The sequence below is a fragment of the Vibrio injensis genome, assembly GCF_001895205.1.
In the GTDB taxonomy this organism is placed as follows: Bacteria; Pseudomonadota; Gammaproteobacteria; order Enterobacterales; family Vibrionaceae; genus Vibrio; species Vibrio injensis.
The window spans coordinates 115343-173013 of the sequence record NZ_BDJF01000032.1 but is presented as its reverse complement, the minus strand read 5'-3'; the positions used below and the strand labels follow the sequence as shown (position 1 = coordinate 173013).

The following is a 57671-nucleotide window of genomic DNA, read 5'->3' as shown; positions in this document are numbered from 1 at the left end:
GCTATCAAGCGGCGGAGCTGATTTATCAGTTACAAGTGCTCGAGGTCACAAAGTACACAACTTTGGTGGAAATTTGTCAAAGTGATGATATTTCAACATTTTCATTGCCCGTGATGTCTGTCAGGCTGTATCACGATGCACGGGTTGCGGAAGTTTGTGCTAGCGATCAATTAACACGTGTTGCGGCTCGTTATGAATATCCTAATCATAAAATGATGCAAAAAGACGAGAAAGCACAAATCAACCGCTTTTTAGGCGATTGGCTAACCTTCTGTTTGAAGCAAGGCATTAGCCGAACACCGATTAATATTAACTATTCATAGCATTAGGTTTATCAATTTGAACGTATCGCCCAGTTTAGACCCATCAGATAATATTAAGCTTGTTCAGATAACGGACACGCACCTGTTTGCGGCTGATGACGGTTGTTTACTTAGTGTGAATACAGCAGACAGTTTTCATGCCATTGTCCAAGCGATTATTGAGCAAAAGGTCGCCTTTGATGCTCTGCTTGCTACTGGCGATATCTCACAAGATCATAGTGCCGAGTCTTATCAGCGTTTTGCCTCTGAAATTAGCGCATTAGAGAAAATGTGTTTTTGGTTGCCGGGCAATCATGATTATAAACCCAACATGGGGAGTGTTATGCCTTCCTCACAACTGCATGCGCCAGAGCATGTCTTGCTTGGGAAGCACTGGCAAATGATTTTACTCGACTCTCAAGTAGTGGGTGTACCGCATGGCCGTCTTAGTGATTATCAGCTCAATCTATTAGATGAAAAACTGACTCAGCACCCAGAGCGCTATGCGTTGATTTTATTGCATCATCACCCTCTATTAGTCGGTAGTGCTTGGCTTGATCAGCATACGTTAAAAGACAGTGATGTATTTTGGCGCGTCATTCAGCAATACAAAAACGCACGGGCTGTTTTATGTGGTCATGTTCATCAAGATATGGATCGCACTTACGCTGGAGTAAAAGTAATGGCAAGTCCGTCAACGTGTGTACAGTTTAAACCGAATTCTGATGATTTCGCGTTAGATCAATGCTCTCCTGGTTGGCGTGAGCTTGAATTGCATGCCGATGGTCAAGTGACGACGCAGGTCAAGCGATTAACGCGCGGAGCTTTTGTGCCGGACTTTACTTCAAATGGGTACTAACTCGATGACTGCGCGTCCTTCATTGCTATTGTATATTCATGGTTTTAATAGCTCACCGCTCTCACATAAGGCACAGGTGATGCGGCAGTATTGTGCTGAGCATCGTTCGGATATTAAAGTGGTTATCCCTAAATTAGCACCATTTCCACAGCAAGCCGCTGAGCAGTTACGCTGTTTGATTGAGTCTTATCAAGCTGATTACCAGATTGGGTTGGTGGGCAGTTCATTAGGTGGCTATTTAGCAACTTGGCTGAATGCGCATTATGCGGTTCCTGCGGTGTTGGTGAATCCAGCGGTGAAACCGTATGAGTTATTGCGTAATTTTCTTGGCGAACAGCAAAACCCGTATACTCAACAACGTTATCTATTGACGGTTGAGCATATTGATGAATTAAAAGCCTTGGAAGTAGAATCAATTGCTCAACCTGATGATTTTTGGTTGTTGCAACAAACGGGTGATGAAGTACTCGATTATCAACAAGCGGTGGATAAGTATCGTCATGCCCGCCAGACGGTTGAAGAGGGGGGAGATCATAGTTTTGTCGGGTTTGAGCGCTATCCTGCGGCAATTATCGAATTTCTCAACTTATAAACTCACGGCTGCCATGCGGGAAAAGTCATAATTTTACCTTAGGCTTACGGATGTCACTTGACATCCAAGAGGCTCTTCCAGACTATGTCTGTCTTGTTCTTACTCCATTAAGTTGCTCAGTTTTACCTTCAAATCTACTTTTTGATGGATAATTCAAGCGTAAATCTTTAATGGGTAGTAAAGTTACCAATCATTTATCGATAAAAGCATTCCGTATTATGACTGAACAATATAATGCTGGAGCCATCGAAGTTCTCAATGGCTTAGAACCAGTACGTCGCCGTCCCGGGATGTATACGGATACCACGCGCCCCAATCATCTTGGGCAAGAAGTCATCGACAACAGTGTTGATGAAGCGTTGGCCGGATACGCCACCAAGGTTCAGGTGATACTTCACGCTGATCAATCACTGGAAGTGATTGATGATGGGCGTGGTATGCCCGTAGACATCCACCCTGAAGAGAACGTTTCTGGGGTTGAACTTATTTTATGTAAGCTTCACGCTGGCGGTAAATTCTCTAATAAAAGCTACCAATTTTCTGGTGGTTTACACGGAGTGGGCATTTCGGTGGTTAACGCCCTGTCTAAACGGGTTGAAGTGACGGTTCGTCGAGAAGGTCAGGTGTATGACATTGCTTTTGAGCATGGTGAAAAAGTCTCTGATTTAACGGTCACTGGGACTTGTGGACGCCGTAATCGTGGTACTTCGGTACATTTTTGGCCTGAAGCGCGTTATTTTGATTCTGCTAATTTTTCCGTCTCGCGTTTAGTAAATAACTTGCGCGCCAAAGCCGTACTTTGTCCCGGTCTAGAAATTACTTTCACCGATAAAGTGAACAATAAAGAGTATCGCTGGCTGTATGAAGATGGTTTGAAAGACTATCTTGCCGAAGGAGTAAAAGGTTATACCTTACTGCCTGAAGAGCCATTTACGGGCGAGTTGAAAACCGAGACAGAAGCCGCCAATTGGGCTGTGATTTGGTTACCAGAAGGCGGAGATTTAATTACCGAAAGCTACGTTAACTTAATTCCTACTCCGCAAGGTGGCACACACGTTAATGGTTTACGTCAAGGCTTACTTGACGCGATGCGTGAGTTTTGTGAGTTTCGTAATTTGTTGCCGCGTGGTGTTAAGCTCACCGGTGAAGATGTGTTCGATCGCTGCGCCTATGTTTTGTCAGTAAAAATGCAAGATCCACAATTTGCAGGGCAGACCAAAGAGCGCCTCTCTTCTCGTCAAACCGCTTCATTTGTTGCCAGCGTTGTCAAAGATGCTTTTAGCTTATGGTTGAATGAAAAACCACAGTTGGCCGAGTTATTGGCCGAAGTGTGTATCAGCAATGCGCATCGTCGAATGCGGGCAAGCAAAAAAGTGGTACGTAAGAAAATCGCTTCTGGTCCCGCGCTGCCAGGTAAGTTAACCGATTGTTCGCAGCAAGATTTGAGTCGTACTGAACTGTTCCTTGTTGAAGGAGACTCGGCGGGGGGCAGTGCTAAACAAGCGCGAAACCGTGAGTTTCAAGCCATTATGCCGCTGCGCGGGAAAATCCTTAACACTTGGGAAGTCTCGGCCGATCAAGTGCTGGCTTCACAAGAGGTACATGATATTTCTGTCGCCTTGGGGATTGATCCTGATAATGATGATTTAGAGGCGCTGCGCTACGGTAAAGTTTGTATTTTAGCCGATGCGGACTCTGATGGTTTACACATTGCGACGTTACTATGTGCGTTATTTACTCGTCATTTCCGCGCCTTGGTTCGTGCTGGTCACGTCTACGTGGCGATGCCACCGCTGTATCGGATTGATTGCGGTAAAGAAGTGCATTATGCACTTGATGACAATGAAAAACAGGCGATCATCGAACGCCTCAGTAGTAAGAAAGCCAAAATTAACGTCCAACGTTTTAAAGGCTTGGGGGAGATGAATCCTCTGCAATTGCGTGAGACCACCATGGATCCGAATACTCGTCGCTTGGTACAGTTAACCATTGATGACGATAAAGAGACTGATGAAATGATGGATATGTTGCTGGGTAAAAAACGCGCGGACGATAGACGCAGTTGGTTACAACGCAATGGTGATATGGCCGAGGTACAATAGAATGTCGACTGAAATCAGTTTTGAGGGCGTAGAGCAGCTACCCCTGCGTCAGTTTACCGAGGACGCTTATCTCAATTATTCCATGTATGTCATTATGGATCGTGCGCTGCCTTATATCGGTGATGGTTTAAAGCCGGTTCAGCGGCGGATCATTTATGCCATGTCTGAGCTCGGTTTATCGGCATCGGCCAAATACAAAAAATCGGCACGAACTGTCGGTGATGTGTTGGGTAAATATCATCCTCATGGTGATTCTGCTTGTTATGAAGCGATGGTATTGATGGCGCAGCCGTTCTCTTATCGTTACCCTCTGGTTGATGGTCAAGGTAACTGGGGAGCTCCGGATGATCCTAAATCGTTTGCTGCGATGCGTTATACCGAAGCTAAATTGTCTAAATTTGCTGAAGTACTATTGGGTGAGCTAGGCCAAGGCACTGTCGAATGGCAGCCTAACTTTGATGGCACTATGCAAGAGCCGAAAATGTTACCGGCTCGCTTACCGCATATTTTACTCAATGGGGTTACTGGTATTGCTGTTGGTATGGCAACCGATATTCCGCCCCATAATGTCCGTGAGGTTGTTGAAGCGACAATTCATCTTATCGAGCATCCGTCCGCTAGTCTTATCGACTTAATGCAGTACGTGAAAGGCCCTGATTTTCCCACCGAAGCGGAAATTATTTCTCCACCGTCTGATTTAGAAAAAATCTATCAAACTGGCCGTGGTAGTATCAAAATGCGTGCGGTATGGCACAAAGAAGGCTCGGATATCGTTATTTCAGCGCTGCCACACCAAGTCTCTGGTGCGAAACTGTTGGAGCAGATCGCGGGACAAATGCGCGCTAAAAAGTTGCCGATGGTGGAAGATTTACGCGATGAGTCGGATCATGAAAATCCGACACGAATCGTGATCGTGCCGCGCTCAAGCCGAGTTGATTGCGATACCTTGATGAATCATTTGTTCGCTTCAACCGATTTAGAAAAGAGTTTTCGGGTTAACCTCAATATGATTGGCCTGAATAATCGCCCTGAAGTCAAAGGCTTAACGCAGATTCTGAGTGAGTGGATTGAATTTCGCCGTGAAACCGTACGTGCTCGTTTGCAATATCGCCTTGATAAGGTCTTGGCTCGTTTGCATATCTTGCAAGGTTTGTTGATTGCTTATCTCAATATTGATGAAGTGATAGAGATTATTCGTCAAGAAGATGAGCCAAAAACCATTTTAATGCAACGCTTTGGGATTAGTGATATTCAAGCCGACGCGATTTTAGACACCAAACTGCGCCATTTAGCGAAACTCGAAGAAGTGAAAATTCGTGGTGAACAAGATGAATTAGATAAAGAGCGCGCTAAGTTAGAAGAGTTACTCGGTTCTGAGCGACGCTTGAACACGCTACTCAAGAAAGAATTAAAAGCGGATGCGGAAAAATACGGTGATGATCGCCGCTCACCGATTGTTGAGCGGTCGGAGGCCAAAGCCTTAACCGAACGCGATTTGATGCCCAATGAAATGATTACCGTGGTGATCTCAGAGAAAGGCTGGGTACGTCATGCTAAGGGGCATGACGTTGATTGCCATAGTCTGAGCTATAAAGCTGGTGATAACTATCTCGCGCACGCTTGTGGAAAGAGCAATCAACAGGTGGCTTTTTTAGGCAGTGATGGACGTAGTTATTCATTAGAAGCACATACTCTGCCTTCTGCTCGTGGTCAGGGAGAGCCGATAACGGGTCGTTTGAACATTACTGAAGGCAGCTCAATTCGCCAAGTGATTATGGGGGAAGATGAGCAGCTATGGTTGGTCGGTTCTGATGCGGGTTATGGCTTTGTGTGTAAAGGTTCGGATCTGTTATCGAAAAACCGCAGTGGTAAAGCTTTGGTGAATTTACCGAATAATTCGGAGTTGCTTGCACCACAGGCCGTGAATGATCTGCAGCATGATGAGATTTTAGCGGTCACCAATCAGGGGCGGATGCTACTATTCCCGATCAAAGATTTGCCGCAATTGAGCAAAGGAAAGGGTAATAAGATCATTAATATTCCTAGTGCGAAGGCCAAATCACGAGAAGAAGTCGTGTCTCATTTGCTGGCTATTCCATCTGGTTCGTCGATTACGCTTTACGCCGGAAAGAGAAAGTTAGGTTTAAAACCGACTGACTTAGATAATTTCCGAGGTGAGCGAGGTCGTCGAGGAGGGTTGCTACCAAGAGGATTACAGCGGGTGACGCAAATCGATATTGATGCAGAACCAGCGGATCCGTTGACCGTCGAATCAGAGTAGAAAAAATCCCCAGCTAATCTGCTGGGGATTTTTTTATGTTCAGATTGAGGTTGAGGATGATGTTCGTTTTAAACATCGAGCCCTCAGAAAATCATAATGGATCTTCAGACCAACCGTCACTGTCGGACATATCGGGCGCACCAGGAATGGCATTTTCTTCATCAGCCCAAGTGCCAAAATCAATCATTTGACATTGTTTGCTACAAAAGGGCCGGAAAGGACTTTGTGCACTCCATGGCACATCGTCGCCACATTGAGGACACTTTACAACGGTGATTTTTTTTGACATGACACTATCCTGCGGGGAGACCAAATCAGAAGGATACGGATTTAGCAGCACACCGCAAGATCAAAAGGAATATTTTGGTTGCTGGCTTTACCGGAAGCAAAATCGATAAACTTGATGGCAAAACGATTTTTATGACCAGAAATCATCGGGTAGACGCCATATTCTAAAGGGATCGACAAACGAAGAATATTTGCGTCTTCTGCATCGCTTTGATAGAAACCTTCTTGCGCCATTCGTGCACGAAAATGTCCGGTCTCACGGGTAAGCTTTAACCATAATGCCAGTGCATCGGAGAGTGGTTGTAAGGTGGTAACCCATTGCTTTATATCCTGCTGCTTTTGTTCTGCAGATAAATGCAACCAGTAATGCAGAGCAGGAAGATCAAAGCAACAAGAGCCACCTGGTAGGTTAAATCTTTGACGAATAGCGCTTAAGAATCGATCATCTTTTAGTGATTGACCGAAGCGTTCGCCAGCGAGTAAGCAGCGATGAACACTGTCAATCTCTTGTAATAGACTAGTCAGCATCTGTTGATCGACACCGTCAATATCAATCCATTGGCGGTAGGTTTGACGCTGTTTTTCAATATCTTTGGCTAATTCGCTTTTCAGTTGCATCTGATCAAAAATATCTAATAGGTCAAAGAGAGAGCGAAACAGCAACTGATGCTGAATGCCGTCAGCAGTTTGATAGGCTCGATCCATTTGATTGATCAGCGCTTCGACACGTAAATAAATGCGCGTTTTTTCATTTAGCGGATGTTCAAACTGATGTGTGCTCATGAAACTGGCCTTGATTGATTTATCTGTATTCTCACCGATTTGTGCCGCTCATTGCTAGATACTTTTGATGTAATTCTGTGATTTGCGGCAAAAGTTGTTGGTTTTTTGCTTCATTTTTAATCACGTCATCGGCTATCGCTAAACGTTCAGATCGGGTAGCTTGAGCCGCTAAGATTGCTCGGGCTTGCTGCTCATTCACTTTGTCTCGTGCCATCGTCCGTGAAATTTGTGTTTGCTCATCGACATCGACCACTAACACGCGATCCACCATCGATTGTAATTGATTTTCAATTAATAATGGCACAACGAGTAAACCGTAGGGCGATTTGACTTGCTTTAATTGTTCCGTCATTTTTTGGTTGATCAGCGGATGCAAGGTTGCGTTGAGCCACTGTTTTTCTATCGGATCGGCAAAAATTCGCTCACGCAAAGCCCCACGGTTTAAGTGACCATCGTCTTGTAAAATATTCTCACCAAAGTGCTCGATGACAGCGCTAAGGCCCGGAGTACCAATATCAACGACTTGCCGAGCAATGATATCGGCATCAACGATGTCAATTGAGAAATGTTCTTGAAACAGATTAGCGATGGTAGTTTTGCCACTTGCAATGCCCCCAGTTAAGCCAATAATCAGTGCCATGAGCGTTATCCTACTAATGAATGTAGATACCAAGCGATCAGTTTATCGCCCCATAACATCGCTAGCCAACCTGCAATCGCAAGGTAGGGGCCAAACGGGAAAGCTTTATTAATGCCTTGTTTTTGTAAACGCAATTGAATCAATCCAAACACCAAACCGACCAGTGAAGAGAGCAATACGATTAAAGGTAATAATTGCCAACCTAACCAAGCACCGAGCGCGGCAAGCAGTTTAAAGTCGCCATAGCCCATGCCTTCTTTACCAGTCAGTAGCTTAAATAGCCAATAAATAGACCATAAGCAAAGATACCCGGCTATCGCTCCAATCACAGCATCATTGAGTGATAGTGGGCTAATATTCAAAAGCGCTAGACTGATCCCTGACCACATTAAAGGTAGAGTCAATTGATCTGGCAGTAACATGCTATCGAAATCAATGAAGGTGGCGGCAATTAACACATAAGTAAATAGCAGTAGTGCCACACTATAAGGGCTAAAGCCAAAGTGTAGGGCAATAATTAAGCTACTCACTGCGCTTAATAATTCAATGGCTGGATAGCGGGCGCTGATCGGCGCTGAACAGTGTGCACATTTGCCTTTTAAACAGAGCCAACTGATAAGCGGAATATTGTCTCTTATGCGCAAAGGCGTATGGCATTTGGGGCAGGTTGAGCTAGGCGTACTTAGGGTAAGTTTGCCATCAGGGGGGGAGATGCCGTAGTCAGGAAAAGCATCGGCACATTCTTGACGCCATTCGCGCTGCATTATGACTGGTAAGCGGTAAATCACTACATTGAGAAAACTACCAATGATTAAACCAAATAGTGTGGCTAAGGCAGGAAACAGCCAAGGTATATAGTAAAAAATGTCCATTCAGGGTGCTCTTATCCGCAGGAGTGCCATTCCCTTTTAACTTAGAGTGAGTATGGTATCAGCTAAGTATATTGATATTCAGCGTTCGCTTAGCGAGAAAATGAGCTTATCACTTATCATTGACCCATCTGTTTCTTCGTGATTTTAGGAATAAAACATCGAAAGTGAGTATACTACCCTAATACACTAATTAAGTTAAAGATAGGTAAATACATTGCCACAACCAGCCCACCAACCACGGTGCCAAGAAAGACAATAATTAATGGTTCAAGGATTTTACCTAAATTATCAACCGTGTTATCAACGTCGAATTCATAAATCGTTGCTACTTTATTCAGCATGTCATCGAGCTTACCAGACTCCTCACCAATCATAACCATTTGTAGAACTAATTCTGGGAAAGCGCCAGTATTACGCATCGCGATATACATTGGCATGCCTGCCGCAGTATCTCGATAGACTTGTTGAATAGCCGTTTCAAAATGAAGATTACCTGCGGTTTTCGCGGTCGTTTTTAGGCTATCAAGAATCGGGATCCCAGCTGCAAAGCTGGTGGCGAGGGTTCGGCTAAATTTGGCGATCGACGCTTTACAGAGTATGCCACCAATAACGGGTATGGTGAGGACTAAGCGGCTGGTTTTTAAACGGAATTTGAATGACTTTTTACGGATTAGTTTAAAACCAAATACAATGGCAATGCTGAGTAGCACAAAGACTAAGCTGTAGGCTTGAACAAGGTGTGACAGTTTAAGTACTTGTTGAGTAAACCAAGGTAACTCGGCGCCAAAACCTTGAAACATAAGCTCAAATTCAGGAATAATCATGGTGAGCATTAAGTAAGAGACCCCAAGCGCAACCAGCATCACCATCGCTGGATAGATTAACGCTTTGATCACTTTGGCGCGCAGTTGTTCGGTTTTCTCTCGATAGGTGGCAAGGCGCTCAAAAACTTCCGCTAAGTTACCCGATTGTTCACCCGTTTGTACCAAATCAACGTAAAGAGGGTCAAACAGGCTACTGGCAGTACGCATTGCTTTTGAGATAGGCGTCCCTGCTGCTACGCCTTTACTTATTTGAGTGATGATCGATTTCATTTCTGCTTTTTGATGGCTATCAGCGACTAACTTTAAGGCTTGAACAATCGGTACCCCTGTTGCGAGCATGGTCGCGAGTTGGCGAGTCAGCAGAGTAATCTCTTTGTTTGTGGCGCGATGAGTAAGACGAGTGATCAAAGAGAGGCTACTTTTTTTGATCCTTTGAATCTGCACATGTTGATCTTTGAGTTTATCGCGCACTTCCAATTCGCTGATCGCTAAAAATTGTCCTGACACTTTTTTGCCAGAGCTATTGATGCCTTTCCAGCGATAATTTTTCAGTTCTTGTGCTTTAGATAGCGTCATAGTGATAAATCCAATCGATTAGAAGTAAAGAACACGCTGCAGCTCTTCAATGCTGGTGATCCCTTGTTGGAGTTTTTCTATTCCAGATTCTTGTAAAGTTTGCATGCCGTTAGCTTTAGCAATGGCTTCGATATGAGTAATCGAAGCGCGCTGCATGATCGCTTCAGCTAACTGGCTATTAAATGCCATCACTTCATAAATGCCGATTCGACCGCTGTAACCTTTGGTGCATTCACTGCAACCGTTCGGATCCGCAGAGTAGAGAATCTGATCGGCCGATAAGCCAAACTGCTGTTGTTCCGTTACGTTTGGTTGTTTGGCGTTGGCGACTTTACAGTTCGGACATAAACGGCGTGCTAAGCGCTGAGCGATGATTAAGCTTAATGAAGAAGCGAGATTAAAAGGTTCAATGCCCATATTAGCTAAGCGAATGACCGTCTCTGCTGCCGAATTAGTGTGTAATGTGGAGAGCACTAAATGCCCGGTTTGAGCAGCTTTAACGGCAATTTCAGCCGTCTCTACATCGCGGATTTCACCGACCATAACAATGTCCGGATCTTGGCGTAAAAAAGAACGTAGTGCCTCAGCAAAGCCAAAACCGATTTTAGGTTGTACTTGTATCTGATTGATTCCAGAGAGGTTGATCTCGACGGGATCTTCGGCGGTAGAAATATTCACCTGCTCACGATTTAATAAACTCAGCCCAGTATAAAGGGAAACGGTTTTGCCACTGCCTGTTGGGCCGGTCATCAAAATCATCCCTTGTGGTTGCTGAAGTGCTTTGAGATAGAGCTGCTTTTGCACCTCGTTATAACCTAATTTATCGATATCTAAACTGGCGGCGCTGCTATTGAGTAAGCGTAGGACAATTTTTTCTCCCCATAAGGTGGGTAAGGTGGAAACGCGCATATCAATCGCGGTGCTGGTATTTAAACGTAATTTCATCCGCCCATCTTGTGGTAAGCGTCGTTCGGCGATATCCAGTTTCGCTAAAATTTTAATCCGCGCTGCCAGCCGGCGACCTAAATGACTGGCGGGTTGTTGGGTTTGCACCAAAATACCATCGCAGCGTAAGCGAACTCGATAAAGGGACTCGTAAGGTTCAAAGTGAATATCGGACGCGCCTTTGCGCACCGCATCCAGTAAAATTTGGTTGATGAATCGGCTAACTGGAGAGTCATCTTGACTAAGGTCCTCGACTTGTTGCTGCTCATCATCAGAAATATCGACTAAGCTGGCTAGCTCGTCTTGGCTGATCTCTTTGCCTTGCGCAGAATGCCCAGCTAATGAGCGTCCGTATAAGCGGCGAATCGCCCCTTGTAGTGATTTATAATCGACCAGCACCACTTCAATCGCGAGTCCGGTGGCAAAGCGAAATTCTTCTTCTGCTTGTAGATGAGTAGGATCAGCCATGGCTAAGGTGAGCACCAAGCCATTATTCTCAATCGGTAGCGCTTGGTAGCGCATGATTAACTCACGCAATCCGAGCTGTTGGCACAGCTCTGGGTAGGCATAATCGTTAAGATTTTGGAGCGGTAACGCGAAAATCTGACTGATGTGCTCACTCAGCTCTTGGCTATCGAAGATCGCTAAATCCAGCAAAGCTTCCGGCGCACTGGCGCCAGAAGCTTGGATATGTTCGACCAGCGCTTTTTCTTGGGTCAGGCTAAGTAATTGCGCCTGACGCAAAATCGCGATGAGATTGGTGAGCATAAATTATTGATAAATTATGATTTTGTTGTGTTACAAGATTTTATGCCTAGTTCTGCTATTTTTTCCGATGGCTCGCATGTCCAACCGGTTTTTTCCGTTCTTTTTAAAGTGATGCTTTCGTTTTTCAATGCACCTGTATCGGGAAATGTAAATACGATACTTTCTTTATCCTCCCCAATTGATAATTTGCCTAATCCATTTGCTTCGCCGGATGTTCCTAATTCTTCAAGCTCTTTTAATTTACCATGCTCCTGAATATACAGCTCTGCAGGGGTTTGTAGCGCTTTCAATGTAGCAATGGCAGAGGATGCTTCAGACTTAGTGACATAATCTTTATAAGCAGGTACAGCGACTGCCGCTAGCACGCCAATAATCGCCACGACGATCATCAGTTCAATCAGGGTAAAGCCTTGTTGTTTAGTATAGTGAGTTTTCATGACTGAATTATCCTTGGGTATGGTCAGTTGTTGAGACTGAATTAGGATAAGTGTCTGGTTGCATTAATAAAACCGTCACACAAGTGTGCTTCGAGTCAGGCAACAGTTTTTACATCCGCGTTGAAATGTCGTTGCTGAAATTTTGCGAGTCAGCTAAAGGTATCCCGATAAACAGTGTGGCAATTGGTGTTTATCGGGATTAATAAAGAGGCAATAGTGGTTTGATATCAATTCGATGTAGGCTGAGGCGATGCTTCAGGGGGGATAAAACCCGCTTAACCTTTAGTCTTTTAGGCGCATTGAGAGATCCAACGCTTGAATATGTTTGGTTAATGCACCAACGGAAATATAATCTACCCCCGTTTGCGCGTACTCGCGAATGGTCGCTAAGGTAACATTACCTGAGTTTTCCAGTGCAGCCCGACCCGCGTTGATATGCACGGCTTCACGCATCATCTCTAAGCTAAAATTATCGAGCATAATAATATCTGCCCCAGCGTGAATCGCTTCTTCGAGCTCGGCTAAGTTTTCGGTTTCCACTTCAACCGGCTTGCCCGGATTAAGCGCTTTTGCAGTCATGATCGCGGGTGTGATCCCGCCGCAAGCAATAATATGATTCTCTTTGATCAGGTAAGCATCAAATACACCGATACGATGGTTAAAGCCCCCGCCACAAGTGACGGCGTATTTTAACGCATTACGTAGTCCTGGCAGTGTTTTGCGGGTATCTAACAAGCGGCATGAGGTGCCTTCCAGCTGCTTAACATATTGCGCGGTAACGGTAGCGCAGCCAGATAAGGTTTGGATAAAATTCATCGCGTTACGTTCACCGGTCAAGAGTGCGCGCGCAGGGCCGCTTAGCGTGCACAATACTTGATTGGGTTCGAGCGAGTCACCATCTTGCACATGCCAATCTATCGCTACTTCACCACCAAGTTGTCGAAAAACTTCATCAGCCCAAGCTTGGCCACAAAATACACCCGATTCGCGAGTAATAATGGTTGCCACATTATGGGCATCGGCAGGGATCAGGCTGGCGGTAATGTCTGCTGTTGGATCGACACTACCACCAAGATCTTCTTCTAGTGCGTCACGTACCGCACGGGTAATATCTAAGGGAAGCTGTTGTTTAAGGTACTCAAGGCGTTGTTGGCTATTATGGGTGTTTTTCATCGCGAATCTAATCTAATATGCTATCGAACGGAGTCGGAATGATACGCTGACTAGGCGTGAAATTCAGCCACTAATTACGGATTTTGTGTAATCGATAAGGTGAAATTGATGATTGACCCAGCAGGCTGGTATCAAGTCGCTCGACATGTTCCGTCGCCTTTTTTTGATCAGCGCACTCAGCAACAACCCATTTCTCTATTGGTCGTGCATAACATTAGTTTACCGCCGGGGCAGTTCGGAGGGCCTTATATTGAACAGTTTTTTACCGGTCAATTGGATCCGAGCGCACACCCATTTTTTGCCACCATTGCGACGATGCAAGTCTCAGCGCACTGTTTGATTCGCCGTGATGGCGAGGTAGTGCAGTTTGTGCCTTTTTCTGGGCGAGCCTGGCACGCTGGACAATCATCCTTTGCGGGTCAAGCGCGGTGTAATGATTATTCAGTCGGCATAGAGTTAGAGGGTAGTGATTATGTCTCGTATACTTCAGCGCAATATCAATCATTGGTACGCTTAACAAAGGCTTTGCAACAGCGTTATCCGGCAATCACTCAGCAGCGGATCACCGGTCATCAATATATCGCTCCGCAACGCAAAACCGATCCAGGATTGGTATTTGATTGGCGCTATTTTTTTCAGCAGTTATCGCTTTAATTGAGCTGTTGATATTCAGTAAGGATTTGTTCTACCCAGTTGGCAATACGCTCATCACTGAGTTCATATTGTGAATCTTCATCGAGTGCTAAACCGACAAAATATTCACCATCGGCAGTCAGTGCTTTCGAGGCATCAAAATGGTAACCATGATTGGGCCAGTAGCCAATAAGCTTAGCGCCGGTCTTCTGGATCTCGTCGTGTAGCATCCCCATCGCATCCAGATACCACTCGCCATAGCCTTCTTGATCGCCTAAGCCGAACAATGCGACGCACTTGTCGTTTAGCGGTACGCCATCGATGTGATCCCATATTGCACTCCAATCTTCTTGGATTTCACCAAAATCCCAAGTTGAGATGCCTAAAATCAGCAGGTCGTAATCACGCATTTTGCTTAGTGGCGTCTCCTTGACATTATGGAGGGTCAATAATTCTTCGCCAATAAGGGCACGCATTTTTTCCGCTGCCATTTCGGTATAACAGGTGGTAGAACCGTAAAATAGGCCAATTTTCATAGAATCTTATTCATGGTTTAGAACGATGGACGAATTCTATACCCAATCCGACCTGAGATACCACCTAGGAGTAGTGACTATTTTGTGGTATTAAGTTGGGGTTTAAATCTAATAAATAATGAGAAGAAGCGGTGTCAAAACAATTGTCGACAGACCATGGACTGGTTGAGCAGTTTTTAGATGCAATGTGGATGGAGCGAGGGTTAGCAGAAAATACCCTGATGTCCTATCGTAATGACCTCACAAAATTATTGCTTTGGATGGAGCAACACAATTACCGATTAGATTTTATCAGCTTGGCTGGGTTGTTGGAGTATCAGAGCTGGCTGACCGATCAAGATTATAAACAAACCTCACGGGCGAGAATGTTATCGGCGTTACGTCGTTTATTTCAGTATTTACACCGTGAAAAGGTGCGTAATGATGATCCGAGCGCCTTATTGGTGAGCCCTAAATTACCCCAACGCTTACCGAAAGATCTCAGTGAAGAACAAGTTGAAGCACTGTTGAATGCACCGGATCCTAATGATCCATTGGAGTTGCGTGATAAAGCCATGTTAGAGTTGTTATATGCAACGGGGCTGCGCGTGACGGAGCTGGTCTCATTAACTATGGAAAATATTAGTTTGCGTCAAGGCGTAGTGCGGGTGATTGGCAAAGGCGGTAAAGAGCGTTTGGTACCGATGGGCGAAAATGCTATTGAATGGATTGAAACGTTTATCACTCAAGGGCGCTTGCATTTATTGGGCAACAATACGTCTGATGTTGTCTTCCCGAGTAAACGTGCCCAGCAAATGACTCGACAAACCTTTTGGCACAGGATTAAATACTATGCCGTGATTGCTGGGATTGATGTCGAAAAGCTGTCTCCCCATGTCTTACGTCACGCCTTTGCGACCCATTTATTGAACTATGGCGCCGATTTACGCGTGGTACAGATGTTGCTCGGTCATAGTGATTTATCGACTACGCAAATTTATACTCATGTTGCGACTGAGCGACTCAAGCAAATACACAGCGAGCACCATCCAAGGGCTTAAAAGAAAGGATTATTTATGAAGGTTTTACCGCGTCTGACACTTTTCGCTTTGCCATTTTTTATCATGGCATGTCATGCTCAGGAATCCAAAGAGCAAACGCCAAGTTTGGATAAAGCAGGCTTTGAGCAACGTTTTGCTCCATTAGGTATTGATGTCACGGCTATCGTCCCTTCTGAGATCAGCGGATTGGTCGAAGTGCAAACGCCTGGTGGTGTATTATACGCCTCACCAGACGGCAAACATTTTATTGCCGGAACCTTATACGCCTTAAAGGATGATGGTAGTTATATTGATGTCTTAGCTAAGCGCCAAGCGCCAATTAACGCAAAAAAACTACAACAAGTTGCGTCGAGCACGATTGAATTTAAAGCGCCTCAAGAACGCTATGTCGTCAGTGTGTTTACCGATACGACCTGTGGTTATTGTGTTCGCTTGCATAGCCAAATTAAAGATTACAATGATTTGGGGATCACCATCCGTTATTTAGCTTTCCCTCGTCAAGGTGTTGCCGGTCCCGTTGCTGAACAAATGGCGGCGATGTGGTGTGCTAGCGATCCGAAGCAAGCCATGCATGAGGTGAAAATTGAGCGCAAAACTTTGACTCCGCAAGGAAATATCGCTCAGTGTAAACAAATTATTACTGAGCATTATCAATTAGGTCAAGAGTTGGGTATTTCAGGTACGCCAGCAATGTTCTTACCAAGCGGTGAGATGATCGGTGGCTACTTACCCGCAGCTCAATTACTGCAACGCCTTCAACAAGGCTAATCTCACGACGTTGTTTATTACGAGGAAACAGGCTTGGCATGTCCAAGCCTGATTATTTTTATGATAGAGATCCACAGAAGACCAGAAGTCGATTTAAGCCTATTGCCCGACAGTATCCCCGATTTATTGAAGCGTATTTATCTTAATCGAGGCATTACCCGTGTTGAGCAATTAGAGAAAAGCGCCAAATCTTTGCATTCGTACCAAAGTTTGCACGGGATTGAATTAGCCGTGTCACTACTATTGAATGCCATTGAGCAGCAAAAGCGGATCATTATTGTTGGTGATTTTGATGCCGATGGGGCAACGAGTTGTGCGCTGTCGGTATTGGCGCTAAGAATGCTGGGTAGCCGTAATGTTGATTATTTAGTCCCTAATCGTTTTGAAGATGGCTATGGACTTAGTCCCGAAGTGGTTGATCAAGCCTTACATATGGGCGCTGAAATGATCATGACAGTGGATAATGGCGTCTCTTCCATCGAAGGGGTACGTTATGCCAAGCAGCATGGTTTGCAAGTGTTAGTCACCGATCACCATTTACCCGGACAAGTATTGCCCGAGGTCGACGCTATGGTGAATCCTAATTTACAACAGTGTGCGTTCCCGTCGAAAGCGCTTGCTGGGGTAGGGGTCGCGTTTTACTTAATGATGGCGCTGTGCGTGCATATGCGTCAGTCAGGATGGTTTATTAAACACGGTATTGCTGAACCTAAACTCATGGAATTGATCGATTTGGTTGCATTAGGCACGGTAGCTGATGTGGTTCCTCTGGATGACAATAATCGCATTTTAGTTCATCAAGGTTTACAGCGTATTCGCGCAGGTAAAGCCCGTCCGGGTATCCAAGCCTTAATTGAAATTGCCAAACGCGATGCGCGAAAACTAGTGGCTGCCGATTTCGGTTTTGCGCTTGGGCCAAGGATTAACGCCGCCGGGCGGTTGGATGATATGTCGTTTGGGGTTGAACTGTTGTTAACCGACAATATTCATGCCGCGCGGCGCATGGCCAGTGAATTGGATGCTCTGAATCAAACTCGTAAAGAAATCGAAGAAGGGATGAAGCAAGAAGCGTTGGCGTTTTGTGAGCGTCTGCAATTTGCCGATAATAGTGTGTTGCCGCAAGGGTTAGTCTTGTTTCAACGAGATTGGCATCAAGGGGTGATCGGTATTTTGGCTTCCCGAGTTAAAGACAAATATCATCGCCCAGTGATTGCCTTTGCCGATGGTGGTGATGGATTGATTAAGGGTTCTTGTCGTTCGATTCCTGGCTTACACATGCGAGATACCTTAGATAAAATTGATACTCAGAATCCAGGGATCATTATCAAATTTGGTGGTCACGCGATGGCGGCAGGGTTAACCATCGCTGAAACTAACTTGTCGCGTTTTCGCCAGTTGTTTGAACATGAAGTGGCTCTGCAGTTGGATGAAGCCAGTTTAAAAGGGATCGTACTCAGTGATGGTGAGTTAAAGCCGGAAGAGTTTTCGCTGCATACCGCCGAGCTGTTGCGATCTGCAGGGCCTTGGGGACAAGCCTTCCCTGATCCACTGTTTGACGGTGAGTTTAAAGTTCTCCACCAAAAATTAGTTGGTGAAAAGCACTTAAAATTGATGCTTGAACCTTTATTTAAAGGTCATCCGACCAATATTATGATCGATGGCATTGCCTTTAATGTTGATCTTCGTCGCTGGCCCGATGCTTCGGTGAAAACGGTACGTTTAGCTTATAAACTCGACATTAACGAATTCCGTGGCAACCAGTCTTTACAGTTACTGATTGATTGCTTAGAAGCTTAATTCCTCTCGCTAATTTCTCATTCTGGACTGAGTTCACCTACACTCAGTCCGGTTATTCTATTTCTACAACGCTTTGCTAATAGCTTGTCAGGTTATTGACTTAGGCTTAATTTGTAATTGGTCTGACCTATACTATTGCTGTTTTAATACGCAGTTGTTATCAAAGTGTTTTAACTTGGTGGGTTCTATGATTTGGGTCAACTTTTGACTGGACACTCGCGTTTTAATTATGTTAATTTCTACCCCAACTTGAAATTGGTATTACCAATTGCCTGCAAAAAATGACCAGTAGAAGAACAATAAATTATGGCTTATCAAAGGATTCGTCAGCCGAAACTTTCTGATGTGATAGAGCAAGAGTTAGAGCGGTTGATTGTGGAAGGAACATTAGCCCCAGGGCAGCAACTCCCTCCTGAGCGCGAGCTGGCAAAACAGTTCGAGGTTTCTCGTCCTTCGATACGTGAAGCGATACAGCGCCTAGAAGCAAAACGTTTATTGACGCGTCGCCAAGGCGGCGGAACCTTTGTCAGTGAACATATCTGGCAAAGTTTCTCTGATCCTCTGCTAAATTTATTGTCTAGTCATTCGGAAACCCAGTTAGATTTACTGGAAGCACGCCATGCGTTGGAAGGTATTTCAGCTTATTTTGCCGCTTTGCGTGGTACCGATGAAGATTTTGCTCGTATTCAAACCAGTTTGGCGCGAATTAGCGAAGTTCAAGACTTGAAAGATACCGAAGCAGAAGCCAGCACGGTAATGGCCTTTTTGATAGCGATTACCGAAGCCACCCATAATGTGGTGCTGCTGCATATCGTTCGTAGTCTTGCGCCTTTGCTTGAGCAAAATATTTTGCAAAATTTTAAATTATTACGCCGCCGCCCAGAAGCGGAGGAGAAAGTAACTAAGCACCGAGCTAATATCGTGGATGCGATCGTTTCTGGTCAGCCAGAAAAAGCACGAGAGATGTCACACTCACATTTAGCTTATATCGAAGAAACATTGTTGGATTTGACCCGAGAAGAGTCTCGACGTGAACGTTCTCTGCGTCGCATCCAACAGGGTAATGAACCGCAATAGCGGTCCATTGCGGTTCTAAATAAATCCAACCAACAGAAGGATAGATCGCCATGTCTGACATGAAGCATGACGTAGATGCACTGGAAACTCAGGAGTGGCTTGCTGCCCTGGAATCCGTTGTACGTGAAGAAGGCGTAGAGCGTGCGCAATTTTTACTAGAAGAAGTTCTAGAAAAAGCTCGTCTTGATGGCGTTGATATGCCAACTGGCATTAACACCAACTACATCAATACGATTCCTGCAGCCCAAGAGCCCGCTTACCCTGGCGATACCACGATTGAAAAACGTATTCGTTCAATCATTCGTTGGAACGCGATCATGATTGTTCTTCGTGCTTCGAAGAAAGATCTTGATTTGGGCGGCCATATGGCTTCCTTCCAGTCTTCTGCCGCGTTTTATGAAACGTGCTTCAACCATTTCTTCCGTGCTCCTAACGAAAAAGATGGTGGTGACCTCGTTTATTATCAAGGTCATATTTCTCCAGGAATCTACGCGCGTGCCTTCGTTGAAGGTCGCCTGACTGCTGAACAATTGGACAACTTCCGTCAGGAAGTCGATGGCAAAGGTCTGCCTTCTTACCCACACCCGAAACTGATGCCTGAATTCTGGCAATTCCCGACCGTATCTATGGGTCTGGGTCCAATCGCCTCTATTTATCAAGCTCGTTTCCTTAAGTACCTAGATGGTCGTGGTCTTAAAGACACTTCTGAGCAACGCGTTTACGCTTTCCTTGGCGATGGTGAAATGGATGAGCCAGAATCACGCGGCGCAATCTCTTTTGCTGCTCGTGAAAAACTGGATAACCTATGTTTCCTTATCAACTGTAACTTGCAGCGTCTTGATGGCCCAGTGATGGGTAACGGCAAGATCATTCAAGAGCTAGAAGGTCTATTTAAAGGCGCTGGCTGGAATGTGGTTAAAGTGATTTGGGGTAACAACTGGGATGCACTATTAGCGAAAGACACCTCTGGTAAGCTACTGCAATTGATGAATGAAACCATCGATGGCGATTACCAAACGTTCAAAGCGAAAGATGGTGCTTACGTTCGTGAACACTTCTTTGGTAAATACCCAGAGACCGCAGCACTTGTTGCCGATATGACCGATGATGAGATTTTTGCTCTCAAACGTGGCGGTCATGAGCCATCAAAACTGTTTGCTGCGTTCAAGAATGCGCAAGAAACTAAAGGTCGTCCAACCGTTATCCTAGCAAAAACCGTTAAAGGTTATGGCATGGGTGAAGCGGCGGAAGGTAAAAACATTGCGCACCAAGTGAAGAAAATGGACATGACCCATGTTCTTGCGATGCGTAATCGTCTTGGTTTACAAGATCTTATTTCAGATGAAGCGATCAACGATTTACCTTACTTAACGCTAGAAGAAGGTTCAAAAGAGTACGAGTACTTGCACGCGCGTCGTAAAGCCTTACACGGTTATACCCCACAGCGTTTGCCTAACTTTACTCAGCCTTTAATTATTCCTGAGTTGGAAGAATTTAAACCGCTACTTGAAGAGCAAAAGCGTGATATCTCTTCTACTATGGCGTTTGTACGTACGTTGAATATTCTTCTGAAAGACAAGAATATTGCTCAAAACATCGTACCGATCATTGCCGATGAAGCGCGTACCTTTGGTATGGAAGGTCTGTTCCGTCAAATCGGTATTTACAACCCACACGGTCAGAACTACACCCCACAAGACCGTGATATCGTTTCTTACTACAAAGAAGCGACGTCAGGCCAAGTATTGCAAGAAGGCATCAACGAGCTAGGTGCTATGTCGTCATGGGTATCAGCGGCGACGTCTTACAGTACCAACGATCTACCGATGATCCCGTTCTATATCTACTACTCGATGTTTGGTTTCCAACGTGTTGGTGATATGGCATGGATGGCCGGTGACCAACAAGCGCGTGGCTTCCTATTGGGCGCAACGGCGGGTCGTACTACGCTAAACGGTGAAGGTCTACAGCACGAAGATGGCCACTCACACATTCTAGCCAGCACAGTACCAAACTGTATCTCTTATGATCCAACTTTCGCTTATGAAGTAGCGGTGATCATTCAAGATGGTATTCGTCGTATGTATGGCGACCAAGAGAACGTGTTCTACTACTTGACGCTCATGAACGAAAACTACGCAATGCCAGCAATGCCAGAAGGCGCTGAAGAAGGCATCCGTAAAGGTATCTACAAGCTAGAAACTTACACCGGTTCAAAAGCCAAAGTTCAATTGATGAGCTCAGGTACTATCATGAATGAAGTGCGCAAAGCGGCACAAATTCTGAGTGATGATTATGGCGTTGCTTCGGATGTTTACTCGGTGACTTCATTTAACGAATTGGCTCGCGATGGTCAAGCGTGTGAGCGTGATGCGATGCTTCATCCTGAAGCGGAAGCCAAAGTACCTTATATTGCTCAAGTGATGGGTACAGAGCCTGCTATCGCTGCAACCGACTACATGAAGAACTATGCGGAGCAAGTACGTGCTTACGTTCCTGCCACCGCTTATAAAGTATTAGGTACAGATGGCTTTGGTCGTTCAGACAGCCGTGAAAACCTTCGCCGTCACTTTGAAGTGAATGCAGGTTATGTTGTTGTTGCGGCACTAAGCGAACTGGCCAAACGTGGTGAAGTTGAGAAATCGGTAGTGGTTGAAGCGATCAAGAAATTTGATATCGACACCGAAAAAACTAACCCGCTATACGCTTAATTGAAGGTAGGAAAGAATAATGGCAATCGAAATTAATGTACCGGATATCGGTGCCGATGAGGTTGAAGTTACTGAGATTCTTGTCAGCGTTGGCGACAAGGTTGAAGAAGATCAATCGCTTCTCACTGTTGAAGGTGATAAAGCCTCAATGGAAGTTCCTGCTTCTCAAGCAGGTATTGTTAAAGAGATCAAAGTGACTGTGGGTGATAAAGTCACCACGGGTTCTTTGATCATGGTGTTTGAAGCTGAAGGTGCCGCTGCAGCGGCTCCTGTGGCTGAGGCTCCTGTTGCTGCGGCGGCCGTTGCTCCTGCCTCTGCTGAACTAAAAGAAGTTCAAGTACCGGATATTGGTGGTGATGAAGTTGAAGTCACTGAAATCATGGTTGCCATCGGCGACGTGGTAACAGAAGAGCAATCGTTGATCACCGTTGAAGGCGATAAAGCCTCGATGGAAGTACCCGCACCTTTCGCTGGTACAGTGAAAGAGATCAAAATTGCTTCTGGTGACAAAGTGACCACGGGTTCTTTGATCATGGTCTTTGAAGTTGCCGGTTCTAGTGCTGCGGCTCCAGCGCCTGTTGCTCAAGCTAGCGCTCCAGTCGCTGCCGCAGCAGATAAAGACGTTCAAGTGCCAGATATCGGTGGCGATGAAGTTGAAGTGACTGAAATCATGGTTGCGGTTGGCGACATGGTTGAAGAAGAGCAATCGTTGATCACCGTTGAAGGCGATAAAGCGTCAATGGAAGTTCCGGCACCTTTTGCTGGTAAAGTGAAAGCGATTAAAGTCGCTGCTGGTGACAAAGTTTCTACCGGCTCACTGATCATGGTGTTTGAAGTGGCTGGCGCGGCTCCTGCGCAAGTAGCGGTTGCTGCTCCTGCGCAAACATCTGCACCAAGCGCTGCCGCTCCAGTAGCACAAGCGAGCACTGCAGCGACTGCTGATTTCCAAGAGAATCATGAATACGCTCATGCCTCTCCAGTGGTTCGTCGTCTCGCTCGTGAGTTCGGTGTTAATCTTGCCAAAGTGAAAGGATCTGGTCGTAAGAGCCGCATCTTAAAAGAAGACGTACAAAACTACGTCAAAGAAGCGCTAAAACGCCTTGAATCTGGTTCTGCTGCGGTTGCTTCTGGCAAAGGCGATGGTGCGGCACTTGGTTTGCTTCCTTGGCCAAAAGTGGACTTTAGCAAGTTTGGTGAAACTGAAGTTCAACCACTTTCTCGCATTAAGAAGATCTCTGGTGCTAACCTGCATCGTAACTGGGTGATGATCCCACACGTAACCCAATGGGATAACGCGGACATCACAGAGTTAGAGAACTTCCGTAAAGAACAAAATGCGATTGAAGCGAAGAAAGACTCTGGCATGAAGATCACTCCACTGGTGTTCATCATGAAAGCGGTGGCTAAAGCACTAGAAGCCTTCCCGGCGTTTAACTCTTCATTGTCTGAAGATGGCGAAAGCTTAATCCTCAAGAAGTACGTTAACGTGGGTATCGCGGTTGATACACCAAACGGTCTTGTGGTACCTGTGTTTAAAGATGTTAATAAAAAAGGCATCTATGAGCTTTCAGCTGAGCTAGCTGAAGTCTCGAAAAAAGCGCGTGCCGGTAAACTGACCGCCGCTGATATGCAAGGTGGCTGCTTTACTATCTCTAGCCTAGGTGGTATCGGTGGTACGGCATTTACGCCAATCGTTAATGCACCAGAAGTGGGCATTCTTGGTGTATCTAAGTCGGAAATTAAGCCGGTGTGGAATGGCAAAGAATTTGCTCCACGCTTACAGCTTCCATTATCACTGTCTTACGATCACCGAGTGATCGATGGTGCGGAAGGTGCACGCTTTATTACTTACTTAAATGGCTGCTTGAGCGATATTCGTCGTTTAGTATTATAAGCAGTTAGCGAGTGAAGGCGGCTTTTCAGCCGCCTTGATTCAACTATTATCTTGCAATTGGCTGATAGGTTGCTTTTTATTTAGCGAATTGTCGTCTAGCTCACAGGCTAAATGGATTTACTTTTCACACCATTAACATCTCTGTAAACTGTTGCGGTCTGAAAAATAATCGTTTTAAACCATTATGTTTGATTACATTTTGTATTATCAAACAAGATAGAACCCTCCACTCAGCCTGTTAGGGATATTGACTATAAGAGGTCGAAATGAGCAAAGAAATTAAAGCCCAAGTTGTTGTACTGGGCGCAGGTCCTGCCGGTTACTCCGCGGCTTTCCGTTGTGCGGATTTAGGTCTTGAAACCGTACTCGTTGAACGTTATAGCACCCTTGGCGGTGTATGTTTGAATGTCGGTTGTATCCCATCAAAAGCGCTACTCCACGTTGCTAAAGTCATTGAAGAGGCGAAAGCGCTGGCTGATCACGGCATTGTATTCGGTGAGCCAAAAACCGATATTGATAAAGTTCGTTTATGGAAAGAAAAAGTTATTAACCAGCTAACGGGTGGTCTTGGCGGTATGGCTAAGATGCGTAAAGTGACCGTGGTGAATGGCTTTGGTAAATTTACTGGTCCAAATACGCTTGAAGTTGATGGTGAAGAAGGTAAGACACTGGTTAACTTCGATAATGCGATCGTTGCTGCTGGTTCCCGTCCAATTAAATTGCCGTTTATTCCTCATGAAGACCCTCGTATTTGGGATTCAACTGATGCGCTAGAACTTAAAGAAGTACCTGGAAAACTGCTTATTATGGGCGGTGGTATCATCGGTCTTGAAATGGCAACGGTTTATCACTCTCTCGGTTCTAAGATCGATGTCGTTGAGATGTTTGATCAAGTGATTCCTGCAGCAGATAAAGATATTGTGAAGGTGTATACCAAACGCATTCAGAATAAATTTAACTTGATGCTTGAAACCAAAGTGACAGCGGTAGAAGCTAAAGAAGATGGTATCTACGTGTCAATGGAAGGTAAGAAAGCACCAGCAGAAGCAGAGCGTTATGACGCCGTGCTTGTAGCGATTGGTCGTGTACCAAACGGTAAACTGATGGACGCTGAAAAAGCAGGTATTGAAGTTGATGAGCGCGGCTTTATTCACGTTGACAAGCAAATGCGTACTAATGTACCGCACATTTTTGCGATTGGTGATATTGTCGGTCAACCAATGTTGGCACATAAAGGTGTCCATGAAGGCCACGTTGCTGCTGAAGTCATCTCTGGTAAGAAACACTACTTTGATCCAAAAGTGATCCCATCTATCGCATATACTGAGCCAGAAGTCGCTTGGGTTGGTAAGACTGAAAAAGAAGCGAAAGCAGAAGGTCTTAACTACGAAGTTGCCACGTTCCCATGGGCTGCATCAGGTCGAGCGATCGCTTCTGATTGTGCAGACGGTATGACTAAGCTTATCTTTGATAAAGAGACTCACCGTGTGATCGGTGGTGCGATTGTCGGTACCAATGGCGGTGAACTGCTTGGTGAAATTGGTCTTGCGATTGAAATGGGGTGTGATGCAGAAGATATCGCACTCACGATTCACGCTCACCCAACGTTGCATGAATCAGTTGGTCTTGCTGCAGAAGTGTTTGAAGGGACAATTACTGACCTACCAAACGCGAAAGCAAAAAAGAAGAAGTAATTGATCGTTGTTAAATAATAAAAGCCGCTGAATCATTCAGCGGCTTTTTGCTATCTACCGGATGTTAACTTCACGGCATTCAGCTATGGTTCACTAAATAGTTACTGCGCGATCGCCTTGATAGATGCAGAGCATATTCAAATAGTTATTAACCAGTTTCTGCATATCGGCTTCATCACGCGCCCGATTGGCTTGAACGAATAGCGAGTAGCAGATACCGTGAAACAAGGTAGCAAGATCCTCAGGATTATGTTTGCTGCATACCTCTGAGCGCTCAATCGCTTTTGAAAAGACATTTTTCACTAGCAGTTGATTGGTACGATTACTCGACATAAAGAGTGGCCATACTTCATCACGCGTAGAGGCGCTCCACTCAAACCATACTTTTAACCAGTGACAGTCGTCGATAGCCAAACTCACCATACCAGACGCGATATTGTGCATATTTTGTTTTGCATGCAAATCGAGATCGATATGGTCAGTTAAGAAATTAGAGAACTCACGTACTACAAAAGTGAGAACATCGTCGACGAGATCTTCACGAGTCGGGAAGTAATTGAATACTGTGGCTACAGAGACCTGAGCGATCTCAGCAATATCTGCATGACCGCCGCGGCCGATCCCTCGTTTTGCGAAGACTTCCAGCGCGATTTCCATGAGCTGCTGTTTACGTTTTTGTGGAGATAGCCTTGTTCTAGGGCGTTTCTCAATAGATGCGTCCATAGTTGTTTTCCTTGCCAATTGACTGAGTTGTTGCGTATTTAGTTACGCTAATGATTTTTTTATAGTTTGTTTAAAAAACCGTATGAGTGTAATGGTGCATATGTTACAGGTCAATACGTTGTGGGTAAAAAGTACACTTAGTTATGAAATGACTTGTCATTCAATGAGTTTTATTGATGGTTTAGCAAATGAAAATCATTATTCTGATCTCAATCTTTGACTGTGGCCCCTCCTTGAAACGAGAGCGTATTTTTCTGGAGTAATTATTCACAGTGACTCGGTGAAAGGTTAACACCCTGCGTTGGCAATGTTATTATACGTGCCGAACTAACCAGCGATCGGCTACACACTGACGTCGAGTGTCGCTCTAACCCATGAGATAGGTATGAAACATACAGTAGAAGTGATGATTTCTGAGCACGATGTTCAGCAACGCATTCGTGAATTAGGTAAACAGATTACTGAGCATTATCAAGATAGCGAAGATTTAGTCTTGGTTGGATTATTACGTGGTTCATTTGTCTTTATGGCCGACTTAGCTCGTGCGATTGATAAAATTCATCACGTCGATTTTATGACGGCGTCGAGTTACGGCAATAGCATGCAAAGTTCACGTGATGTGCGAATTTTGAAAGATTTGGATGATGATATTAAAGGTAAAGACGTTTTACTGGTTGAAGACATTATCGATACTGGCAATACCCTAACCAAGGTGAAAGAGTTTTTAGCGCTACGTGAGCCTAACTCCATCAATATTTGTACTCTATTAGATAAGCCTTCACGCCGTGAAGTTCACGTCGATGTTCAATGGGTTGGTTTTGAAATCCCTGATGAATTTGTTGTAGGTGTCGGTATTGATTATGCACAGAAATACCGTCATTTGCCTTACATTGGTAAAGTGGTACCGCAAGAGTAATGTCAACTTTCACCGGATGTTGATGATTAAAAGTATGCCCACAACCGTGGGCATTACCTCATCGCTGAAAGCTATTATTTAACGACACAATAGCTGATGCTGTGGATTGAGAATCTTCTCCATCGCTTTACGATAGCTTCCGTCAACTAATTCTTGAGAATCGCAGCGCAGACCTAAGTACTCAAGCTTACCGTCCTCAATACCGTAGACCATACCATGTAGCTCAACATCTTGACCGCGCAACCAAGCGGTTTGCATGATGGTGGAGTTACCTAGGTTGTAGACTTGTTCAGCCACGTTAATTTCTGCCAGTTTGTCTGAGCGGTCTTTTTCTGGCATCTGCTCTAAATAGTGACGATGCTTGAAGTACAAATCGCGAATATGCAGCAACCAGTTATTGATTAAGCCTAATTGAGGATTATCGATCGCTGCCGTTACCCCGCCACAGCCATAATGACCACATACGATAATATGTTTTACTTTCAATACATCGACCGCATATTGCACCACCGACAGACAGTTAAGATCGGTGTGAATCACTTGATTGGCGACATTACGATGAACAAACAGCTCTCCGGAGTACAATCCAGTTAAGCGTTCTGCCGGGACTCGACTATCTGAGCAACCAATCCATAAGAAATCGGGGTTCTGTCCTTTGGCTAACTTCGCGAAGTATTCTGGCCGTTCGGACTTGATTGACTCTGACCAACGAGAGTTATTTTCAAAAAGCTGTTTAAGTACTGGCATCTTCGTTCCCTTTATTAACTGAGCCAACTATACACAATGTGCTTACACGATTCTCTGATAAATTAGCAGATAGATTACTCATCTGAGCAGTTTATCATAGCGGTTTTTATGCAAAATAATCTTGTCCTCTGCTGATTATTTGGGCTGATAACGCTAAGGGGGATATTTTATTATTTCCTAATGTAAGGGTTGAAAAACCAGCATCTCGCCAGCACATCTAAAGATGTTGTTATCGTCATAGCCTAGAGGCTGTCATTAATATGTATGCATTAGAAATTGAGCAGTTGCGTAAAACTTATCAGGGTGGGTTTGAAGCACTGAAGGGCATTAGTTTAACGGTAAAAAAAGGCGATTTTTACGCGCTACTTGGGCCAAATGGAGCGGGAAAATCGACCACCATCGGTATTATTTCTTCTCTCGTAAATAAAACCTCAGGCCAAGTTAACGTATTTGGATATGATATCGATACGCATCTTGAACAGGCTAAGCAGTATTTGGGACTAGTCCCGCAAGAGTTTAACTTTAATCCTTTTGAAACCGTAGAGCAGATTGTTATCCAACAAGCGGGTTATTACGGCGTGCCGAAAAGCTTAGCGAAAGAGCGAGCGAAAACGTATCTCAGTCAACTGGATTTATGGGATAAGCGCAAAGAGCGTGCTCGTAATCTCTCCGGCGGTATGAAACGACGTTTGATGATTGCTCGGGCTCTGATGCATCAGCCACAACTGCTGATTTTAGATGAGCCAACCGCAGGGGTTGATATTGAGCTGCGTCGGTCAATGTGGGAGTTTTTAAAAAAAATTAATGAGCAAGGCATTACCATTATTTTGACCACTCACTACCTAGAAGAAGCAGAAATGCTCTGTCGTAATATCGGTATTATTCATCGTGGTGAGTTGATTGAAAACACCACCATGAAGGCGCTGTTAGGTAAACTGAGTGTCGAGACGTTTATTCTCGATATCGATGATGAGCAGAAAGTGCAACCCTTATCCGACGTAATCTCTCAGCGGATGGTCGATGGTTCTTTAGAAATTGAACTGGATAAAAGCCAAGGCTTAAATGGTGTTTTTCAACAGCTAACTCAACAGGGCATTAACGTACATTCAATGCGCAATAAAGCCAACCGCTTAGAAGAGTTGTTTGTCACGATAGTGCGTGATTCCAATCAGGGGGATAACTAATGTACGCGATTTATTGGACGGCTTTTTGTAGTCTACTGCGTAAAGAGATTACCCGTTTTACTCGTATTTGGGTTCAGACTCTGGTTCCCCCGGTGATTACCATGAGCCTGTATTTTGTGATTTTCGGTAATCTGATCGGTTCACGAATTGGTCAGATGAATGGCTTTAGCTATATGGAATATATTGTCCCTGGCCTTATCATGATGTCGGTGATCACCAACTCGTATTCCAATGTGGCTTCGTCATTTTTTAGTGCGAAATTTCAAAAGAACATTGAAGAGTTATTAGTTGCGCCAGTGCCGAATTACGTGATCATTGCTGGTTACGTGATGGGGGGAGTGGTACGCGGTCTATTAGTTGGTGCGTTAGTGACCTTTGTTTCATTGTTTTTTGTGAACTTACAAATCGAACATTGGGGAATCATTGGGGCAACGGTTTTCCTGACATCGATAGTCTTTTCTCTAGGTGGATTAATTAACGCGGTTTTTGCTCGCACCTTTGATGATATTTCGATCATCCCGACGTTTATTCTCACGCCATTGACGTATTTGGGCGGTGTTTTTTACTCAATCAGTTTATTGCCGGACTTTTGGCAAGCCGTATCAAAAATTAACCCAATCGTTTATATGGTGAATGCGTTCCGTTACGGTTTCTTAGGGGTATCGGATGTTAATGTGGCGACGTCATTTAGTGTCTTAGCGGTATTTATTATCGTCCTCTATTCGATTGCTCATTACTTAGTCAGCAAAGGTAAAGGATTACGCAGTTAATTATTTTTTCGATGATCATCACTCAGATCTCAGTTGTTAATTAAAAAGGTCAACCTGTTCAGGTTGACCTTTTATGTTGGGCATTACTATCGATCGTGATAACCATCACCGGAGTGAAAAGGCGGTTACTCTTCTTCGCTACTATTTTTCACTTCAGCGTTAAGATCAACCACTTGATTATCAATCAGCCGGACTTTACCTAAAAAAGCCGCCATTAAAATGACTGCTTGTTTACTCTCTGCACTGATCGGTAATAGGGTTTGTGCATCGCGAATAAACAGATTATCAGGTTCAATATCCGCGGCTCGTAATTGATCGATCGCATCTTCAATGATCGAAGGATAATCATCACGACCACCACGGATAGCACTGCTTATCCAACGCATCGTTCGAGCGAGGACGGGGGCTCGTTGACGCTCATCAATGGTTAATAAGTTATTGCGTGAGCTCATCGCTAAACCATCCATTTCACGTACGGTGGCGACACCGACGATCTCAATGTCTAGACATAAGTCTTGAACCATTTGTCGAATAACAGCTAACTGCTGATAATCTTTTTCGCCAAAACAGGCGATGTTCGGCTGAACAATATTAAATAGCTTATTAACGACCGTCGCGACGCCACGAAAGTGGCCGGGACGAGAGGCACCTTCCAGCATCTGCGAAAGCCCAGGCACTTCAACAAACGTCTGTTTGTCGAGTCCATTTGGATAGATAGTTTCTGCCGTCGGCGTAAAGACTAACTCAACACCTTCACTATTTAGTTTACTGAGATCATCGTCTAAAGTGCGTGGATAGTTATTGAGATCATCGGCACGTTCAAACTGCATTGGGTTAACAAAAATGCTAACCACGACAACATCGGCGAGTTCACGCGCTTTACGAACTAAGGTCAAATGGCCTTCGTGTAAATTGCCCATGGTTGGCACAAAAGCCACTTGGCGACCATCACGCTTATACTGTTTTATCTGCTCGCGAAGAGCTGAAACATCAGCAAAAGTCTGCATGGATTACTCCTTTAGGCAATAGTATGTGCATCATCAGGAAACGCGCCACTCAATACATCCGCCATATATTTGGCGACCGCTTGGCGCATATCTCCGGTTTCTGCGAGGAAATTTTTGGAAAATTTGGGCATATAATTGGCGGAAATACCGAACATGTCGTGCATCACTAAGATTTGTCCATCCGTGCTGTTACCAGCACCAATGCCAATCACCGGCACGTCAAGTAACTCAGTGATCCTTTTCGCCAATGCTGCGGGTACACACTCTAATACAATCAGTTGTGCCCCTGCGTCTTGTAAGGCGATCGCATCTTTAACCATACGATCAGCTTTGTCTTGTTCACGACCTTGTACTTTATAACCACCAAAAATATTGACTGATTGAGGAGTAAGCCCTAAATGAGCGCATACTGGAACGGCGCGTTCAGTGAGCATTTTCACTGTTTCGACTAACCAGTCACCGCCTTCAATCTTGACCATATTGGCCCCTGCACGTATTAGCTGAGCGGCGTTCTCACATGCTTGCTCTGGCGTGGCGTAACTCATGAATGGCATATCTGCCATCAGTAGGCAATTGGGGCTGCCAGCTCTTACACAGCGCGTATGATAAGCAATATCAGCAATGGTGACTGGCAGCGTATCATTTTGTCCTTGCAGTACCATGCCGAGTGAATCACCAACCAATAACACTGGCATCTCTTGGCTTTCAAACAATTGAGCAAAACTCGCATCGTAGGCGGTTACCGTTGGAAATTTACGGCCTTGCTGTTTCCAGTTCATCAGGTCGTTAATGGTTATTTTTTTCATGGGCTGTCCTTATACTCAGGTTGGCGAATGCCAAATACTAAGTCCATTACGATCAATTTTTGGTAGTAGATCGCTCAGCTTAGTTCCATCAGGGAGAGATAAATCAGGGACGATTTCAGCTAGGGGATAAAGTACGAATTCACGCACTTTCATACCGTAGTGAGGTACCGTTAAACGTGGTGAATCAATGATCTCATCGCCATAAAGCAGGATATCTAAATCGAGCGTTCTTGGTCCCCAGCGCTCCGCTTTGCGCTCACGTCCGTGCTCTAGCTCGATAGCTTGGGTGCAATCGAGCAGAGCGAATGGACCGAGCTGCGTATCAATCGCGACGACGGCGTTGATGTATTCCGGCTGATCTTTAGGCCCCATTGGTGTACTACTGTACAGCGATGAGCTGGCAATAAACTGTGATTGCGGCAGCTGTTTCAGTGCTTCAATAGCTTGTCTGGCTTGTGATGCTGGATCCGCTAAATTACTGCCAACCGCAATATAAGCGATGGTCATAGCGCTGTTTTACCCTTAGGTTTACGCTTACGAGTAGACGGCTTGCGGCGACGAGTCGTTGGTCCTTCCTCGGTACTGTCTAGATCGTTAACCATGGCTTGGCGCATATTACGCCCCGCATTTTGGAACGTTTGCCACCATTTAGCGAGTTTTCGCACGTCACCGCCTTCAATTTCACCGCGCATTTCAAGGAAGTCAAATCCAGCACGGAACTTATTGAGCTCTAATAAGCGGAAAGCTCGTTTGCCGTTACGGCGTGGTAAGCGCAACTGCATTTGCCAAATTTCGCGAATGGTCGTGGTATGACGACGAGGAATGGCAATCGACTTAACCACTTGGTCAAGAATATCGTTACTTGCTTCCATGACTGCATCGTAAAAACTCAGGTTTTTGGATGCCATTAATTGTTCAGCAATCGTAACCATTGGGTACCAAAGAAACGCCGCAAACATAAAGGCTGGATTGATGCGTTTGCCTTCTTCGATACGCAAATCGGTAGAATCAAGCACCAGATCAAGCATTTGCTCAGTTTGTGATGAGTAATCTTCCGTAAAGTATTTGGCTACGTGTGGGAACAACTGTTGGAATAAGTTGTATTCACGCATCAAATGATAGGTTTCTAAACCATAGCCACTTTGCAGCATTTTCAGTGATTCTTCGTACAAACGTGCCGAAGGGATCTCTTTTAATAATGGCGCCAGAGCTTCAATCGGTGCTGCGGTATCTTCTTCGATATCAAAGTCCAATTTAACCGCGAAACGAATCGCGCGTAGCATGCGCACCGGATCTTCACGATAGCGAGTTTGCGGATCGCCGATTAAGCGGATCAGCTTATCATCGAGATCTTCAATGCCACCAGCATAATCATGAATGCTGTAGTCAGCGATGTTGTAGTACATAGCATTGACTGTGAAATCGCGACGTTCTGCATCTTCATCGATGGTGCCATAAACGTTATCGCGTAGCAGCATACCTGCTTCGGATTGCGCCGCGATCTGTTGATTGATCTCTTGATGGTGGCCACGGAAGGTTGCCACTTCAATGACGTCACGGCCAAACATGATGTGTGCTAAACGAAAGCGGCGACCGATCAAACGACAGTTACGAAATAACTGACGGATTTGCTCTGGGGTTGCGTTGGTAGCAATATCAAAGTCTTTTGGAGTCTGGTTGAGCAGTAAGTCGCGTACGCCTCCTCCGACTAAATAAGCCTCGAATCCCGCACCGTGTAAACGATACAAGACTTTTAAGGCATTTTCGCTAATCAACTGCCGAGAGATATTATGCTCTTGGCGAGTGATTACATTGAGCGCAAGCTCTGGGTATACGCGAGGTTCGCGTTTTTCTATTTCATTATTATTCATGTGCATCTGACAATGATTGGTGTTGGCTATTCAAGCGTTGTGGTGCACCTGTTGTGGCTTAAATGGGCCGAATTGCGGCTAATAATAGCGTACATAGCGTCGTTTGAGAATCACGGTGTGATCTTTGTCGCTTCAGGGAGCTGGGCGACTTGCCAATGTTGACATCCCCAAGTGATGATCTCATCGAGCTGAGCATCGATAACATCGTCGGGTATGACAAAGCCTAAAAACTGCATCGCGCGAATCAACGTCGGTTTGGGATGATCAATATCAATCGCTGGGGCGTGATTTTGTTTAGAGAGTTTATTCCCGTTACCATCCATCGCCAATGGTAAATGTAAGTAGCGAATCGGCTTTTGTTGTAAAGTGTGATACAGGCTAATTTGTCGTCCTGTTGGCTCAATTAAATCGGCTCCACGAACGACTTCTGTGACACCTTGTTCGATATCATCAATAACGACGGCGAGATTGTAAGCAAATAAGCCATCACGGCGTTTGATGATAAAATCTTCTTCTGCTAATGCTCTAGGAATGGCTATTTGGCCTTGTTTTAAATCCGTGAATTGATAGGTCGGATGGTCCATACGTAGACGAATTGCACACGGTTGCTGTGTGGTGAGCACTGAATTGCGGCAAGTGCCGATGTAAAATCCACCACTTTGTTTGATCTGTTGGCGAGTGCATTGGCAGCGATAGGCTTGCCCTGAATCTAGCCAAGTATCGATTTGCTCTTGATAGAGAGCATGCCGCTGGCTTTGATAAACGATTTCGCCATCCCACCTTAGGCCATAAGCTTCCAGAGCTTGTAAGATCCATTGTGCCGCGCCGGGCATCTCTCGTGGTGGGTCGAGATCTTCAATGCGTACCAACCATTTTCCTTGCTGACTTTTGGCTTGAAAATAACTGCCCAATGCAGCAATGAGCGATCCAAAATGCAATGGACCAGAAGGTGAGGGAGCGAAGCGACCGATGTAATTCATAGTGATGACAGTTAAATGCAGTAAAAATATCGTCCGTTGAATGGACCATATCCGCCACAACGTGAGCGTAGTAGTCTTCAATAGTAAGGGAATCATTGCCAATAAAAAAGGAGCGTTGTGCTCCTTTTTTATCATCAATCAGTGCTGAGGCTTTACTTAGCCCATCATCTGCTTTTCTTTGATTTCAGCCAGTGTCTTACAATCGATACACAAATCTGCCGTTGGACGAGCTTCTAAACGGCGAATACCGATTTCAACACCGCAAGATTCACAGAAGCCGAAATCGTCTTCTTTGATCTTATCGAGCGTCTTTTCAATTTTTTTGATCAAGCGACGTTCACGATCGCGGTTACGCAGTTCTAGGCTAAATTCTTCTTCCTGAGAGGCGCGATCCACCGGATCGGGAAAGTTTGCTGCTTCATCCTGCATATGGTGAACGGTGCGACTGACCTCTTCCCTAAGCTGGTTACGCCAAGCTTCTAAAATTTTAGTAAAATGAGCGATCTGATCCGGTGACATATACTCTTCACCGGGTTTGGTCTGATATGGCTCAACACCTGCAATGGCTAGGGTGCCTAGCGTTTTCTTTTTGGATTCTGGCATACAGCATCTCCTACTAACACCTAGTCAACTGCGAGAGCAGTTAATTTGAGGCGGGTATCTATAGCAAAAAGAAGGGTCCGAGGCAAATACTCAATCGTAAAGTTATCGTCAATGTGAAGGTGCCGTCATTTTTTACAGTGCAGGCACAAACTCGATGGGCGATACCAATTGGATTTCTCGTGGTGAAAGTTGTGCTTTATAACACAGCACTTCGACACCGGCTTCTTGAGCCATGGTTAACAATTGTGAATAGTTTGCGTCAATATGGTGAGCGATAGAGACTTTTTCAATCCCTGAATGTAAAACAGCGAATAAAAGTACTGCTCTGCTCCCATTTTTGGCCATTTCAGTCAGTTCACGTAAATGTTTTTGTCCCCGTATGGTCACGGCATCTGGGAAGTAACCTTGGCCGATGGATTGCTTTCCTACGTAATCACCGAGATAACGATCATCGAGTAAAGTGACGCTTTTCACTTCTACATAACAGTTTGGCAAATCTGGGCCACTAAGCAAGAGATCGATGCGGCTATTTTCTTGACCATATTTGACTTCGCAGTGCCGCTGTGAATAGCCTTGTAGCTCTTTAATCGTGCCATTTTCTATTGCTTCTAGTGCCAATTGATTAGCTCTTAGAGTATTCACCACTATTTGGTGGGAGGCGGTGGTCTCGGTGAGTTCCCAACTGTGTGGATATTTACGTTTAGGATTGTCCGAGGTGGAGTACCATACTCGACTGCCGGGCTGAGCACAGCCCGTCATTGCTCCCGTATTGGCGCAGTGAATGGTCATGACCGATCCATCGTCTAATTGGACATCAGCTAAAAACCGTTTGTAGCGTTTGATTAAGATGGCGCTGTGTAGCTCAGGGGTAAATTGCATCCGATAACCAGTTTGATAAGGGAAAGGCTTATTTTATACGTTAAAAACAATCTAAAGGCACGTTGAGTGATTCGGATTGACCATCAATCATGCCTATCGCGTCTGGTTTTTTACTGTTTGTAAAAGGTTTACTTTCGGGACACAACATAATGCACTGAAAGTAAGTTAGTTGGGTTTCACTACTGTTTTTATGTACAATGCTGTGTTGCTTTTTGAGAAGGACACTATTTTGTCAGCTTTACCTATTGATGCGGTTATTCCTGAATTACTTCGTGCTATTCAGCAGCAAAATCAAGTGATCCTTAAAGCGCCTCCTGGAGCCGGAAAATCGACCCGTTTCCCACTACAACTTCTGCAGGCAAATATTATTCAGGGCAAGATCATTATGCTTGAGCCACGAAGGCTTGCTGCGCGTAATATTGCTTATTATTTAGCCCAGCAATTGGCAGAGTCGGTTGGTCAAACGGTGGGATATCGAGTGCGCGGTGAGAGTCAGGTTAGTGCACAGACACGGTTAGAAGTCGTCACTGAAGGGGTCATGACGCGGATGATTCAGCACGATCCAGAGTTAAAAGGCATTGACTTAGTGATCTTTGATGAATTTCACGAACGCAGTCTCCAAGCAGATACCGCCTTAGCATTCAGCTTAGAAGTACAAATGGCACTGCGTGATGACTTAAAAATAGTGGTTATGTCCGCCACATTAGACAGCACGGCATTACAAACGTTATTACCTTTAGCCGCTTATCTTGAATCTCAAGGGCGCAGTTATCCCGTTACGGTCGATTATTATCCGTTATCGGCCAACCAAAACTGGCTGGCAGCCATGGAACAGCAGATTCGTGGTTTGCTCGCCCATCAACACGGCTCGTTGTTGGCGTTTTTACCCAGCGCGGCCAGTATCAGTCAGTTACAACAGAAGCTTAGCGATTTGCCTGCCGAGATTAGCGTGCATGGCTTATTTGGTCAGATGCCTTTTGAGCAGCAACAACAAGCGCTGCTTCCTGCAAAGAGTGACCAACGTAAAGTGGTGTTAGCGACCAATATTGCCGAGACCTCATTAACCATTGAGGGTATTCGTTTAGTGGTTGATTCAGGACTTGAGCGGCGAGCTCATTTTGATTTGAAAACGGGGATTACTCGTTTAGAGCAAGTCAGAATTAGTCAGTCTTCGGCTCAACAAAGAGCTGGTCGTGCTGGGCGTTTAGAGCCAGGTTTGTGCGTGCGACTGTATAGTGAAGCGCAGATGAAACAGCAGCCATTTGCACCACCACCAGAAATTTTACACAGTGATTTAGCCTCGCTAGCTTTAGAACTTGCTCAATGGGGAGCGCAATCAGCCAGTGATTTATTATGGTTAGATGTTCCGCCATCCTCCGCTCTTCAGCAAGCTCAAGCATTATTGTCTGAATTACAATTACTGGATACGCGGGGGCAACTGACTCGTGCGGGAAAACAAGCTCATCAATTAGGTGTTGAGCCTAGATTAGCAGCAATGCTTATTTGGGCGGCTTCTCAAGGGGCGGCTTATTTATCCGCGGCTTTGGCCTTAACGGTTCTATTGGAAGAGCCAGAACGACAAATACTGGATATTCAGCACAGTCTGCATCGTTGGCAGCAGCGCTTACATCGTCAATCATCCCAGTTGCATCAGCGAGCGAACTCATTAGCCAGTTTATTAAGCACTCGTTTTTGTCTTTCAGATGTCGATGAACGGTTGCTGGCCAGTGTTGCCTATTTTGCATTTCCCGATCGTTTAGCCCAGCAACGGGGGCGTCATGGGCAATATGTTTTAGCTAATGGCCATGGTGCTTTTACCTTTGATGATCATCCTCTTGCCAGTAGTCAATATTTGCTGGCGCTGGATTTGTTGCGTGGCCAGCAGCAAGCGAGTCAAATTTTTACGGCTCTGCAGGTTGATATTCAATCATTAATTACCGATCACCGTGAGCGTCTTATCGAGCAGGAGTGGGTTGATTGGGATGATAAATCCCAGCACTTTGTTGCGGAAAAACAACAGCGATTCGGGAAGCTAATGATTGCTCGGCAAGCGCTTCCCGCTCCAGCATCTGAAAAAATCACCGAGGCTTTACTTAATTTTGTCCAGCGCCAAGGGCTCTCCGTATTACATTGGGATAGTGCCAGTCAAGAATGGCTTGCGCGGGTGCGCTGCGCTTGCCAATGGTTACCGGAAGAGGCGTGGCCTGATATGAGCGATGAAGGGTTATTGAATCATCTGGCTGATTGGTTAGCACCATATTTGATAGGGATTCGCTCAGGAAAGGCTTTGCAGCAAGTGCCAGTTATTGAAGCTTTGAATGCCTATTTGGCTTGGCCCTTGAATCAGCAATTAGACGAATGGTTACCCACTCATCATCTTTTGCCAACCGGAACTCGGAAAAAAATACGTTATCAAGTGGGAAGTGATCCGGTGTTGTCGGTGAGAATGCAGGAAGTGTTTGGCGAGAAAAGCTCACCATTGATCGCGAAAGGCCGGATTGCTGTGGTGATGGAGTTATTGTCTCCTGCGCAACGCCCCCTGCAGATCACCCGTGATTTAGCCAGTTTTTGGCAGGGTGCTTACCGTGATGTGCAAAAAGAGATGAAAGGGCGATACCCAAAACATATTTGGCCGGATGATCCGGCTAACCACTGTGCGACAACGAAAACGAAACGACATTTAAACTCATGACCAATAAAAAAACTCCGCTTAAACGGCCTGCTTCGAAAAAAGCAGAGCCTACCAGTAAAGCATCGAAAAAAACGACGGCCAAAAGCCATCGATCCTCAGCCGCTCAGCGGGTCACTCCCTCTTGGTGGCGGCGATTATGGGGCATTACTTGGAAATGTGCGTTGGCTTTATTGGCTGTGTTACTGTTCGCTGGGCTGTATTTGGATAGTGTGGTCAAACAGCGTTTTGAAGGCCAATTGTTTGACTTACCAACCGTAATGTATGCCCGAGTATTGACCTTGCAACCGGGCGATAGCATTACCCTAGCCGAGGTGCGTAATGAATTGGATATCTTAAATTATCGTAAAGTGAGTCAACCTCGTTTGGCTGGTGAGTATTCGTCTTCGGCGACGCGTATTGAGTTAATTCGTCGTCCCTTTGAATTCGCCGATGGACCAGAAGCGGATCGGCACGTGATGTTGACGTTTGATCAAAACGGTCTACAACAGATCCAATCTTTGGAAGCGCGCCAAGGTCAGCTCGGTTTTTTCCGTTTAGATCCGAAAATGCTCGGCATGTTAGAGCGTAATGCGTTAGAGCAACGCTTATTCCTGCGGCGTGAGCAGTTTCCCGAAGTGATGGTTGATGCCTTGCTCGCTACCGAGGACCGTTATTTTTATCAGCATGACGGTATCTCTCCGTGGTCGATCGCACGTGCGATGCTTGCCAATCTCAAAGCGGGAAGAACCGTGCAGGGGGGGAGTACCTTAACCCAGCAATTGGCAAAAAATATCTTTTTATCCAGCGACCGCACCTTATGGCGAAAAGTTCGTGAAGCTTACTTAGCGTTGATTATTGATTATCGCTACAGTAAAGACCGGATCCTTGAGGCTTACCTGAACGAAGTGTACCTTGGACAAAATGGCCGTGAGGCGATTCATGGTTTTGGATTAGCGTCGCGCCTGTATTTTGGTCAGCCTCTACAAGAATTACGCATTGATCAATTAGCTTTATTGGTGGGAATGGTCAAAGGGCCGTCTTTTTATCATCCAATACGTTTTCCTGAACGAGCGCGAGAGCGACGTGATCTGGTACTGAGATTAATGATGGATCAAAACATTCTCACCGCTCAACAATATCAACAAGCGATAGCCAGACCATTGGATGTGCAGCCGCAACCAAGAATCGCCAGCCGACAACCCGCTTATTTCCAGCAAGTTTCGATTGAATTAAGATCGCAATTGGCAGAGCGCTTTCAAGCGGATCAAGGGTTACGAGTGTTTACTTCGCTTGATCCGGTATCGCAAGCCAAACTGGAGCAAGCCATTGCGGAGCAAGTACCAGTATTAGCCAAGCAAGCGGGTAATGAATTAGAAGCGGCGGCGATTGCTGTCGATCGGACAAGTGGTGAAATTCGTGCCATGGTCGGAGGTAAGCGCACGGGCTATGATGGCTTTAACCGCGCCCTCAATGCCAGTCGTCCGATTGGTTCATTAGTCAAACCAGCTGTGTACTTAACCGCGCTCGCGCAGCCGGAACGCTATCATTTGGCTACCACCTTAATGGATAAGCCAATCAGCCTAAAAGGCAGTGAGGGCAGTGTTTGGACACCGCGCAATTTTGATCGTCAATACCGAGGCGATGTGCCTTTGTATCAAGCGTTAGCCAAATCATTCAATGTACCGACTGTACAACTGGGTATGGCATTAGGCATTGATAATGTTTCAAAAACCTTGCAGCAATTGGGTGTCGATAGCCAAGAGATTCGTCCTGTGCCAGCCATGTTACTAGGGGCATTTTCACTCACACCTTATCAAGTCGCGCAAATGTATCAAACCGTGACCAATTCCGGTAGAAAAGCGCCACTTTCTGCGCTACGTTCCGTCGTTGATTTACAAGGCAATGTGCTTTATCAGTCAATCCCGAGAGTTTCTCAGGTGGTGGATGAGCAAGCCGCATGGCTGACCACTTACGCCATGAAACAAGGCGTTCAGCAAGGTACGGGGCGATATCTCACTAATCAGTTTGCTTGGGCGGCATTAGCTGGAAAAACGGGTACCAGCAGTGATCGGCGTGATAGCTGGTTTGTCGGCGTTGATGGCCGTGAAGTGACCACCATTTGGCTTGGACGCGATGATAACCAACCGACACAATTAACCGGAGCGAGTGGCGCATTACGTGTCTATGCTGACTATCTTCGTCAGCGTACTCCTGAAGTTTTATCATTACCTTGGCCAAGTGGGATTACGATGATGGGTTTCAAACCTACCGCATCGGGCGCCTTACAAGCCGATTGCAGCAATCAATTTACCTTGCCAGTTTGGGATCGATCCGGCGAAATGAAAAAACAGTGTGAGAACCGCCCTCAAGAGTGGTTAAAAAATCTCTTTCGGTGGTAATTTATCGTCTAGCTCGTTTATAGTAGCTTGATTTTTAAGGATGAGAGGACAAGGCGTGAAGCGTTTACAGCTTGGTATTATCGGTATCTTTGCCACCGTGTTTGCTTGGTTTGTGTCAGCCGAAAGTACGGTTGTTACTGGTGATGATATTAACCATCCTCGTCCGATCATCGCTCTTGTTTTAGCGGGTGGCGGTGCGAAAGGCGCGGCCCATATGGGAGTGCTTAAGGCACTCGAAGAGATGAAAATACCGGTTGATATTGTTCTTGGTACCAGTATGGGCGCCTATGTTGCCGGTCTTTACGCCACCGGAATGGACGCCGAAGAAATAGAAGGTGTCATTTATAGCGTTAACTGGCAATCGGGCTATCGAGATCGGGTCAGCCGTAGTCAGCGTCGAGTGCGTGATAAAGAGTACGAAGACCGTTATCAATTAACCACTGATTTAGGGTTTGGTTGGGATGGTATTCGTGCACCGCGTGGCGTGGTTCAAGGGCAAAGTATGCTGCGTATTTTGCGTGAAACCTCAGGAAATATTGCTAAATTAGATTCATTTGATGATTTGGTGATTCCGTATCGTGCGGTAGCGACGGATATTATCGAAATGAAGCCTGTGGTATTAGATAAAGGCTACTTAGTCGATGCGATGATGGCCAGTATGTCAGTACCTGGCGCCTTGCCACCTTATGATATTGACGGCCGTTGGTTAGTCGATGGGGGGGTAACCAATAATATGCCGGTCGACATTGCCAAGCAAATGGGGGCTGATGTAGTGATTGCGGTCGATATAAGCTCCGATTATAAACAGCAAGACTCATTCAGCAGCTTTTTAAGTGCCGCCAATCAGTTGTCCAATTACCTTGTACGCCGCACAACAGAGCGTCAAGCTTCTCAACTCAGTGAACAGGATATTTTACTAAGGCCAAACGTTGGGCTGATGGAAACCACCGATTTTTATAAAATGCCCGATGCTTTTATTGAAGGCTATCAGACCGCACTAGAGCATCAGCAACAATTGCAAGTGCTTGCTTTAAGTAGTGCTCAATATCAAAACTATGTTGATGGTAAAGCAGAGCGTCGTCGAAAGCTGCACTATGGCGATCAGCTAACGGTCGATAACATCGCGATTCGTAACCACTCTCATTACAGTGACTTATTGTTAAAAAATAGGCTGAACTTAGCGCAAGATACAACATTAAGTACCGAAGAAATTGAAGCAAGCGTTGATCGGCTCTATGCCTTAGACCGATTTAAACTGGTCCGCTATCAATATGAACAGGTTGAAGAAAAAAATCATTTACTGATTGATGTTTACGAAAAAGGTTGGGGGCCTAATTACTTAAATTTCCGCTTTTTTTTAGAGGATGATTTTAGCACCACCAGTCAATACTCGTTAGGTGCGTCTTTGAATTTTACCGATCTGGGTTCTCATGGCGCTGAGTTAGCACTGAATATGGATTTAGGGACAGATAAACAATTAGAAGCCGAATTCTATTCACCGCTGTTCTCCAGTCAAAAGACCTTTGCTTCGTTTACTGCGCGTTATCGAGATGATAATCGCCAAGCTCCTCTCGATGATCTGTTTGAAAATACCGGATTGTCCGCGACGCGCAACTATGTTCCGATTTCTTATCGAACGTTAATGGGGGAAGCCGCGCTTGGCTATCAACAAACCTTGTGGCGTCAATTAAGAGTAGGCGCGCGTTATGTTGATGGACAAGTTCAGCCATCGACGGCGCCAGATTATGGCAATGGCAAGTTTACTCGCCAAGGTGTATTTGTTAATTATCGTATTGATTCATTAGATAATTTTAGTTTGCCTCGTGAAGGAAATTACATCGATCTTGAATATTTTATTTCGCATGATGATGTGAATGATCTGGTCGACCAAAGCAATAATAGTTCTGATACGGTATACGATATTTCAGCTAAATTGATGTCAGCGAAAAGTATCGGTCGGCACACCGTGGTTGCCAATTTAGATTATGGAGAAGTGCGGAGTAAAAATTCAATTACTCCCGTTGAACCTAAAACCATTGGTGGTTTTTTGAACTTATCGGGTATTCCGCGCAAAAGTTTGCTGGGACAGAATAAAATATTCACCAGTTTAGTCTATCGTTATCGTTGGTTTGATAATGATTTTGGCTTATTTAACGCGCCATTTTATTTAGGAGCATCAATTGAGTATGGGGGCGTGTGGTCGGATCCTGATTTAAAAATTGATACCGCACCTAAATATGTCGCGGGGTCAGTTTTTGCGGGTATTGATTCGCCGATTGGTCCCGTGATGTTTGGTTATGGACGAACCGAGCAAAATTACGATTCATTTTATCTCATTATTGGCACGACATTTTAATGCGGCCCAGCGGTAAGTTGTTATGATGCACGTTGATCTGATCTAGTGAGTAACTTTCATCTTAACTTGCTATGTTGGTCAACATGATGAGATTTTAATTTATCGTTAATTTTGCTATTCTATTGTCCACAGTTTGGCCTCTAGGGCACGGTTTCTCAATCATACTTGAATGAAAACATGAGCAATGGAGAGCCAAGTTTCCAAGGATGTTCACTCACCTTTTAATAATAACTGGGGTGAACCGCAATGAGAGGAAAAAGTCGTGCTTGAAGCCTACCGTAAACACGTCGCAGAGCGTGCCGCTGAAGGAGTTGTACCCAAACCTTTAGACGCTGAGCAAGTTTCTGGACTTGTTGAGTTATTAAAAAATCCCCCCCAAGGTGAAGATGCCTTCATCCTGGATTTACTTGAAAATCGAATTCCTCCTGGTGTTGATGAAGCGGCTTACGTTAAAGCTGGTTTCTTAACCGCGATCACTAAAGGTGAGGTTTCGTCTCCTCTCGTTAGCCGTGAAAAAGCAGCGCAACTGCTTGGCACCATGCAGGGTGGTTATAATATTGAACCACTGGTGTCTTTATTAGACGATAACGCACTTGCTCCGATAGCCGTTAAGGCGCTTTCACATACCTTATTGATGTTTGATGCTTTCTATGATGTGGAAGAAAAAGCACAAAAAGGCAATACCTTTGCTCAGCAAGTCATGCAATCTTGGGCGGAGGCCGATTGGTTTTTATCCAAGCCAGCCTTAGCTGAAAAAATCACGTTAACCGTCTTTAAAGTCACCGGTGAAACCAATACCGATGATCTATCTCCCGCGCCAGATGCGTGGTCTCGTCCGGATATCCCGGTTCATGCTTTAGCGATGCTGAAAAATGAGCGCGAAGGTATTCAGCCAGACAAACCGGGTAGTATCGGGCCGATAAGCCAAATTGAAGCACTGAAAGAGAAAGGCCACCAGTTGGTTTACGTTGGTGATGTGGTTGGAACGGGATCTTCTCGTAAATCAGCGACCAACTCAGTGTTGTGGTTCATGGGCGATGATATTCCTTTTGTGCCCAATAAACGCGCTGGTGGTTATGTACTTGGTGGTAAAATTGCGCCTATTTTCTTTAATACCATGGAAGATGCGGGCGCTTTACCAATCGAAGTGGATGTCTCCAAACTGCATATGGGTGACGTGATTGACGTTTATCCATATGAAGGCAAAGTCTGCAATCACCAAACGGGTGAAGTACTCGCTACCTTTAAACTAAAAACGGACGTTTTGATAGATGAAGTACGTGCTGGTGGTCGTATTCCATTGATTATCGGCCGAGGATTAACCGATAAAGCGCGTGAGTCTCTAGGTTTGGAGCCGTCAACGGTATTCCGCCGTCCTGTGCCTGTGGCTGAAAGTAACAAAGGCTTCACTTTGGCACAGAAAATGGTTGGTAAGGCGTGTGGCGTAAAAGGGATTAGACCTGGAACGTATTGTGAGCCTCGCATGACCACGGTTGGCTCACAAGATACTACTGGGCCGATGACTCGTGATGAGTTGAAAGATTTGGCTTGTTTGGGTTTTTCTGCCGATTTGGTGATGCAATCTTTCTGTCACACTTCCGCTTACCCGAAACCAGTGGATGTTAATACGCACCATACCCTGCCTGATTTTATTATGAATCGTGGCGGCGTTTCACTGCGTCCAGGAGATGGTGTTATTCACTCTTGGTTAAACCGTATGCTGCTACCTGACACTGTGGGAACGGGGGGAGACTCTCATACTCGCTTCCCATTGGGTATTTCTTTCCCTGCTGGCTCAGGCTTAGTGGCGTTTGCGGCGGCAACAGGAGTGATGCCACTGGATATGCCAGAATCGATTTTGGTCCGTTTTAAAGGTGAAATGCAACCTGGTATCACATTACGCGATCTGGTTCATGCGATTCCTTATTTTGGTATCAAGCAAGGCTTACTCACGGTAGAGAAAGCGGGCAAGATCAACGAGTTTTCCGGCCGTGTGTTAGAAATTGAAGGGGTTGAGCACTTAACGGTTGAGCAGGCCTTCGAACTGTCTGATGCGTCTGCTGAGCGCTCTGCAGCTGGTTGTACGGTTAAGCTATCACAAGCTTCAATTGCCGAGTATCTAAACTCGAATATCACCATGCTTAAGTGGATGATTGCTGAAGGATATGGCGATCGCCGGACGATTGAGCGCCGGATTAAAGCGATGGAAGAGTGGTTAGCGAATCCAGAGCTGATGGAGGCGGATAGCGATGCAGAATATGCTCATGTGATAGAGATTGATTTAGCCGATATCAAAGAGCCGATTCTATGTGCGCCTAACGATCCTGATGATGCTCGTTTGTTGTCTGATTGTGCGGGAACCCCAATTGACGAAGTCTTCATTGGTTCTTGTATGACTAATATCGGCCATTTCCGAGCGGCGGGTAAATTGCTGGAGAAATACAACGGCCAACTGGATACTCGTTTGTGGGTCGCGCCTCCGACTAAAATGGACCGCGATCAGCTCACCGCTGAAGGCTATTATGGTATTTTTGGTCGCGCTGGCGTGCGAATTGAAACACCGGGATGTTCATTGTGTATGGGTAATCAAGCGCGAGTCGCTGATAAATCGACGGTGATGTCCACTTCAACTCGTAACTTCCCGAACCGTTTAGGTACTGGCGCTAATGTTTATTTGGCTTCCGCGGAGTTATCTGCGGTAGGGGCCATATTAGGTCGTATTCCGACCATGACCGAGTATTTGGATTACGCGAAACAGATTGATGCAACGGCAGCGGATACTTATCGCTATTTGAACTTCCACTTAATGCCTCATTACACTAAAAAGGCAGATACGGTGATTATTCAGCAAGCAGTATGATGTAACGTGTCTTAAGTTAATATGATCAATCAAGAGCCACCATTGCGGTGGCTCTTTTTTTATCGCCCTTTAGGCCAAACTTAACGGTTGGTATGCTGCTGGCCAGTTTCCCTTCTATAAATGATTTGATATGTAAATATTGTAAATTGAATAAAAATGAGACTGCTTATCATGTAGCTTTCTGGCAGTTTTATTCTTTAATAGATCAGTCATGTTTTATAAGCACCGTACTTTTCAGCTTTGGGCTCGCCGTTTACACATTTATGTCTCTATGGCGGTATTAGGGCTAATGCTGTTTTTTGCTGTCACGGGGATAACCCTTAATCGGCCGGAGCTATTTGTAGCCAGTCAGTCGAAGACAACCGAATGGCGAGTCACTGTTCCGCAACATTTATTATTCGCTGAAGGTAAGGTTGCCATTAATGAACCCGAATTACGCCAATATCTTTCCCAGCATACGCCGATTCGTGGCCAGATGTCGCGACTCGATATCTATCTAGATTCAGACAATGGTGTCTTACAAGAAGGTGAGGCGAGTGCAAGCTTTACCGCTCCCGGCTACAGCGCTGCGCTGTTTATCGATTTAGTTTCTAGAGAGGCGGAGCTTGATATCAGTGATTATGGTTGGGTAGCTAAATTCAATGATTTACATAAAGGACGTCACAGTGGTGAGTGGTGGAAGTGGGTGATTGATGTCTCTTCACTATTGATGTTGGTGTTTATTTTATCAGGCCTTGCCCTATTACTACCGAAGAAAAGCACACTGCGTTATGCCATACGTTGGTGCAGCTTTGGTACTTTGATCACGTTTGTTATTTATTGGCTGGCAGTGCCGTAAAGCTTGTCTATGCGCCCAGCTATTTTAGGTTGGTTATGATTACTATTTTTGTGGACGACAGAGCATGAAAAAACAGCGAGGGCGTATTTACGCTTGGTTATTAGGGTTTAGTGTACTGAGTGCAAATGTCTTGGCTGCGCCTTTGGGGAAGCTGGATATTGAGTTTGAACTACCAAAACTGGACGTTGGAATGTACGCCAGACCTTATGTCGCGATTTGGATAGAAGACGCTCAAGGTCAGCCTGTACGCACTGTTGCTTTATGGCAAAAAGAAGACACTTGGTTAAAGGATATTCGTCGTTGGTGGCGACAAGTCGGTCGTTACGATCGGGCATTAATTGATGCGGTAACATCTGCGACTCGTCCAGCAGGGCAATACCGTTTGCAATGGGATGGCTTAGATGATCAAGGTCAGCCATTGGTGCAAGGAGAATACTTGTTTTATGCCGAAGTGGTTCGTGAGCATGGTGGTCGAGACGTGGTGCGACAAGCAATGACGCTGCAGGCTCAGCCTAAGCAGTATCAACTTGAGGCCACTTATGAGACTGGCGTGATCCGGCTACGTTATCAGCCTTAATGATCGCCATTTAACCCCCAAGGATAGTCGTTAATAGTATGACGGCTCTTCAACTAAGAGCACTACATAGGAATGAATAAATGATGTTGTATCGCGTATTTTCTACGGCTTTATTAGCGGTAGCGGCCTTAGCGTCAGCGGCTTCGGTCGCCCATCCTCGTTGGGTATTACCGAGCGAGTTTACGGTCTCTTCACAGGACGGCGAATGGATCACTACCGATGCCAGCGCGTCACACGGTACTTTTGTTTTTGATAAGCCGCTAGGATTAGATTCTGGCGTGGTGATCACGCCAAGTGGTCAGCGTGAGCGCTTTGCGTTTGTGGCTAAACATAAGCGTAAGTCGAGTTTCGATTTCTTTTTCTCAGAGCCAGGTACTCATAAAATCAGTCTTACAGGGCAGCCATTTTATATGACCACCTACACCATTGGTGCTCGTCAAACGCCACGACGTATTGCTGCTAATGCCGCAGAGCGTGATGCGGTGTTGCCTGAAGGAGCACAGAATGTGCAAAGTGTTTTAGTCTTTAACCGAACCGAAGCTTACGTGACGGTGAATCAACCATCTAGACAAGTTTTTGAATTAGAAAAGAAATTCTTAGAGTTGGTTCCTGTTACTCATCCAGCAGACATTATTGAAGGCGAAGCGGCCGTTTTGCAGTTTTTCTTTAATGGACAACCCCAAGCAGGTGTTGAAGCGGAAATTCGTCAAGATGGTACTTTATACCGCAATCAGCAAGAAGCGGTAATTTTGACCAGTGACAAGGACGGTAAAATTCAATTCACGCCACATCAAGCGGGTCGTTATTTATTAATTGCCGGTTTTAGCGGTCCTTTGGATGACAATCCACTTGCTGAACAAGCTCGTTCTTCCATCCATTTAACTTTTGAAGCGGTTTTAAAATAAGAGGTATGCAATGAAGTGGCAACAGTGGCTTGTGCTAACGAGTGGTTTATTGACTGGGTTGAGTTGGGCTCATTTTCCAGTCATGGAGTGCCAAAAACAGGCTGATCACATCTTGTGCCAAGCGGGATACAGCGACAGTAGCCCAGCCATCAATGAAACGGTACGTATGTTTGATTATGACGATGTACTGATTGAAATTGGGAAAACCGATCAACGTTCTGAAGTAACGTTTACTATCCCAAACGGTGACTATTACATTGTGTTTGATCCCGGCCATGAAGCGCCTGTTGAGATTGATGGCGTTGAACTTTAACTCTCACTCCTCAACACCATCGACGGTAAGCGTTCAGGTCAAGGCGGATAAGGGCAGTCAAGAGACATGGTGGGTACTAGGCAGCATGCTGCTGATCCTACTGGTTTCGGCACTGTTGTTACGCGGTATGCGGGTAGATGTGACGTCTCAGACCTCGCCGCTCTCTTTTGAGCTGCGAGCTACGGATCTCAATGAAAAGCAAAAAAGTTTGTTGATTGAACTAAGCCTTGCTGAACAAGAGTTGCGTTTTTTTCATCATCTAGAGCGTCAGTGGCCCTCGGTGCAATGGTTAGCAGAAGAGGGCATTGCGCCTTTTGTTCGTGACAGTAGTTGGCATTATTTCGGTGAACATCAATGGCAACTGGTCGCTCAAGGTTATTTGGGATTGGCGCAGGACCCTAGTCAAGTTGGGCATGTATTGATCTGGTATCCAGAAGGCCTTGATGCCGACGCACAAGTCTGGTTTTTTACTCAGCCAATTGTGGGAGAGTTATCAGACTGGTTAGCACTTACTGATTCATCATGGATTCAAGCTGGGTGGAAGCGTTGGCCGCTGTCTGCCTCACTATCGCATTAATAAGAGAAAAATCGTTATGTTATCAAGCCAGATTAGAGCCATCTTTCATAGAACGCTGTTAACGATCTCCTTACTGTTGGCCAGTCACGCGGTTGCGGCAGCTGATAAACTGACCATCGGCATCACGTTACATCCTTACTACAGTTATGTTGCCACGATTGTGCAAGATAGAGCGACCATTTTGCCACTGGTTGATGCGGGTTTTAATCCACACAATTATCAACCGCAACCGGGAGATTTATTGCGTTTACAGCAGATGGATGTCTTGGTGGTCAATGGCATTGGTCATGATGACTATGCGATGAAAGTGCTTGCTGCCGCTCAGCGTTCGGATCTACAGGTTATTTATGCTAATCAACAGGTGCCCTTACTAGCCGCAATGGGCGCGAGTGTTGGCGATGGTGCTAAAAATCCCCATACTTTTGTGGGTATCGCAACCTCGATTCAAAAGGTTTATACCATTGCTCAGGCTTTGGCTCAGCTTGACCCGGATAATGGTGAATTTTATCTCGCCAATGCGCGGCAATTTGCTCGCCAAATGCGTCAAATGAAGCAAGCGGCTATGCAACAATTAATCGATGCTAATGTACAAGCGTTAAAAGTGGCAACCACTCATAACGCCTATAACTATTTACTGCAAGAATTTGGGATTGAAGTCAGCGCAGTGATTGAGCCTGCTCATGGTGTAGAGCCGAGTGCCAGTCAGCTACAAGATACAATCAATAAAATTCGTCATTCAGGAATTAATGTACTGTTTTACGAATTAGAGATGCCGAATCGTTTTGTCGATACCATTGAGCGCGAAACTGGCGTTAAGTTATATCGATTTTCACACATGACTCATGGTCCTTTTACGGCCGATAAAGTGATGAAAGAGATGCAAGACAACACACAGACGTTAGTGCAAGCCATTCATTATGCCAATCAGATGAGCGAGCAAGCCCAATGATGCAGGGGCCTGCTATTCATCTAAACCAATTGAGTTTGGCTTATGCTCATCAACCGGTATTAACCCCGTTTGATCATACTTTTGCCGCCGGTCAGTGCCATATTATTATGGGGCCAAATGGCGGAGGGAAAACCTCTTTACTGCGTTCGATTATGGGCTTAACCCCTTTTCAGGGCCGTGTCACTCTTGAGTGGCCGCTGGGCGCTAAGCAACAAATGGGTTATGTACCTCAAAAAGCCTTATTTGAATCAAGTTTACCGATCAGTGTGATGGATTTTATGCTGCTCAATGTCAGTCGGTTACCGCTGTTTTTACAAGCGCTGTCTCCTTATAGGCGAACGAATCGCGAGCTGGTTTTGAATAGCCTACAGCGGGTTGGTATGGCGAGTCGTGCCCATTTACGTCTTGGCCAATTATCAGGCGGTGAATTGCAACGGGTGATGTTTGCTCAGGCGCTACTCGATAAACCACAACTCTTAATTTTAGATGAGCCGACAACCGGTATGGATGAGCAAGGCGTACAGTATTTAGAGCAGCTGATAGCGGATTTAGTGGCTGAAGGTGTGACGGTATTAGCGGTACATCATGATATTGGCGCGGTTCGGCGTATCTTACAGACCACGCCTGGCCAAGTACATGTCATCAATCGTCAATTGGTGGCCTCGGGACCGGTCGTACAAGTCTTACACCCCGATAATATTGAGCGGCTTTTTGAGTACTACAGTCAGCATGGACATTTGGCTTCCAAACAAGAGCGAGCAGCTTAATGGAGACATTACAACAATGGCTGATCACCGGTGTTGAACGTGGTTGGTTAGCGGAAAGCTTTGCCTACGCCTTTATGCTCAATGCGTTGATTGCTGCGGTAATTTTAGGTCCTTTGCTCGGTGGGTTGGGAACTTTAGTGATAGCGAAACGCTTGGCATTTTTCTCCGAAGCGGTCGGCCATGCAGCGATTACCGGGATAGCTATCGGTATTTTATTGGGTGAAAGTCCTGAATCGCCAATGATTGGCTTGTTCAGCTTCTGCTTAATTTTTGCCTTACTGCTGCATTATGTGCGCAATCGTACCCAAGTACCTTACGATACTTTAGTGGGCGTATTTCTCTCCGCTGCATTAGCGTTAGGCGCGGCGTTACTGATGTACGTAGCGCGAAAAATCAATATTCATCTATTAGAAAACGTGTTGTTTGGGTCGATTTTAACCGTCACTCGGCAAGATATTGTTTTACTGGTTTTGGTGTGTAGCTTGATCATGTTAGTACTGCTGCTCAGTTATAACCGTATCTTACTGGCTTGTTTAAGCCCTGATATCGCGAAAGTACGCGGCTATCTGGTCAACGGTTATGACTACCTGTTTGTCATCATGATAACTCTAGTAACGATAGTTTCGGTCAAAGTCATTGGCGCAATTTTAGTTGGTGCATTGCTGTTGATTCCCGGGGCGACGGCGCGTCTATTAACTCGTAATAATGCCAGCTTTGTCATGTTATCTGCTTGCTTAGCAACCTTAGCTTGCATTGGCGGAACCATTTTACCGGTTGTTTATCAATGGCCTTTACCTTCTGGGGCGGCGATTATTTTACTCTCAACCCTGTTTTTCATCAGCGCCACTTTATGGCGAGTATTAAGACCGAATGGATAATATTATGTACCATCACTGCCGAACCATCATCAGCCAATTGTGGTTGCTATTGTGTAGTTCATTGCTGCTGGTGTCTCTATCAGTACAAGCTCAAGACCGTGTATTAACCTCTTTGCCGGTTACCTATTGGTTAACCAAGCAGCTTGTTACTCAGACGCCAATAGAGGTTGTCTATCTGCCATCCCCCCGCTTTAGCTTACAGCGTCATCAAAGCTGGTTTGATAGTGAGCAGCAAAAGGTCGCCAAGTACGCTAGAGAAGCGACAGCCGTCGTGACTATCCGCTCTATTTGGCCGCAAGACCCGATTTATCCTCAGGTACGTCAATATAACATTCATCTGGTTCCTATTGATGCCGCGCAGGCCTTGACGCCAAGAGCGCCAGCGGTGTCATCATTACGAGATGGACAAGGACAGATCTCGCCGTATGTGTGGCTCAATCCGCTGAATTTAACCACCATGCTGAATAATATTAGCCTCGATTTACAGCAAATTTTCAGCTCACAACAAGCCACTATTCAGACCAATCAGCAGCGCGTGGCGCGTGAACTACAGCAGCAACTTTTTGCCAATCAAGCTCGATTGTTTAATCATGAAGTCGAAAGTGTGGTGTTGTTGGATGAAGCGCTGCTCGATTTTGCTGCAGGGTATAGTTTATCGATCCAAGGGCAGCAATTTAAGCCAGAGCTGGAGTGGGATACGCAAGATCAACAACAGTTAAAACAATGGTTGCAAACGTCATCTGATGTTTGGTTATTAACGACTCGTCCGCCAAGCCCTGCGTTAAAAGGGTTATTGGGCGAATTTTCGCGCTACCTTGTGATCGATCCGTTAAGCCGTTTTGGTCAAGGGTTTAATCACCAACACCCCTGGCAGCGTTGGCAAATTGATCTAGATTAACCCGTATAAGGGCTATCGGCTGTTTTGCTTGTATTTTAGTTAATAATAAATAGAATAATAACAATTCCTATTTGTTATTATTAAGCTCATGCCGACCATTTTAATTGCTGATGATGATCCGATGATGTGCCAACTGCTCGAATCTGTGTTGGTGAATGAAGGCTATCAAGTCATCTGTGCTCATGACGGCGAGCAAGCGTTAACTCAGCTCGCCAATCATCCCTTTGATCTCGTGTTACTCGATGTGATGATGCCTAAACTCAATGGGTTGCAGGCGGCAAGACGTATTTGTCAGCGTTTTTCGACTCCGATTGTGATGATCAGCGCGTTTGCGGATGAAGCGGCAAAAATTGATGGTTATGAAGCCGGAGCGGATCATTATTTAACCAAGCCATTCAGTATTCCTAAACTCCTGACTCTGATCAAAGCGACGTTGCGTCGAGTCGCACTAGAGAAACAGCGCCATACCCATCATTTTGCACTGAATTTTTCTGGACCGCTGTCGGCGCATATTGATACCTTGCGTCGGCTACCGTTTACTCAAACTGAACTGGATCTGGTTACTTATCTGGCGGCTAATCCGCAGAAAGTGATCTCTAAATCTGAGCTCCAACATCAAGTGTTAAAACGAGAACTGTGTCCGTTTGATCGTAATTTAGATATGCATATCAGTAATATACGCCGTAAATTATCGCAAGCTGGATGGCCTAAATCTACCATTCGTACAGCTCGAGGTGTAGGATATCAGTTCGCCAGTGTTCATGCTCAATAAAAGACGGTGGTGTTTTTTTTCAGGAAAAGGCTTTTATCAACGATTAGTTGTGCGTCTTTTTGCCAGTTTAGCACTCAGTGTACTGCTGATTTTGCTCTCTTTTACCGCTGTAGAAATGGTGCTCTACGAGCGTTTCTTAACCCTACCCAATAAAATTCAACGAGAGTTACAGCAATTAAGCACCATTGCCGATCAACAGCGTCAGCTCGGTGCAGAGGCGTTAGCGCAATGGGAGATGTCTCAACCTTATTTGTTGTACGTGATAGACGGTGCTAATCATGTACTGAGTGAGCGAGATATTCATCCCCATGTGCAGATGAAAATGCGCAACGCTCGTCAGCTTAGCGAGCCGATGGGAACTCGAGTCTCAAAGCCGATGATCATTGTGCCGATGACTGAGGGCCATTCATTAATGGTTCAGTTACCATGGCAACAACATCCCGCATCACGAGCTGGGTATTATCTTTGGTCAACAAACCTGTTGCTCAGCTTATTAATTTTAACCTTAATGTCGTGGGTATTAAGCCGTCAATTACAAAGGCCATTGGCGCGTTTACAGTGTGCCAGTCGTGCAGTAGCTCAGGGACTGACAGAGACGCGAGTGTCACAGTCAATTGGCCGAAGTCCGCGAGAGTTTCAACAACTGGCGGCTGATTTCGATAATATGGCTGAGCAGATCCAAGGCTTGATTGAAGAGCAGAAAAAATTGGTTCGCACCCTATCTCATGAGTTAAAAACGCCACTGACTCGGCAAGCTTTAGCCCTGCATTTAGCCAGTCATACAGAGGTGAATGAAGAGCGCAGCCAATGGTTAGTGCGCGCAGAGCAAGAAGCTCAGTTAATGGATTCAATGATTGAGAAAATCCTTGAACTCAGTCGCTTGCAAAGCTGTCATTGTAATGTGGTATTACAACCTCTGGATGTGCAGGCGTATTTAAGTCAGAAAATCGAGCAGTTTCGTCCTCATTTACAACCGACTCAGCAACTACGATTGGTGCCGAGTGGGCAAAATGAATGGATACGGGGCGATCGAGTGTTACTCGGTAGTATTTTGGATAACTTATTGACTAATGCGACTAAATACGCAGGTGAACAGTGTTGTATTACAGTGATGACGGAAAAGCAGGATCGACAAGTTAAGATCATCGTGATGGATGATGGTCCAGGGGTGGCTAAGGAACAATTAGAGGCAATTTTTCGTCCTTTTTATCAAACGGTTTTATCTTCACGTCATGGCTATGGTTTAGGTTTATCTATTGTTCAGCAAGCCGTCGAAAAAATGCATGGTCATGTCAGTGCTGAAAATAACCAAGGTTTAGTTGTCACCCTGAGTTTTCCTGTCTACCTTCCTTCGGTGTCCAACAACAGTCAGCATTAACGCTTTACTCTGAGGGTCGAAAATCAGTAGTTAAGCTACCCAAAGCGATTCGGAATGAGGATGTTAAGAAAAGTTCCCTTCATTAGTGTAAAGAATGTAAAGTAAATACAATTGATAATTATTATTAGTTAGATTCCTTTCGGTGGTAATTCAAGCCCATTTATTCCCAACCAACGTGAAGCCGCAGTTATGCTGCAATCATGATGAGAGCCTCCTTGGACCAAACAATGGGCATTATGCAATAAAGATAAAGGAATAGAACCATGTTGTTAACTCGTAAAACGAGCTTAGCGGTGGCGATTGCCTCGCTGTGTCATTTGCCTGTGTTGGCCCAAGTGGAAAGTAAAGCGGATGAAGTGATGGTCGTCACCGCTTCTGGTTTTGAAAAGAAATTGACTCATGCTCCCGCTACCATCAGTGTGATCTCCCGTGCTGATCTGGAAATGAAGCGTTTTGCTAATCTTGCTGAAGCGCTACAAGATCAAGAAGGGATTGATGTTTTTGGTAATACTGGAAAAACTGGTGGCTTGAACATCAGTATCCGTGGTATGCCGTCTGAATATACGCTGATTTTGATTGATGGTCGCAGACAAAATGTCGCGGGAAATATCACGCCAAATGGCTTTGGTGAGATGTCGGGTGGTGTTATGCCACCGGTTAATGCCATTGAACGAATTGAAATTGTCCGTGGCCCGATGTCAACGCTCTATGGCTCAGATGCGATGGGCGGGGTTATCAATATTATTACCCGTAAAGTGACTGACACTTGGAATACATCGATCACGCAAGATTATACTTGGCAGCAAGAGCGTGAATTTGGTGATACTCATAAAACCAGTTTGCATACCAGTGGTCCGCTGATTGCGGATACGCTAGGTCTAGCCGTTCGCGGTAGTTTTTATAAACGTAATGAATCTAATCTTACTGCTCAGGGAGCGGATGGTCGCGAACTAGACGCTCGTGGGCAAAGCAAAGTCGATAATGAAAACTATACCTTTGGTACTCGTTTTGATTACATTGCGATAGACGATCATAACTTATGGTTCGATATGGACCTATCTCGTCAGAATTACGATAACGGTACCCCAGACAATCGTAAACTGAGCAACAATGATACCGCAACCAATTGGCGCGGTTATGCTGACGAGTTACGCTATGAAAACCGTCAGTTTGCACTCGGTCATACTTCGCAAGTGGATTTAGGGGTATGGGAATCGAGCGTGATGTATAACGTTTCCGAGACCATTGGTCGCACCATTCCGGGGAATCCAAATCGTCCGAGTGGTATCCCTGGTAAGAATGTCAAAGATAAGCGTGAGTTAGAAACCACCAATATTGTCTTTGATACCAAACTTAATACAACCATCGGTGATGATCATTACCTGACAGTGGGAGCACAGTACTGGAATGCATCCATGACAGACGGTATGGTCAGCGAAGATTTCGAACAAAAAACGTGGTCACTGTTTGCCGAAGATGAATGGTTAATCACAGATGCTTTAAGCCTGACTTTAGGTGGACGTTACGATCATCATGATGCTTTTGGTAGCCACTTCAGTCCTCGTGCCTATGCAGTGTACAGTCTGAGCCCGACAATGACAGTCAAAGGTGGTGTGAGTACCGGTTATAAAGCGCCACAAGTTAATGAGTTGCACAGTGGCATTAATGGGATTACCGGGCAAGGGACACAAATTACCATCGGTTCTCCGGATCTAAAACCAGAGACCACTCGCACTACCGAGCTTGGTTTTTACTACAATGGTGAGCAAGGCATTACGACCAATATCACACTATTCCATAACCAGTTTGATGATAAGATCTCAACGGGTACACCATTGTACAACTGTTTCTCATCGACCAATCCGAACCGTCCTGGCTGCGTGAGTTATGGTGATAACTGGACTCAAGATACCTTTAGCCAACAAACTAACGTTGATGAAGCTTACAGTCGTGGTGTGGAATTTGCCTTTGCGATGCCATTACTCGACACCGTGAATTTCTCGATGAACTACACCTTTACCGAAACGGAAATTAAGGAAAAAGGTAAGGTTGCTGGCGAGCTGAGTGATACACCAAAACACAAAGCCAGTGCGAAAGTTAACTGGGCTGCGACTGAGCAAGCCAATGTTTGGTTGGCGGTGAATTATCGTGGCGAGAGCCGTCGTTTTAATGGTTTAGTGGAAGATCTCTCAGCCGCTAATAAGGCGATGTACGATGCGGTAGGTGATATTAAAGCGTATACCCTGTTTGATCTGGGTGGTGCTTATCGGATCAATAAAAACTTCAGTGTTAATGCAACAATCTATAACTTATTTAACCAAGATTTTCGTAAGTTTACCGCTTATGAGTACGATGGTGATACCTACTACGCGAGTCAGTACAGTCATCTTCAACAGTCGACCAAAGGTGCGATTTTAGAAGGACGTCGTTTATGGATCTCGGCTAACTATACTTT

At 45.3% G+C, this 57671-nt stretch carries 50 protein-coding genes (2 of these 50 running past the window's edge); 32 read left to right on the top strand and 18 right to left on the bottom strand.

Annotation, left to right across the window (positions count from 1 at the left end):
- The 5 genes from BSR11_RS16610 to parC all read left to right on the top strand — a co-directional run.
- Positions 1 to 323, top strand: partial view of a DUF1249 family protein gene (locus BSR11_RS16610; RefSeq protein ID WP_072671440.1) — the 3' portion only. Its footprint begins 127 nt before the window's first position; 323 of the gene's 450 nt are visible here — the last part of the coding sequence; its start codon lies beyond the left edge, outside the window; its stop codon occupies positions 321 to 323.
- 16 nt (positions 324 to 339) lie between these two features.
- Positions 340 to 1161 carry a 3',5'-cyclic-AMP phosphodiesterase gene (cpdA, locus tag BSR11_RS16605; protein ID WP_072671439.1) on the top strand — a complete coding sequence of 274 codons (822 nt, stop codon included), beginning with the start codon at positions 340 to 342 and terminating at the stop codon, positions 1159 to 1161.
- 4 nt (positions 1162 to 1165) lie between these two features.
- The gene (gene yqiA, locus BSR11_RS16600) at positions 1166 to 1753 is read left to right on the top strand and encodes an esterase YqiA (protein ID WP_072671503.1); all 588 of its coding nucleotides are present in this window, start codon (positions 1166 to 1168) and stop codon (positions 1751 to 1753) included.
- A 218-nt stretch (positions 1754 to 1971) separates the two neighbouring features.
- Positions 1972 to 3855 carry a DNA topoisomerase IV subunit B gene (parE, locus tag BSR11_RS16595; RefSeq protein ID WP_072671501.1) on the top strand — a complete coding sequence of 628 codons (1884 nt, stop codon included), beginning with the start codon at positions 1972 to 1974 and terminating at the stop codon, positions 3853 to 3855.
- A 1-nt stretch (position 3856) separates the two neighbouring features.
- The gene (parC, locus tag BSR11_RS16590; protein WP_072671438.1) at positions 3857 to 6136 is read left to right on the top strand and encodes a DNA topoisomerase IV subunit A; all 2280 of its coding nucleotides are present in this window, start codon (positions 3857 to 3859) and stop codon (positions 6134 to 6136) included.
- A 91-nt stretch (positions 6137 to 6227) separates the two neighbouring features.
- Here parC and yacG read toward each other — a convergent pair whose 3' ends face one another.
- From yacG to nadC, 8 genes are all read right to left on the bottom strand, one after another.
- Positions 6228 to 6425, bottom strand: a complete 198-nt coding sequence (gene yacG / locus BSR11_RS16585; protein WP_072671437.1) for a DNA gyrase inhibitor YacG — start codon at positions 6423 to 6425, stop codon at positions 6228 to 6230.
- Positions 6426 to 6466: 41 nt separating this feature from the next.
- Positions 6467 to 7207 carry a cell division protein ZapD gene (zapD, locus tag BSR11_RS16580; protein WP_072671436.1) on the bottom strand — a complete coding sequence of 247 codons (741 nt, stop codon included), beginning with the start codon at positions 7205 to 7207 and terminating at the stop codon, positions 6467 to 6469.
- Positions 7208 to 7238: 31 nt separating this feature from the next.
- The gene (gene coaE, locus BSR11_RS16575; RefSeq protein WP_072671435.1) at positions 7239 to 7847 is read right to left on the bottom strand and encodes a dephospho-CoA kinase; all 609 of its coding nucleotides are present in this window, start codon (positions 7845 to 7847) and stop codon (positions 7239 to 7241) included.
- A 5-nt stretch (positions 7848 to 7852) separates the two neighbouring features.
- Positions 7853 to 8719 carry a prepilin peptidase gene (locus tag BSR11_RS16570; protein WP_072671434.1) on the bottom strand — a complete coding sequence of 289 codons (867 nt, stop codon included), beginning with the start codon at positions 8717 to 8719 and terminating at the stop codon, positions 7853 to 7855.
- Positions 8720 to 8892: 173 nt separating this feature from the next.
- Complete coding sequence (locus tag BSR11_RS16565; protein ID WP_072671433.1) at positions 8893 to 10119, bottom strand: type II secretion system F family protein; 1227 nt, start codon at positions 10117 to 10119, stop codon at positions 8893 to 8895.
- Positions 10120 to 10137: 18 nt separating this feature from the next.
- Positions 10138 to 11832, bottom strand: a complete 1695-nt coding sequence (pilB, locus tag BSR11_RS16560) for a type IV-A pilus assembly ATPase PilB (RefSeq protein ID WP_072671432.1) — start codon at positions 11830 to 11832, stop codon at positions 10138 to 10140.
- Between the two features lie 14 nt (positions 11833 to 11846).
- Positions 11847 to 12269, bottom strand: a complete 423-nt coding sequence (locus tag BSR11_RS16555) for a pilin (RefSeq protein WP_072671431.1) — start codon at positions 12267 to 12269, stop codon at positions 11847 to 11849.
- Positions 12270 to 12551: 282 nt separating this feature from the next.
- Entirely contained in the window at positions 12552 to 13442 is an 891-nt protein-coding gene (gene nadC, locus BSR11_RS16550) for a carboxylating nicotinate-nucleotide diphosphorylase (protein WP_072671430.1), read from the bottom strand.
- 108 nt (positions 13443 to 13550) lie between these two features.
- Between nadC and ampD the strand changes: the two genes are divergently transcribed.
- A complete protein-coding gene (ampD, locus tag BSR11_RS16545) occupies positions 13551 to 14096 on the top strand; it encodes a 1,6-anhydro-N-acetylmuramyl-L-alanine amidase AmpD (RefSeq protein ID WP_072671429.1) in 546 nt (181 codons plus the stop codon).
- Here ampD and fldB read toward each other — a convergent pair.
- The gene (gene fldB / locus BSR11_RS16540) at positions 14093 to 14611 is read right to left on the bottom strand and encodes a flavodoxin FldB (RefSeq protein WP_072671428.1); all 519 of its coding nucleotides are present in this window, start codon (positions 14609 to 14611) and stop codon (positions 14093 to 14095) included. The two genes, ampD and fldB, sit on opposite strands and share 4 nt — an antisense overlap.
- Positions 14612 to 14742: 131 nt before the next feature.
- Between fldB and xerD the strand changes: the two genes are divergently transcribed.
- The 7 genes from xerD to lpdA all read left to right on the top strand — a co-directional run bounded on the left by xerD (position 14743) and on the right by lpdA (position 25592).
- On the top strand, positions 14743 to 15651 hold the full coding sequence (gene xerD / locus BSR11_RS16535; RefSeq protein WP_072671427.1) for a site-specific tyrosine recombinase XerD: 909 nt from the start codon (positions 14743 to 14745) through the stop codon (positions 15649 to 15651).
- A gap of 15 nt (positions 15652 to 15666) precedes the next feature.
- Positions 15667 to 16419, top strand: coding sequence for a thioredoxin fold domain-containing protein (locus tag BSR11_RS16530; protein WP_072671426.1), 753 nt, complete (start codon positions 15667 to 15669; stop codon positions 16417 to 16419).
- A 60-nt stretch (positions 16420 to 16479) separates the two neighbouring features.
- Positions 16480 to 18216, top strand: coding sequence for a single-stranded-DNA-specific exonuclease RecJ (gene recJ, locus BSR11_RS16525; protein ID WP_072671425.1), 1737 nt, complete (start codon positions 16480 to 16482; stop codon positions 18214 to 18216).
- Positions 18217 to 18522: 306 nt separating this feature from the next.
- Positions 18523 to 19293, top strand: coding sequence for a pyruvate dehydrogenase complex transcriptional repressor PdhR (gene pdhR, locus BSR11_RS16520; RefSeq protein WP_004394247.1), 771 nt, complete (start codon positions 18523 to 18525; stop codon positions 19291 to 19293).
- A gap of 50 nt (positions 19294 to 19343) precedes the next feature.
- Positions 19344 to 22004 (top strand): pyruvate dehydrogenase (acetyl-transferring), homodimeric type, encoded by a 2661-nt coding sequence (gene aceE, locus BSR11_RS16515; protein WP_072671424.1) that lies wholly within the window; start codon positions 19344 to 19346, stop codon positions 22002 to 22004.
- A 19-nt stretch (positions 22005 to 22023) separates the two neighbouring features.
- Positions 22024 to 23898 (top strand): pyruvate dehydrogenase complex dihydrolipoyllysine-residue acetyltransferase, encoded by a 1875-nt coding sequence (aceF, locus tag BSR11_RS16510; protein ID WP_072671423.1) that lies wholly within the window; start codon positions 22024 to 22026, stop codon positions 23896 to 23898.
- A 266-nt stretch (positions 23899 to 24164) separates the two neighbouring features.
- Positions 24165 to 25592: a dihydrolipoyl dehydrogenase gene (gene lpdA, locus BSR11_RS16505; protein ID WP_072671422.1), complete on the top strand. Its 1428-nt coding sequence runs from the start codon at positions 24165 to 24167 to the stop codon at positions 25590 to 25592.
- 93 nt (positions 25593 to 25685) lie between these two features.
- Here lpdA and BSR11_RS16500 read toward each other — a convergent pair whose 3' ends face one another.
- The gene (locus tag BSR11_RS16500) at positions 25686 to 26315 is read right to left on the bottom strand and encodes a LuxR/HapR/OpaR family quorum-sensing transcriptional regulator (RefSeq protein WP_072671421.1); all 630 of its coding nucleotides are present in this window, start codon (positions 26313 to 26315) and stop codon (positions 25686 to 25688) included.
- Positions 26316 to 26700: 385 nt separating this feature from the next.
- On the opposite strand from BSR11_RS16500, the gene hpt reads away from it, so the two are divergent.
- On the top strand, positions 26701 to 27231 hold the full coding sequence (hpt, locus tag BSR11_RS16495) for a hypoxanthine phosphoribosyltransferase (RefSeq protein ID WP_072671420.1): 531 nt from the start codon (positions 26701 to 26703) through the stop codon (positions 27229 to 27231).
- Between the two features lie 78 nt (positions 27232 to 27309).
- Here the strand turns inward: hpt and can are convergent, their stop codons facing one another.
- Positions 27310 to 27978 carry a carbonate dehydratase gene (gene can, locus BSR11_RS16490; RefSeq protein ID WP_072671419.1) on the bottom strand — a complete coding sequence of 223 codons (669 nt, stop codon included), beginning with the start codon at positions 27976 to 27978 and terminating at the stop codon, positions 27310 to 27312.
- A gap of 260 nt (positions 27979 to 28238) precedes the next feature.
- Here can and BSR11_RS16485 point away from each other — a divergent pair, with 260 nt between their 5' ends.
- A complete protein-coding gene (locus BSR11_RS16485; protein WP_072671418.1) occupies positions 28239 to 29162 on the top strand; it encodes an ABC transporter ATP-binding protein in 924 nt (307 codons plus the stop codon).
- Entirely contained in the window at positions 29162 to 29932 is a 771-nt protein-coding gene (locus BSR11_RS16480; protein WP_072671417.1) for an ABC transporter permease, read from the top strand. The genes BSR11_RS16485 and BSR11_RS16480 overlap by 1 nt, the downstream gene beginning before the upstream one ends.
- Positions 29933 to 30057: 125 nt before the next feature.
- Here the strand turns inward: BSR11_RS16480 and panC are convergent, their stop codons facing one another.
- The 7 genes from panC to sfsA all read right to left on the bottom strand — a co-directional run bounded on the left by panC (position 30058) and on the right by sfsA (position 36078).
- Positions 30058 to 30939, bottom strand: coding sequence for a pantoate--beta-alanine ligase (gene panC / locus BSR11_RS16475; protein ID WP_072671416.1), 882 nt, complete (start codon positions 30937 to 30939; stop codon positions 30058 to 30060).
- Between the two features lie 11 nt (positions 30940 to 30950).
- The gene (gene panB / locus BSR11_RS16470; protein ID WP_072671415.1) at positions 30951 to 31745 is read right to left on the bottom strand and encodes a 3-methyl-2-oxobutanoate hydroxymethyltransferase; all 795 of its coding nucleotides are present in this window, start codon (positions 31743 to 31745) and stop codon (positions 30951 to 30953) included.
- A 15-nt stretch (positions 31746 to 31760) separates the two neighbouring features.
- The gene (gene folK, locus BSR11_RS16465) at positions 31761 to 32252 is read right to left on the bottom strand and encodes a 2-amino-4-hydroxy-6-hydroxymethyldihydropteridine diphosphokinase (RefSeq protein ID WP_072671414.1); all 492 of its coding nucleotides are present in this window, start codon (positions 32250 to 32252) and stop codon (positions 31761 to 31763) included.
- Positions 32249 to 33616 carry a polynucleotide adenylyltransferase PcnB gene (gene pcnB / locus BSR11_RS16460; RefSeq protein WP_208604795.1) on the bottom strand — a complete coding sequence of 456 codons (1368 nt, stop codon included), beginning with the start codon at positions 33614 to 33616 and terminating at the stop codon, positions 32249 to 32251. The genes folK and pcnB overlap by 4 nt, the downstream gene beginning before the upstream one ends.
- A gap of 110 nt (positions 33617 to 33726) precedes the next feature.
- On the bottom strand, positions 33727 to 34596 hold the full coding sequence (gene gluQRS / locus BSR11_RS16455; RefSeq protein WP_072671412.1) for a tRNA glutamyl-Q(34) synthetase GluQRS: 870 nt from the start codon (positions 34594 to 34596) through the stop codon (positions 33727 to 33729).
- Between the two features lie 156 nt (positions 34597 to 34752).
- A complete protein-coding gene (gene dksA, locus BSR11_RS16450) occupies positions 34753 to 35199 on the bottom strand; it encodes an RNA polymerase-binding protein DksA (protein ID WP_072671411.1) in 447 nt (148 codons plus the stop codon).
- 132 nt (positions 35200 to 35331) lie between these two features.
- Positions 35332 to 36078, bottom strand: a complete 747-nt coding sequence (gene sfsA / locus BSR11_RS16445; RefSeq protein WP_072671410.1) for a DNA/RNA nuclease SfsA — start codon at positions 36076 to 36078, stop codon at positions 35332 to 35334.
- Positions 36079 to 36307: 229 nt separating this feature from the next.
- Between sfsA and hrpB the strand changes: the two genes are divergently transcribed.
- The 16 genes from hrpB to BSR11_RS16365 form a co-directional block, all read left to right on the top strand.
- Positions 36308 to 38770, top strand: a complete 2463-nt coding sequence (gene hrpB / locus BSR11_RS16440; RefSeq protein ID WP_072671409.1) for an ATP-dependent helicase HrpB — start codon at positions 36308 to 36310, stop codon at positions 38768 to 38770.
- Positions 38767 to 41148 (top strand): penicillin-binding protein 1B, encoded by a 2382-nt coding sequence (mrcB, locus tag BSR11_RS16435; RefSeq protein WP_072671408.1) that lies wholly within the window; start codon positions 38767 to 38769, stop codon positions 41146 to 41148. The genes hrpB and mrcB overlap by 4 nt, the downstream gene beginning before the upstream one ends.
- Positions 41149 to 41188: 40 nt before the next feature.
- Positions 41189 to 43504, top strand: a complete 2316-nt coding sequence (locus BSR11_RS16430) for a patatin-like phospholipase family protein (RefSeq protein WP_072671407.1) — start codon at positions 41189 to 41191, stop codon at positions 43502 to 43504.
- A gap of 262 nt (positions 43505 to 43766) precedes the next feature.
- The gene (acnB, locus tag BSR11_RS16425; RefSeq protein WP_072671406.1) at positions 43767 to 46364 is read left to right on the top strand and encodes a bifunctional aconitate hydratase 2/2-methylisocitrate dehydratase; all 2598 of its coding nucleotides are present in this window, start codon (positions 43767 to 43769) and stop codon (positions 46362 to 46364) included.
- Between the two features lie 211 nt (positions 46365 to 46575).
- On the top strand, positions 46576 to 47202 hold the full coding sequence (locus BSR11_RS16420) for a PepSY-associated TM helix domain-containing protein (protein ID WP_072671405.1): 627 nt from the start codon (positions 46576 to 46578) through the stop codon (positions 47200 to 47202).
- 64 nt (positions 47203 to 47266) lie between these two features.
- Positions 47267 to 47779, top strand: a complete 513-nt coding sequence (locus BSR11_RS16415; RefSeq protein ID WP_072671404.1) for a DUF2271 domain-containing protein — start codon at positions 47267 to 47269, stop codon at positions 47777 to 47779.
- Positions 47780 to 47862: 83 nt separating this feature from the next.
- On the top strand, positions 47863 to 48684 hold the full coding sequence (locus tag BSR11_RS16410) for a DUF4198 domain-containing protein (protein ID WP_072671499.1): 822 nt from the start codon (positions 47863 to 47865) through the stop codon (positions 48682 to 48684).
- Positions 48685 to 48694: 10 nt separating this feature from the next.
- The gene (locus BSR11_RS16405) at positions 48695 to 48997 is read left to right on the top strand and encodes a hypothetical protein (RefSeq protein WP_072671403.1); all 303 of its coding nucleotides are present in this window, start codon (positions 48695 to 48697) and stop codon (positions 48995 to 48997) included.
- Positions 48981 to 49574 carry a DUF6162 family protein gene (locus BSR11_RS16400; RefSeq protein WP_072671402.1) on the top strand — a complete coding sequence of 198 codons (594 nt, stop codon included), beginning with the start codon at positions 48981 to 48983 and terminating at the stop codon, positions 49572 to 49574. Before BSR11_RS16405 ends, BSR11_RS16400 begins: the two co-directional genes overlap by 17 nt.
- A 16-nt stretch (positions 49575 to 49590) precedes the next feature.
- Positions 49591 to 50523 carry a metal ABC transporter solute-binding protein, Zn/Mn family gene (locus BSR11_RS16395; protein ID WP_072671401.1) on the top strand — a complete coding sequence of 311 codons (933 nt, stop codon included), beginning with the start codon at positions 49591 to 49593 and terminating at the stop codon, positions 50521 to 50523.
- Positions 50523 to 51290 carry a metal ABC transporter ATP-binding protein gene (locus BSR11_RS16390; RefSeq protein ID WP_072671498.1) on the top strand — a complete coding sequence of 256 codons (768 nt, stop codon included), beginning with the start codon at positions 50523 to 50525 and terminating at the stop codon, positions 51288 to 51290. Before BSR11_RS16395 ends, BSR11_RS16390 begins: the two co-directional genes overlap by 1 nt.
- Positions 51290 to 52168, top strand: coding sequence for a metal ABC transporter permease (locus BSR11_RS16385; protein WP_072671400.1), 879 nt, complete (start codon positions 51290 to 51292; stop codon positions 52166 to 52168). The genes BSR11_RS16390 and BSR11_RS16385 overlap by 1 nt, the downstream gene beginning before the upstream one ends.
- A complete protein-coding gene (locus tag BSR11_RS16380) occupies positions 52161 to 53066 on the top strand; it encodes a metal ABC transporter solute-binding protein, Zn/Mn family (protein ID WP_240004087.1) in 906 nt (301 codons plus the stop codon). Before BSR11_RS16385 ends, BSR11_RS16380 begins: the two co-directional genes overlap by 8 nt.
- 88 nt (positions 53067 to 53154) lie before the next feature.
- The gene (locus BSR11_RS16375; protein ID WP_072671398.1) at positions 53155 to 53838 is read left to right on the top strand and encodes a response regulator transcription factor; all 684 of its coding nucleotides are present in this window, start codon (positions 53155 to 53157) and stop codon (positions 53836 to 53838) included.
- 49 nt (positions 53839 to 53887) lie between these two features.
- The gene (locus tag BSR11_RS16370) at positions 53888 to 55216 is read left to right on the top strand and encodes a HAMP domain-containing sensor histidine kinase (protein WP_240004086.1); all 1329 of its coding nucleotides are present in this window, start codon (positions 53888 to 53890) and stop codon (positions 55214 to 55216) included.
- A gap of 263 nt (positions 55217 to 55479) precedes the next feature.
- Positions 55480 to 57671, top strand: the 5' portion of a protein-coding gene (locus tag BSR11_RS16365) for a TonB-dependent receptor domain-containing protein (protein WP_072671396.1). It continues 4 nt past the right edge of the window; only the first 2192 of its 2196 coding nucleotides appear in the window; it begins with the start codon at positions 55480 to 55482; its stop codon lies beyond the right edge, outside the window.

Excerpts from the sequence above, each read along its gene's own strand:
- yqiA (WP_072671503.1), top strand. The coding sequence starts at position 1,166 with ATGACTGCGCGTCCTTCATTGCTATTGTATATTCATGGTTTTAATAGC.
- parE (WP_072671501.1), top strand. The coding sequence starts at position 1,972 with ATGACTGAACAATATAATGCTGGAGCCATCGAAGTTCTCAATGGCTTA.
- parC (WP_072671438.1), top strand. The coding sequence starts at position 3,857 with ATGTCGACTGAAATCAGTTTTGAGGGCGTAGAGCAGCTACCCCTGCGT.
- yacG (WP_072671437.1), bottom strand. The coding sequence starts at position 6,425 with ATGTCAAAAAAAATCACCGTTGTAAAGTGTCCTCAATGTGGCGACGAT.
- zapD (WP_072671436.1), bottom strand. The coding sequence starts at position 7,207 with ATGAGCACACATCAGTTTGAACATCCGCTAAATGAAAAAACGCGCATT.
- coaE (WP_072671435.1), bottom strand. The coding sequence starts at position 7,847 with ATGGCACTGATTATTGGCTTAACTGGGGGCATTGCAAGTGGCAAAACT.
- BSR11_RS16570 (WP_072671434.1), bottom strand. The coding sequence starts at position 8,719 with ATGGACATTTTTTACTATATACCTTGGCTGTTTCCTGCCTTAGCCACA.
- BSR11_RS16565 (WP_072671433.1), bottom strand. The coding sequence starts at position 10,119 with ATGACGCTATCTAAAGCACAAGAACTGAAAAATTATCGCTGGAAAGGC.
- pilB (WP_072671432.1), bottom strand. The coding sequence starts at position 11,832 with ATGCTCACCAATCTCATCGCGATTTTGCGTCAGGCGCAATTACTTAGC.
- BSR11_RS16555 (WP_072671431.1), bottom strand. The coding sequence starts at position 12,269 with ATGAAAACTCACTATACTAAACAACAAGGCTTTACCCTGATTGAACTG.
- nadC (WP_072671430.1), bottom strand. The coding sequence starts at position 13,442 with ATGAAAAACACCCATAATAGCCAACAACGCCTTGAGTACCTTAAACAA.
- ampD (WP_072671429.1), top strand. The coding sequence starts at position 13,551 with ATGATTGACCCAGCAGGCTGGTATCAAGTCGCTCGACATGTTCCGTCG.
- fldB (WP_072671428.1), bottom strand. The coding sequence starts at position 14,611 with ATGAAAATTGGCCTATTTTACGGTTCTACCACCTGTTATACCGAAATG.
- BSR11_RS16530 (WP_072671426.1), top strand. The coding sequence starts at position 15,667 with ATGAAGGTTTTACCGCGTCTGACACTTTTCGCTTTGCCATTTTTTATC.
- recJ (WP_072671425.1), top strand. The coding sequence starts at position 16,480 with ATGATAGAGATCCACAGAAGACCAGAAGTCGATTTAAGCCTATTGCCC.
- pdhR (WP_004394247.1), top strand. The coding sequence starts at position 18,523 with ATGGCTTATCAAAGGATTCGTCAGCCGAAACTTTCTGATGTGATAGAG.
- aceE (WP_072671424.1), top strand. The coding sequence starts at position 19,344 with ATGTCTGACATGAAGCATGACGTAGATGCACTGGAAACTCAGGAGTGG.
- aceF (WP_072671423.1), top strand. The coding sequence starts at position 22,024 with ATGGCAATCGAAATTAATGTACCGGATATCGGTGCCGATGAGGTTGAA.
- lpdA (WP_072671422.1), top strand. The coding sequence starts at position 24,165 with ATGAGCAAAGAAATTAAAGCCCAAGTTGTTGTACTGGGCGCAGGTCCT.
- BSR11_RS16500 (WP_072671421.1), bottom strand. The coding sequence starts at position 26,315 with ATGGACGCATCTATTGAGAAACGCCCTAGAACAAGGCTATCTCCACAA.
- hpt (WP_072671420.1), top strand. The coding sequence starts at position 26,701 with ATGAAACATACAGTAGAAGTGATGATTTCTGAGCACGATGTTCAGCAA.
- can (WP_072671419.1), bottom strand. The coding sequence starts at position 27,978 with ATGCCAGTACTTAAACAGCTTTTTGAAAATAACTCTCGTTGGTCAGAG.
- BSR11_RS16485 (WP_072671418.1), top strand. The coding sequence starts at position 28,239 with ATGTATGCATTAGAAATTGAGCAGTTGCGTAAAACTTATCAGGGTGGG.
- BSR11_RS16480 (WP_072671417.1), top strand. The coding sequence starts at position 29,162 with ATGTACGCGATTTATTGGACGGCTTTTTGTAGTCTACTGCGTAAAGAG.
- panC (WP_072671416.1), bottom strand. The coding sequence starts at position 30,939 with ATGCAGACTTTTGCTGATGTTTCAGCTCTTCGCGAGCAGATAAAACAG.
- panB (WP_072671415.1), bottom strand. The coding sequence starts at position 31,745 with ATGAAAAAAATAACCATTAACGACCTGATGAACTGGAAACAGCAAGGC.
- folK (WP_072671414.1), bottom strand. The coding sequence starts at position 32,252 with ATGACCATCGCTTATATTGCGGTTGGCAGTAATTTAGCGGATCCAGCA.
- pcnB (WP_208604795.1), bottom strand. The coding sequence starts at position 33,616 with ATGAATAATAATGAAATAGAAAAACGCGAACCTCGCGTATACCCAGAG.
- gluQRS (WP_072671412.1), bottom strand. The coding sequence starts at position 34,596 with ATGAATTACATCGGTCGCTTCGCTCCCTCACCTTCTGGTCCATTGCAT.
- dksA (WP_072671411.1), bottom strand. The coding sequence starts at position 35,199 with ATGCCAGAATCCAAAAAGAAAACGCTAGGCACCCTAGCCATTGCAGGT.
- sfsA (WP_072671410.1), bottom strand. The coding sequence starts at position 36,078 with ATGCAATTTACCCCTGAGCTACACAGCGCCATCTTAATCAAACGCTAC.
- mrcB (WP_072671408.1), top strand. The coding sequence starts at position 38,767 with ATGACCAATAAAAAAACTCCGCTTAAACGGCCTGCTTCGAAAAAAGCA.
- BSR11_RS16430 (WP_072671407.1), top strand. The coding sequence starts at position 41,189 with ATGAGAGGACAAGGCGTGAAGCGTTTACAGCTTGGTATTATCGGTATC.
- BSR11_RS16420 (WP_072671405.1), top strand. The coding sequence starts at position 46,576 with ATGTTTTATAAGCACCGTACTTTTCAGCTTTGGGCTCGCCGTTTACAC.
- BSR11_RS16415 (WP_072671404.1), top strand. The coding sequence starts at position 47,267 with ATGAAAAAACAGCGAGGGCGTATTTACGCTTGGTTATTAGGGTTTAGT.
- BSR11_RS16410 (WP_072671499.1), top strand. The coding sequence starts at position 47,863 with ATGTTGTATCGCGTATTTTCTACGGCTTTATTAGCGGTAGCGGCCTTA.
- BSR11_RS16405 (WP_072671403.1), top strand. The coding sequence starts at position 48,695 with ATGAAGTGGCAACAGTGGCTTGTGCTAACGAGTGGTTTATTGACTGGG.
- BSR11_RS16400 (WP_072671402.1), top strand. The coding sequence starts at position 48,981 with ATGGCGTTGAACTTTAACTCTCACTCCTCAACACCATCGACGGTAAGC.
- BSR11_RS16395 (WP_072671401.1), top strand. The coding sequence starts at position 49,591 with ATGTTATCAAGCCAGATTAGAGCCATCTTTCATAGAACGCTGTTAACG.
- BSR11_RS16390 (WP_072671498.1), top strand. The coding sequence starts at position 50,523 with ATGCAGGGGCCTGCTATTCATCTAAACCAATTGAGTTTGGCTTATGCT.
- BSR11_RS16385 (WP_072671400.1), top strand. The coding sequence starts at position 51,290 with ATGGAGACATTACAACAATGGCTGATCACCGGTGTTGAACGTGGTTGG.
- BSR11_RS16380 (WP_240004087.1), top strand. The coding sequence starts at position 52,161 with ATGGATAATATTATGTACCATCACTGCCGAACCATCATCAGCCAATTG.
- BSR11_RS16375 (WP_072671398.1), top strand. The coding sequence starts at position 53,155 with ATGCCGACCATTTTAATTGCTGATGATGATCCGATGATGTGCCAACTG.